The sequence below is a fragment of the Pseudomonas sp. FW305-3-2-15-E-TSA4 genome (genome assembly GCF_058787295.1).
The window spans coordinates 131,252-188,922 of the sequence record NZ_JBYSZP010000008.1 but is presented as its reverse complement, the minus strand read 5'-3'; the positions used below and the strand labels follow the sequence as shown (position 1 = coordinate 188,922).

Here is a 57,671-nt window from a genome sequence, read left to right as displayed (position 1 = left end):
TGCAGTTTGCCTGCTGCGTTGAGGCTGATCCATTCGCTGGCACTGCGGCCATCGTTGCTGACGTACCAGCGTGTGTCGCTGCTCAACCCGCCGGCGGCATAGACCTCCAGCAACGGCCAGGTCGGCAATACCACATCCGGGGTGTCGATAATGCTGCGTCGGCTACGGTTGGGCGTTGAAGGATGGTGGCGTTTGAGGCGAATCGTCGTGTGATCGTACAGCTCGTTGGCCAGCGCCTTGTCCAGTTGCTGTTTTGCCAGGGCGAGTCGCCGTGGCGGCTCGATGTCCAGTTGCAGGATCGCTGCGTTCATTTGCTTCTTGTGGTCTTCCAGCGCTTGCAGGGCAGTGTCATCGCCGAATGTCTCGTTCGCAGCGACCTGGGCTCCGGTGGCCAGTGTCCAGGTCTGTGCGGCAGCCACTCGGGTCATGGCGATCAGGGTTTGCAGGTCGGTGCTGGCGTTTTCGCTTTTGTGCAGCGGCAGATCGACCAGTTGCTGAAAGCTCAGATATTCCAGCAACTGTGGATCGAGGGCATGGGCGAGGTGCACGCCATGCACGAAATTGACCCAGACCACCGAGCTGGCGTACGGCAGGTCGTCAGGAATGTCGCGCACTTGAAATTCCGGCCCGAACTGCGTCAGGCATATCCATCCCAGCACATGTTTTTCGGTCGGGGACGAGGTTCGGTGAGAATCCTCCAGGTGCTGTAAAAAATCCCGGCGAATGCTGGCGTAGCTGGCGCCGTAGTGAGCGCGTTGTTCCAGCGCAAAACCGGCCACTTCGGTCGAGCTGCCTTCGCCGGGCAGTTCGTACCACAGGCACAACGCCTCGAGCAGTAAACGCAGGCCGATATCGGGCACGGTCAGTTCATCGGGCCGCGCGCCATACCATTGCAGTTTCTGCAGCAGGCGCTGGCCCAGGTCACGCGCCTTGGGGGTGTCGAGCAGGCGTTCCAGGCAGGCGGCAGGCTGCTGTTCCAGTTGCTGGCGGGTGAATGGGGGCGTTACTTCGCTGGCCAGGCTGTCGATGGCCGACAGGGTTTTGCCGGTAAGCCAGTCGCCAATCAGGTCGTGAATCGCGGCTTTGTCATCGTCGCTCATCAGTCCCGTCAGCGCCGGGTGATGCCGCAGATTCAGTCGATGGCTGGCGCGTTGTTCTTCGACCTTGCCGATCAGCCGGGCCAGTGCCGTGGCGTCCTGTACGTCGGCAAATGTGAACCCGGACTCACGCAGCAGTTGTGACAACGGCAGCAGCCTGTCGGAACGCAGGTGTGCGCCTATACTCAGCAACGCTCGCTGAAATTCTTGAATTGTGCTGGAGGCCCGGGTGACATCCTCGATGGTGAAGCGGGCGCAGCTGCCATCGGGACGATTGAAGGAAAAGCTGCAGTGACCGGCTGCGGCGTCGACTTGCAGCAATGATCCTCTGGACGTTTGCAGGTAGGCCGCCAATTGTGGTTCGGCGCTGTCATCGAACAGTGCTTGCAGAAGGTTTTGCGCCTGGTCGTGTGCAGTACCCAGGCGTGAATGTGTCTGGGGCGTGAGGTAGTAGATCTCCACTGACGCTGAAGCGTCGAGGACGGCGCGCAGGGCGGTGATCATTGCCCTGTATTCGCTCTGTTGGGCAGTATGGCGTTGCAGCGTGGCGGAAGGTGACTGCATGGAAAACGGCTCTGGAATGATTGAAAGCCGTCAGTGTCGAAGCATGGCGAACAGCGGGTGCGGTACATACGTATCGCCGGTTGAAAATGTCCTGGTTTGCTGGAAGGGGTCGCTCCCTTGTCTGGCTCTGGCGATCTCCCCTTGAAGATGACAGTGCGTGCGCAAAGGACCTCATGAAGCAAAAAAGGACTCTCGGAACGCCACGGTTGTTGGGCATCGTCTGGCCATTTATTGCCGTCGTGTTATTTCAGGCTTTACTGGGGGGCGTGAGTCTTTACGTCCTGTCGGCCGTTCGCGGCTATGTCGCCGGCGAGAGTCTCTGGTCCAAGGGCCAGAAAGACGCCATCTATTACCTGAACCTGTATGCCGACAGCCGCGACGAGGCGATCTTCCTCAAATACAAGGAAGCGATTGCCGTGCCTCAGGGCGGTCACCAGTTGCGTCTGGCGCTGGATCGTCAGCCGCCGGATCTGCAGGCGGCACGGGAGGGGATCCTCAAGGGCGGCAACCATCCCGATGATGTGTCGAGCCTGATCTGGCTGTACCTCAATTTCCGTCATTTCAGCTATCTGGAAACCGCGATCGACCGCTGGACCATCGGCGACGCCTATCTGGTGCAACTGGACAATGTCGCGCGCGAGATGCATCAGGGCATCAGCGAAAACATCGCGACGCCAGCTGATATACAGCACTGGAAAGCGCAGATTTTTGCCATCAACGACGGTGTGACGCCGGCGGCCAAGGCGTTCAGCGATGCCTTGGGCGAAGGCTCGCGGATGATCCTGCGCCTGCTGCTGTTCACCAACCTGGCCACGGCGCTGGGGTTGATCGTGCTGGCCCTGTTGCGCACCCACAAACTGCTCAAGCAGCGGCATGCCTTTGCCCAGGCGCTGCAGCTGGAGAAGGATCGGGCACACATCACCCTGCAATCGATTGGCGACGGGGTGATCACCACCGACGTCAACGGCGCGATCGATTACATGAACCCGGCGGCGGAGGCGATGACGCACTGGAAGTCCGAGCACGCGGCGGGGTTGCCATTGGCAGCGCTGTTCAATCTGCTCGATGACAATGCGCAGACCGAAGGGCTGACGCTGATCGAGCACATTCTCAGCGGGCAACTGATCGGTGGCAGCGAGCACTCCAAACTGATTCAGCGCCTGGATGGCAGTACGGTCTCGGTGACGCTGGTGGGCGCGCCGATCCGCAACGCCGAGAAGGTTATCGGTACGGTGCTGGTGCTGCATGACATGACTCAGGAACGGCAATACATCGCCAACCTGTCGTGGCAGGCGACCCACGATGCCCTGACCGGTCTGGCCAACCGCCGCGAGTTCGAATATCGCCTGGAGCAGGCCCTGCACAATCTGACGCGCCAGCCCGGTCGGCATGCGCTGATGTTCCTCGATCTGGACCAGTTCAAACTGGTCAACGACACCTGCGGTCACGCCGCCGGCGATGAGTTGCTGCGGCACATTTGCACGCTGTTGCAATCGGGCTTGCGCGAGAGCGACACCCTCGCGCGGCTGGGCGGCGACGAGTTCGGCATTCTGCTGGAGAACTGCGCCCCGGATGCCGCCGAGAAAATCGCCGAGAGCCTGCGCCAGACCGTGCAGAACCTGCATTTCGTGTGGAAGGGGCGGCCGTTTTTGACCACTGTGAGCATTGGCCTGGTGCACATCGCCCAGACCCCGACCACCCTCGAAGCGTCATTGCGCGCCGCCGACATGGCTTGCTACATGGCCAAGGAAAAGGGCCGCAACCGGGTGCAGGTCTATCATGCCGACGACTCCGAGCTGTCGCTGCGCTTCGGCGAAATGGCCTGGGTGCAGCGCCTGCACATGGCGCTGGAGGAAAACCGCTTCTGCCTTTATGCCCAGGAAATTGCTCCGCTGGGCGCTACAGCCCATGGCGGGGGGCACATCGAAATACTCTTGCGTCTGCATGACGAAGCCGGACGGATGATCCTGCCGGACAGTTTCATTCCGGCGGCCGAACGTTATGGTCTGATGAGTCAACTGGATCGTTGGGTCGTCGAGAATGTTTTTAAAGTGATTGCCCAATGTATTACCGAACAACATGAAGGTCCGTTGGCAATGTGTGCGATTAATCTTTCAGGCATTACTATCGGAGATGACGCGTTCTTGCACTTTCTGCGTGAACAGTTTGTTAATTACGCTATACCCCCTGAAATGATTTGTTTTGAAATTACTGAAACCAGCGCCATTGCCAATCTCGGCAGCGCAATTAGATTTATTAATGAACTCAAAGGCTTAGGTTGTTACTTCTCACTTGATGACTTTTGTGCCGGAATGTCTTCATTCGCTTATCTGAAACATTTGCCTGTAGACTTCCTGAAGATCGACGGGAGTTTCGTAAAGGATATGCTGGACGACCCGATTAACCGTGCAATGGTCGAGGTGATCAATCACATCGGGCATGTCATGGGTAAGCAGACAATTGCCGAGTTTGTTGAAACAACCCAGATCGAGCAGGCATTGCTTGAAATCGGGGTGGATTACGCTCAGGGTTATGTCATCGAACGCCCGCAGTTGTTTACCTGCGACAGTTTGCAAAGTCGGCCCGCCAGACCGCAGCCGCTGTTGTTCAAGGCGCCTGGCACGTTCCGTTGAAATCTCTTGCCGATCCTTACAATCACAAATCAAAAGGAGCCGAACAGTGATCGACACATTCAACCGAACCGGACCACTCATGGAAGCTGCAAGTTATCCTGCCTGGGCACAACAGCTCATTGCAGATTGCAGCGAGAGCAAGCGCCGGGTTGTCGAACATGAACTGTACCTGCGCATGCGCGATAACAAGCTCAGCGCCAAAACCATGCGCCAGTACTTGATCGGGGGCTGGCCAGTAGTTGAACAGTTTGCGTTGTATATGGCGCAGAACCTGACCAAAACCAAGTTTGCCCGCCATCCTGGGGAGGACATGGCGCGCCGCTGGCTGATGCGCAACATCCGCGTCGAACTCAATCATGCCGACTACTGGCTGAACTGGAGTCGCGCGCATGGCGTCAGCCTGGAGGATCTGCAGGCCCAGCAAGTACCGCCGGAACTGCATGCATTGAGTCACTGGTGCTGGCATACGAGTTCGGCGGATTCGCTGATCGTCGCCATCGCTGCGACCAACTACGCCATCGAGGGCGCGACCGGGGAGTGGTCAGCGCTGGTTTGTTCCACTGGCGTGTACGCGGCGGCGTTCCCGGAAGAAGAGCGCAAGCGCGCGATGAAGTGGCTGAAGATGCACGCCCAATATGACGACGCGCACCCGTGGGAGGCGCTGGAAATCATCTGCACGCTGGCGGGCATGAACCCGAGCCAGGCGCTGCAGACCGAGTTGCGCCAAGCGGTGTGCAAGAGCTACGACTATATGTACCTGTTTCTGGAGCGTTGCATGCAACTGGAAACCGCCGAGCGGGCGTTGCACGGGCGTGAACGCCGGGCACTTGTAGAGAGCTGATTCTCGGCAAAACGCCAAAGCAAATGTGGGAGCGGGCTTGCTCGCGAAAGCGGTGTGTCAGTCAGCAATTGTTTGACTGGCACACCGCTTTCGCGAGCAAGCCCGCTCCCACAGTGGTTTTTGGGTGTCTGGAAGGACTCAGCCCGCCATTGCCAATCGATTACGCCCTTCGCGCTTGGCCACATACAGCGCACTGTCGGCCCGGCGCAGCAGGCTGTCGGCCGATTCCCCCGGCAACAGCGTCGAACAGCCAAGGCTGACAGTCAGGTCGATCAGTTTGCCGTCCGCGAAATACTCTGCAGTCTGCGCGGCATGGCGCAGACGCTCGCCGACCATCGCTGCCGCTTCCCGGCCGGTGTTGCACAGCAAGATCAGAAATTCTTCCCCGCCATAGCGAAACACCATGTCGACGTTACGCAGTTGGCCCTTGATCGACGCTGCCACCGCTTTGAGCACGTCATCCCCGGCACTGTGGCCATGGCTGTCGTTGACCCGTTTGAAGTGGTCGATGTCGAGCATCAGCACCGACAACGGTTGCAGGTGCCGGCGTGACATGTCGATCTCGCGTTGCAGGGTCTGCTCCATGGCGATCCGGTTGCCGGTTCCGGTCAACGGGTCGCGCAGCGCACTTTGCGTTGCGGCGCGGTAGAGCAGGGCGTTGCGCATCGGAAACAGCAGCGACGACAGCAGCGATTCGAGGTTGCCCTGATCCTGCTCGCTGAAGCGCTGGTTGCGGCGGAAGACCAGTTCACCCAGGTGCTCGCCTTCGTGGCTGAGGCTGTAGCTGACCGAATGGTGACCGCGGGCACCGAACTCCAGGCGCAAGTCGCTGCCCGAATGCACGTAGCTCAAGGCATCCAGCGGCACAAGACGCTGAACTTCGCGGAAAAACAGACCGAGGATTCGTTGCGGCTCAAGACTGGTTTGCAGTTGCAGGCTTATTTGCTGGCGCAATTGCGCCAGGCTGGCCGAGCGTTCCAGAAGCGGAGGCAGCTGACCAAAGCCCAGGCGTTGCAATTTGGCACTGTCAAAGTCAATTGCATTGGTCTGGGAAGGTGATTTCATATGGCGTGAGCCCCTAAGCAGTAAGTCTGTCTTACAGGCTGGGTGAGAGCGGCTATGGGCTGCGCGTCATACTGATCCATCAGTCCCGTAGGACATTTGGCGTAAGTTTAGTCTGCCTGATGACGATTAGTCAGCTATCGAAATCGGCCTTGCCCCAGTGCCTTCACACGGCATGCTTTGAGGAGAATTAGAGCGAAAGTCGTGCCATTCGGTTCAGGTTTATTAAAACCTTTATGAATCAACAGGATGGCTTTTTGCTTTGAGGGCGGGTGGCGGATATTTGACTGAGGTGTGACGGTGGGAAGCGGCAATTGTGTGCCGCGACGGTAATCCGCCACGGCAACAAAAGCGACGTATGGCAGTTATTGCGCGTTGAATGCCTGGCCATTGATGCCCGTGCTGTCCGGGCCCATCAGGTACAGGTACACCGGCATGATCTCTTCCGGGGTCGGATTGTTCAGCGGGTTTTCTCCCGGATAGGCCTGTGCACGCATGCTGGTACGCGTGCCGCCCGGGTTGATGCTGTTGGAGCGCACGGGTGCCACGCCATCGACTTCATCGGCCAGGGTTTGCATCAAGCCTTCGGTGGCGAACTTCGATACTCCGTAAGCGCCCCAGTAGGCCCGGCCCTTGCGCCCGACGCTGCTGGAGGTGAACACCACCGAGGCATCCTGCGACAGCTTGAGCAGCGGCAGCAGGGTGCTGGTCAGCATGAACATGGCATTGACGTTGACTTGCATGACACGCATGAAGTTTTCGCCCGACAGCTGCTCGATCGGCGTGCGCGGCCCGATGATCGAGGCGTTGTGCAGCAAGCCGTCGAGGTGGCCGAACTCGCTCTCGATCATCGCCGCCAGCTCATCGTATTGATGGGGCAGGGCGGTCTCGAGGTTGAACGGGATCACTGCCGGTTGTGGATGCCCCGCGGCTTCGATCTCGTCGTAGACCTGAGTCAGATTGGCTTCGGTCTTGCCCAGCAGTAGCACGGTGGCGCCGTGGGCGGCGTAGGTTTTCGCGGCAGCCGCACCGATGCCACGACCGGCACCGGTGACCAGAATGACCCGATCCTTGAGCAATTCGGGGCGGGCGGTGTAATCAAACATAAAAACCTCACAATCCATTCATGAAGACCTGCTTCCTTGTGGTGAGGGGATTTATCCCCGACCGGCTGCGAAGCAGTCGTAAACCTGCATGGCGAATCGACCTGAATGCGGGGGCTGCTTCGCAACCCATCGGGGATAAATCCCCTCGCCACAAAGGCCGTTTTCAGCAGCTGCACAGCGCGCTGTCGAGCACCTTGCGCAACTCCAGCGGATGATCCACCACCACATCCGCGCCCCAGTGCCGCGGGTTATCGTCCGGGTGGATATAGCCATAGGTCACGGCACAGGTTTTGGTGCCGGCATCGCGGCCCGACTCGATATCGCGCAGATCATCGCCCACAAACAAAACCGTCGACGGATCCAGATCAAGCATTTTGAACGCGAGGATCAGCGGCTCCGGGTCCGGTTTGCTGTTTTTCACGTGATCCGGGCAGATCAGCAGCGCCGAGCGCTCGGCCAACCCCAGTTGCTGCATGATCGGCTCGGCAAAGCGTACCGGTTTGTTGGTGACCACGCCCCAGATCAGGTTGGCCCGCTCGATGTCGGCCAACAGCTCGCCCATGCCATCGAACAGCTTGCTGTGTACCGCGCAACCGGCCAGATAACGCTCGAGGAATTCCTGACGCAGCTCCTCGAAGCCCGGCGATTCCGGGTCCATCGAGAACGTCACCGCGACCATCGCTTTGGCACCGCCGGAGATTTCGTCGCGGATGTGCTTGTCGTTCATCGGCGGCAAGCCGCGATCCGCGCGCATCGCCTGACAGATGGCGATGAAGTCCGGCGCGGTGTCGAGCAGGGTGCCGTCCATGTCGAAAAGGACTGCTCTGATGGCCATCGGCTTACTCCTCGCGCAGGGTCTGGATCATGTAGTTGACGTCAACGTCGCTGGCCAGCTTGTAGTGCTTGGTCAGCGGGTTGTAGGTCAGGCCGATGATGTCCTTGACGGTCAGGCCGGCGATGCGGCTCCAGGCGCCCAACTCGGACGGGCGGATGAATTTCTTGAAGTCGTGGGTGCCGCGCGGCAGCAGCTTCATGATGTATTCGGCGCCGATGATGGCGAACAGGTACGCCTTCGGGTTGCGGTTGATGGTCGAAAAGAACACCTGGCCGCCGGGCTTGACCATGCGGTAGCAGGCGCGGATCACCGACGACGGGTCCGGTACGTGCTCCAGCATTTCCAGGCAGGTTACGACGTCAAACTGCTCGGGCATTTCTTCAGCCAGGGCTTCGGCGGTGATCTGCCGGTATTCGACGCTGACCCCGGACTCCAGCTGATGCAGTTGCGCGACCGCCAGTGGCGCTTCGCCCATGTCGATGCCCATGACAGTGGCGCCGCGCTGGGCCATGGCTTCGCTGAGGATGCCGCCGCCGCAACCGACGTCGAGAACTTTCTTGCCGGCCAGATTGACTCGCTCGTCAATCCAGTTGACGCGCAGCGGGTTGATGTCGTGCAGCGGTTTGAACTCGCTTTCACGGTCCCACCAGCGATGGGCCAGGGCTTCGAATTTGGCGATTTCGGCGTGGTCGACGTTGCTCATGATCTATTCCTCGAAAAACTTGAAAAGGGCTGTAGCCGCGGAGTCTGCTCCGCGGTGTTTACGATTCGGTGTGGCCGCTGATGCGCTGGCCCCAGGCCCGGGCGGTAACGCCCAGCTGTTGTTCATCCAGACGGGTCAGGCGCCGGTCGTCGAGTAACTGTTTACCGGCGACCCACAGGTGTTTCACGCAGTCGCGGCCGGTGGCATAAATAAGCTGCGACACCGGGTCATAGACCGGTTGCTGAGCCAGGCCGGACAGGTCGAAAGCGACAATGTCCGCAGCCTTGCCGATCTCCAGCGAACCGACCTGCGCCTCGATGCCCAAGGCCCGTGCGCCGTTGAGCGTGGCCATGCGCAGCGCACGATGGGCGTCCAGCGCGGTGGCCGAGCCGGCGACGGCTTTGGCCAGCAGCGCGGCAGTGCGGGTTTCGCCGAGCAGGTCAAGGTCGTTGTTGCTCGCCGCGCCATCGGTGCCGACGGCGACGTTCACGCCAGCCTGCCACAGGCGCTCCACCGGGCAGAACCCGCTGGCCAGCTTCAGGTTCGATTCCGGGCAGTGGATCACGCTGGTGTTGCTTTCTACCAGCAATGCCAGATCGTCATCGCTGATCTGGGTCATGTGCACCGCCTGGAAGCGCGGGCCGAGCAGGCCGAGACGACCGAGGCGGGCCAGTGGCCGCTCGCCGCGATGCTCCAGCGATTGCTGGACTTCGAAGGCGGTCTCGTGGACGTGCATGTGGATCGACGCGTCCAGCTCTTCGGCGATCACGCGGATTTTTTCCAGGTTCTCGTCGCCCACGGTGTAGGGTGCATGGGGGCCGAAGGTGATTTTGATCCGTTCGTGATGCTTCAGATCGCCGAACAGCTCGACGCCCTGACGAATCGCCTCATCGGCGCTGCTGGCGCCGGGGATCGGGAAATCGAGGATCGGAATCGCGATCTGCGCGCGAATGCCGCTATTGTGCACGCGCTCACTGGCGACTTTCGGGAAGAAGTACATGTCCGAGAAACAGCTGATGCCGCCCTTGATCTGCTCGGCAATCGCCAAGTCAGTGCCATCACGGACGAACTCTTCATCGACCCATTTGGCTTCGGCCGGCCAGATGTGGTTTTCCAGCCAGGTCATCAGCGGCAGATCGTCGGCCAGGCCACGGAACAGGGTCATCGCCGCATGCCCGTGAGCGTTGATCAGGCCGGGGCTGAGCAGCACGTCCGGCAATTCGCGGACTTCAGTGGCGTTACACTTCAATGCTTCGGCGCGCGGGCCGATAAACACGATGCGACCGTCGCGAATGCCCAGGCCATGCTCCTTGAGCACAACGCCTGCAGGTTCGACGGGTACCAGCCAGGTCGGCAGCAATAATAAGTCGAGCGCAATGGCAGGTTTCGGCATCGAGGGTCGGTTCCAGTGCTTTTGTAAAGGATGGCGAAGTATACCCGAGCGTCTTCGCGGGGGGATCGCTATAATCGGCGGCTTTTGTTCATGAGTGCGGGGTGAGGGATGCGCGATCGACTGTTGGCTGCGGAGAAAGTAAAGGCCATCGATTGGCGAGATGGCGCGCTCCACCTGCTGGATCAGCGTATTTTGCCGTTCGAGGAAACGTGGATTGCCTACACCAGCGCTGCCGGTGTGGCTGAGGCGATTCGTTCGATGGTGGTGCGTGGCGCACCGGCCATCGGCATCAGCGCGGCCTATGGCATTGTGCTGGCGGCCCGCGCCCGCGTGGCTGAAGGCGGCGACTGGTACGCGGCGCTGGAAGAGGATTTCGCCCTGCTGGCGGATTCCCGCCCGACGGCGGTCAACCTGTTCTGGGCGTTGAATCGCATGCACGATCGGCTCGATCGTCTGAAGGACAATGCCGATCCGCTGGTGGCGCTGGAAGCCGAAGCCATTGCCATTCATGAAAGCGACCGCGAAGCCAACCTGACCATGGCCCAGCTCGGCGTCGATCTGATCCGCAAACATCAGGGCAATGCCCAGGCGATCCTGACCCACTGCAACACTGGTGCTCTGGCCACCGGTGGTTTCGGTACCGCGCTGGGGGTGATTCGTGCGGCGTACCTGGAAGGCATGGTCGAGCGGGTTTATGCCGATGAAACCCGACCATGGCTGCAGGGTTCACGCCTGACGGCCTGGGAGCTGGCGAACGAAGGCATCCCGGTGACGCTGAATGCCGACTCGGCGGCTGCGCACATCATGAAGACCAAAGGCGTGACCTGGGTGATCGTCGGCGCTGACCGCATCACTGCCAATGGCGACGTGGCGAACAAGATCGGCACCTATCAACTGGCGGTCAACGCCATGCACCACGGCGTGCGTTTCATGGTGGTGGCGCCGAGTTCGACCATCGACATGCATCTGGCCAGTGGCGACGACATTCCGATCGAGGAGCGTGACGGCGCCGAGTTGCTGGAGGTGGGTGGCAAGCGCGTGGGGGCCGATGTCGAGGCGTTCAACCCGGTGTTCGACGTGACGCCGGCGGATCTGATCGATGCGATCGTCACTGAAAAAGGCATCGTCGAGCGGCCGGATACAGCGAAAATGGCTCAGTTGATGTGCCGCAAGCGCCTGCATTGATTGGCTTTGGCGTCTGCAAGGACGCCTTCGCTGGCAAGCCAGCTCCCACAGGTTCTGTGCTCGCCGCTGACCCTGTGGGAGCTGGCTTACCAGCGATGGGGCCCTAAAAGTCAATAAACATCGCAAAACCTGACCTCAAAACTGTATTCAAAGAGGCTCTGAGCCTCTCTCGTCCCCTTTACGCCTGTCATCGGTCAACTAACTATGCTCCATGCGCATCTGGGGGATAGGTGCGTGGCGGCTCTTGTGATAACATCCGGCGTTTTCCGAGGCAGCTTCACGGAGCTGTCTTTACTGCGCAAATCCACGGTTCGATTTGTTGATTTGTCGTAAGTCGGCGCATGGCACTCAGCCTGCCCCGACGAGCTTCGTACATCCCATATGGATATGACGAAGTTTCACCAGAAAAAGGAATCAGGCTTCTCATGGGCGAACTGGCCAAAGAAATCCTCCCGGTCAATATCGAAGACGAGCTGAAACAGTCCTACCTCGACTACGCGATGAGCGTAATCGTCGGCCGTGCACTGCCGGATGCGCGCGATGGCCTCAAGCCCGTGCACCGTCGCGTACTGTTCGCGATGAGCGAGCTGGGCAACGACTTCAACAAGCCGTACAAGAAATCTGCCCGTGTTGTCGGTGACGTGATCGGTAAGTATCACCCGCACGGTGATACCGCGGTGTACGACACCATCGTCCGCATGGCTCAGCCTTTCTCCCTGCGCTACCTGCTGGTTGACGGTCAGGGCAACTTCGGTTCGGTGGACGGCGACAACGCCGCGGCCATGCGATACACCGAAGTGCGCATGACCAAGCTGGCGCACGAGCTGCTGGCTGACCTGCATAAAGAAACCGTGGACTGGGTGCCGAACTACGACGGCACCGAAATGATCCCGGCGGTGATGCCGACGCGCATCCCCAACCTGCTGGTCAACGGTTCCAGCGGTATCGCCGTGGGCATGGCAACCAACATTCCGCCGCACAACCTCGGTGAAGTCATCGACGGTTGCCTGGCCCTCATCGACAATCCCGAGCTGACCGTCGATGAGCTGATGCAATACATCCCTGGTCCGGACTTCCCGACGGCCGCGATCATCAACGGTCGTGCCGGCATCATCGAAGCCTACCGCACCGGTCGCGGCCGCATTTACATGCGTGCCCGTTCGATCATCGAAGACATCGACAAGGTCGGTGGCCGTCAGCAGATCGTCATTACCGAACTCCCGTATCAGCTGAACAAGGCGCGTCTGATCGAGAAGATCGCCGAGCTGGTCAAAGAGAAGAAGCTTGAAGGCATCACCGAGCTGCGCGACGAGTCCGACAAGGACGGTATGCGCGTCGTGATCGAACTGCGTCGCGGCGAAGTGCCTGAGGTGATCCTCAACAACCTCTACGCCCAGACCCAGCTGCAATCGGTATTCGGCATCAACATCGTCGCGCTGATCGACGGCCGTCCGCGCATCCTGAACCTCAAGGATCTGCTGGAAGCCTTCGTCCGTCACCGTCGCGAAGTGGTCACCCGTCGTACCGTATTCGAACTGCGCAAGGCCCGCGAGCGTGGTCATATCCTCGAAGGTCAGGCCGTTGCCCTGTCGAACATCGACCCGGTGATCGCCCTGATCAAGGCGTCGCCGACCCCGTCGGAAGCCAAGGAAGCGCTGGTCAGCACCCCTTGGGAATCCAGCGCCGTAGTCGCGATGGTTGAACGTGCCGGCGCCGATTCGTGCCGTCCGGAGAACCTCGATCCGCAGTACGGTCTGCGTGAAGGCAAGTACTTCCTGTCGCCAGAGCAGGCGCAAGCCATTCTGGAACTGCGTCTGCACCGTCTGACCGGTCTGGAGCACGAGAAGCTGCTGGCCGAGTATCAAGAGATCCTCAACCAGATCGGCGAGCTGATCCGCATCCTCAACAGCGCCGTGCGCCTGATGGAAGTGATCCGCGAAGAGCTGGAAGTGATCCGCGCCGAATACGGCGACGTGCGTCGCACCGAGATTCTCGATGCGCGTCTCGACCTGACCCTGGGCGACATGATCCCGGAAGAAGAGCGCGTCGTGACCATCTCCCACGGTGGCTACGCCAAGACTCAGCCGCTGGCTGCGTACCAGGCTCAGCGCCGTGGCGGCAAAGGCAAATCGGCGACCGGCGTCAAGGATGAGGACTACATCGCTCACCTGCTGGTAGCCAACAGTCACACCACGCTGCTGCTGTTCTCCAGCAAAGGCAAGGTGTACTGGCTGAAGACTTACGAAATTCCGGAAGCGTCCCGTGCCGCCCGTGGTCGCCCGCTGGTCAACCTGCTGCCGCTGGATGATGGTGAATACATCACCACCATGCTGCCGGTCGAGGAATACACCGAAGGTCACTACATCTTCATGGCGACCGCCAACGGCACCGTGAAGAAGACCCCGCTGGAATCCTTCAGCCGTCAGCGCAGCGTCGGTCTGATCGCGCTGGAGCTGGACGAAGGCGATGTGCTGATCTCTGCGGCCATCACCGATGGCGAGCGCGAAGTGATGCTGTTCTCCGACGGCGGCAAAGTCACGCGCTTCAAAGAGTCTGACGTGCGTGCCATGGGCCGTACCGCACGTGGTGTGCGCGGCATGCGTCTGCCGGAAGGGCAGAAGCTGATTTCGATGCTGATCCCGGAAGAAGGCAGCCAGATCCTCACCGCTTCCGAGCGTGGTTATGGCAAGCGCACCGCGATCACCGAGTTCCCTGAGTACAAGCGTGGCGGCCAGGGCGTGATCGCCATGGTCAGCAACGAGCGTAACGGCCGACTGGTCGGTGCGGTTCAGGTGCTCGACGGCGAAGAAATCATGCTGATCTCCGATCAGGGCACTCTGGTGCGCACCCGTGTCGACGAAGTGTCGAGCCTGGGCCGTAACACCCAGGGCGTGACCCTGATCAAACTGGCCAAGGATGAAACCCTGGTCGGTCTGGAGCGGGTTCAGGAGCCGTCGGAAGTCGAAGGCGATGAGCTTGAAGGTGAAGAGGGTGCCGGGTTCGAGGGGGATGTCGTGATCGACGACGTTGCCGAGGACCAGCAACTCGACGCCGCAGCTGACGAAGAGTCGCAGGAATAAGCGGACAAGCGAGGGGGCGGATGAAAATTCGCCCCCTTGTTATTTGTCCGGTATGAAATTTCGACATCATGGAGATCCCCTGTGGGAGCGAGCCTGCTCGCGAATGCAGGCGCTGCGGTACCTCTGACCCACCGCGGTGATGCATTCGCGAGCAGGCTCGCTCCCACAGGGCTGTGTTGATCGGTAGTGTGATTTATTGCGTGATACCACCAAATCAGAGCGAGATTGGATGTGAGCAAGCGAGCCTATAACTTCTGTGCCGGTCCTGCGGCGCTTCCTGAAGCTGTCCTGCAACGTGCCCAGGGTGAACTCCTTGATTGGCATGGCAAGGGTCTGTCGGTCATGGAAATGAGCCATCGCAGCGATGAGTTCGTGTCCATTGCCACCCAGGCCGAGCAGGACCTGCGTGACCTGCTGAATATCCCGTCGAACTATAAAGTGCTGTTCCTGCAGGGTGGCGCCAGCCAGCAGTTTGCGCAGATTCCGCTGAACCTGTTGCCTGAAGGCGGCAGTGCCGACTATATCGACACCGGTATCTGGTCGCAGAAAGCCATCGAAGAAGCCTCGCGCTACGGCCACGTCAACGTTGCCGCCACCGCCAAGCCTTACGACTATTTCGCCATTCCGGGCCAGAACGAGTGGAATCTGTCGAAAGACGCCGCTTACGTTCACTACGCGCCGAACGAAACCATCGGCGGTCTGGAATTCCAGTGGATCCCGGAAACCGGTGATGTGCCGCTGGTCGCCGATATGTCCTCGGACATCCTCTCGCGTCCGGTCGACATCTCGCGTTTCGGCATGATCTACGCCGGCGCACAGAAGAACATCGGCCCGAGCGGTATTGTCGTCAACATCATCCGCGAAGACCTGCTGGGCAAGGCGCGTTCGCTGTGCCCGACCATGCTCAACTACAAGGTCGCGGCCGATAACGGCTCGATGTACAACACCCCGCCGACCCTGGCCTGGTACCTGTCCGGCCTGGTGTTCCAGTGGCTGAAAGAGCAGGGCGGCGTCGAAGCGATCGCCAAGCTCAATGACGTCAAGCAGCGCACGCTGTACGACTTCATCGACGCCAGCGGCCTCTATAGCAACCCGATCAACAAGTCGGACCGCTCGTGGATGAACGTGCCATTCCGTCTGGCTGACGATCGCCTGGACAAGCCGTTCCTCGCCGGTGCCGACGAGCGCGGCCTGCTCAACCTCAAGGGCCACCGCTCCGTGGGCGGCATGCGCGCCTCCATCTACAACGCCGTCGACATCAACGCCGTCAACGCGCTGGTGGCGTACATGGCTGAATTCGAGAAGGAACACGGCTGATGTCCGAGCAAGAACTCAAGGCACTGCGCGTTCGCATTGACGCTCTGGACAGCAAGGTCCTCGAGCTGATCAGCGAACGCGCCCGCTGCGCCCAGGAAGTTGCGCGAGTAAAGATGGCCTCGCTGGCCGAAGGCGAAGTGCCGGTGTTCTATCGTCCCGAGCGTGAGGCTCAGGTGCTCAAGCGGGTGATGGAGCGCAATCAGGGGCCGTTGGGTAACGAAGAGATGGCGCGGTTGTTCCGCGAAATCATGTCTTCGTGCCTGGCGCTCGAGCAGCCGCTAAAAGTGGCTTACCTCGGCCCTGAGGGCACCTTCACCCAGGCGGCGGCCATGAAGCACTTCGGTCACGCGGTGATCAGCAAGCCGATGGCGGCAATCGACGAAGTGTTCCGTGAAGTGGCGGCGGGTGCGGTGAACTTTGGCGTGGTGCCGGTGGAAAACTCCACCGAAGGCGCGGTCAATCACACCCTCGACAGCTTCCTCGAGCACGACATGGTGATCTGTGGCGAAGTCGAGCTGCGCATTCACCATCACCTGTTGGTTGGTGAAAACACCAAGACCGACAGCATCAGCCGCATCTACTCCCACGCGCAGTCGCTGGCCCAGTGCCGCAAGTGGCTGGACGCGCATTACCCGAATGTCGAGCGTGTGGCGGTGTCGAGCAACGCTGAAGCGGCGAAGCGGGTCAAGGGTGAGTGGAATTCGGCGGCGATTGCCGGTGACATGGCCGCAGGCTTGTACGGCCTGACACGTCTGGCCGAGAAGATCGAAGACCGTCCGGACAACTCGACGCGCTTCCTGATGATCGGTAACCAGGAAGTGCCGCCGACCGGCGACGACAAGACTTCGATCATCGTCTCGATGAGCAACAAGCCTGGCGCGCTTCACGAGCTGCTGGTGCCGTTCCATGACAACGGGATCGACCTGACCCGGATCGAAACCCGTCCGTCGCGCAGCGGCAAATGGACCTACGTGTTCTTCATCGACTTCGTCGGCCATCACCGTGATCCGCTGATCAAAGGTGTGCTGGAAAAGATCAGTCAGGAAGCAGTAGCACTCAAAGTGCTGGGTTCCTACCCGAAAGCAGTTCTCTAAGGGGCGGTAGCAAATGAGTGGCAACTTCCTCGCTCTGGCACAGCCGGGCGTGCAACAACTTTCGCCGTACGTTCCGGGCAAGCCTGTGGACGAACTGGCGCGCGAGCTGGATCTGGATCCGGCGAAAATCGTCAAACTGGCAAGCAACGAAAATCCGCTGGGCGCCAGTCCGAAAGCCTTGGCGGCGATCCGCGAAGAACTGGCCGAGCTGACCCGCTATCCGGACGGCAACGGCTTCGCGCTGAAATCGCTGTTGGCCGAGCGGTGCCGCGTCGAGCTGAACCAGGTGACCCTGGGCAACGGCTCCAACGATATTCTTGAGCTGGTGGCGCGCGCCTATCTGGCGCCGGGCCTGAACGCCGTGTTCAGCGAGCATGCGTTCGCCGTCTACCCGATCGCCACCCAGGCTGTCGGTGCGCAGGCCAAAGTGGTTCCGGCCAAAGACTGGGGGCATGACCTGTCTGCGATGCTTGCGGCCATCGACGCCAACACCCGCGTGGTATTCATCGCCAATCCGAACAACCCGACCGGTACCTGGTTCGGCGCCGAAGCGCTGGACGAGTTCCTGCAGGACGTGCCGGAGCACGTCCTGGTGGTGCTGGACGAGGCGTACATCGAATACGCCGAAGGCAGTGATCTGCCGGACGGTCTGGACTTCCTCGCGGCGTACCCGAATCTGCTGGTATCGCGCACGTTCTCCAAGGCCTACGGTCTGGCGGCGCTGCGCGTCGGTTATGGCCTGTCCACTGCGGTAGTAGCGGACGTGCTGAACCGCGTGCGCCAGCCGTTCAACGTCAACAGCCTGGCCCTGGCCGCGGCCTGTGCGGCGCTGAAAGACGAAGAGTATCTGGCGCAAAGCCGTCAGCTCAACGAATCCGGCATGCAGCAGTTGCAGGCGGGGTTCCGTGAGTTGGGTCTGAGCTGGATCGAGTCCAAAGGCAACTTCATCTGCGTCGATCTCGGTCAGGTAGCCGCGCCGATTTTCCAGGGGCTGCTGCGTGAAGGCGTGATTGTGCGTCCGGTGGCCAATTACGGGATGCCGAACCACCTGCGGGTGACCATCGGTCTGCCGGCGGAAAACAGCCGCTTCCTCGAAGCGCTGCGTAAGGTTCTGGCTCGTGGGTGATGTCACTGCTCTGCAATCTGCTGCACCTATGATCGGTCGCCTTGTAGTGGTCGGTCTGGGCTTGATCGGTGGTTCGTTTGCCAAAGGCTTGCGTGAAAGCGGTCTCTGCCGCGAGGTGGTCGGGGTCGATCTCGACCCGCAATCGCGCAAGCTGGCGGTCGAGTTGGGTGTGGTGGACCGTTGCGAAGAAGACCTGATCGCTGCGTGTCAGGGTGCCGACGTGATTCAACTGGCAGTGCCGATTCTGGCTATGGAGAAGGTGCTCGCGCGTCTGGCGAGTGTTGATCTGGGCCAGGCGATTCTGACCGATGTCGGCAGCGCCAAGGGCAATGTGGTGCGCGCGGCGACCGAGGCGTTCGGTGGTATGCCGGCGCGCTTCGTGCCGGGCCATCCAATTGCCGGCTCCGAGCAGAGCGGGGTGGAAGCTTCCAACTCTGAGCTGTTCCGTCGGCACAAGGTGATTTTGACGCCGCTCGAGCAGACCGACCCGGCCGCACTGGCGGTGGTTGATCGCTTGTGGCGCGAACTGGGTGCCGACGTCGAGCACATGCAGGTCGAGCGCCACGATGAAGTGTTGGCCGCGACCAGTCATCTGCCGCACCTGCTGGCCTTCGGTCTGGTCGACTCGTTGGCCAAACGCAATGAAAACCTTGAGATCTTCCGTTACGCTGCGGGCGGTTTCCGCGATTTCACAAGAATCGCCGGAAGCGACCCGGTGATGTGGCACGACATCTTCCTCGCCAACCGCGAGGCTGTCCTGCGCACACTCGATACATTTCGCAGCGACCTCGACGCCTTGCGCGACGCGGTCGATGCAGGGGATGGGCACCAATTGTTGGGCGTCTTCACGCGCGCCCGGGTTGCCCGCGAGCATTTCAGTAAAATCCTGGCCCGCAGGGCCTATGTGGACGCTATGAATTCCAACGATCTGATTTTCCTGGCTCAACCTGGTGGCCGCCTGTCCGGTCGGATTCGCGTACCAGGTGACAAATCGATTTCCCACCGCTCGATCATGCTCGGCTCGCTGGCCGAAGGCGTGACCGAGGTTGAAGGTTTCCTCGAGGGCGAAGATGCCCTGGCGACCTTGCAGGCATTTCGCGACATGGGCGTGGTCATCGAAGGCCCGCACCACGGTCGTGTGACCATTCACGGCGTCGGCCTGCACGGTCTGAAGCCTGCGCCGGGTCCGATCTATCTGGGCAACTCCGGCACCTCGATGCGCCTGTTGTCCGGCCTGCTGGCGGCGCAGAACTTCGACAGCACACTGACCGGCGATGCGTCGCTGTCCAAGCGTCCGATGAATCGTGTGGCCAATCCGCTGCGTGAAATGGGCGCCGTGATCGAAACCGCTGCCGAAGGTCGTCCGCCGATGACCATTCGTGGCGGGCACAAGCTCAAAGGTCTGACCTACACCATGCCGATGGCCAGTGCTCAGGTGAAGTCCTGCCTGCTGCTGGCGGGTCTGTACGCGGAAGGCAAGACCACCGTGACCGAGCCGGCGCCGACTCGTGACCATACCGAACGCATGCTGCGTGGTTTCGGCTACCCGGTGAGCGTCGATGGCGCCACCGCGTCGGTCGAGTCTGGCGGCAAGCTGACGGCGACCCATATTGAAGTGCCGGGCGACATCTCGTCGTCGGCGTTCTTCCTGGTGGCGGCGTCAATCGCCGAAGGTTCCGAGCTGGTGCTGGAGCACGTTGGCATCAACCCGACCCGTACCGGCGTCATCGACATTCTGCGTCTGATGGGCGCGGACATCACTCTGGAAAACCAGCGTGAAGTTGGCGGCGAGCCAGTGGCTGACCTGCGCGTGCGCGCTGCTAAACTCAAGGGTATCGAGATTCCGGAAGCGTTGGTGCCACTGGCCATCGACGAATTCCCGGTGCTGTTCGTGGCGGCGGCGTGTGCCGAAGGTCGTACCGTGCTGACCGGTGCCGAAGAGCTGCGGGTCAAGGAATCGGATCGCATTCAAGTCATGGCGGACGGCTTGCTGGCGCTGGGCGTCAAGTGCCAGCCGACTCCGGACGGCATCATCATTGATGGCGGCCAGATCGGTGGCGGGGAAGTGCATGGTCACGGTGATCACCGTATCGCCATGGCTTTCAGCGTCGCTTCGCTGCGCGCCACTGCACCGATCCGCATCCATGATTGCGCCAACGTCGCGACGTCATTCCCGAACTTCCTCGCGCTGTGCGCGCAGGTCGGCATTCGCGTGGCTCAAGAGGCTCAGTCGTGAAAAACATTGCACCGGTCATCACCATCGATGGGCCAAGCGGTTCGGGCAAGGGCACGGTCGCCGGGATCCTGGCCAAGCGTCTGGGCTGGAATCTGCTGGATTCCGGTGCGCTGTATCGCCTGCTGGCGTTCGCTGCGCACAACCATGGTGTCGACCTGACCAATGAAGAGCTGCTGAAGAAACTGGCCGCTCATCTGGATGTGCAGTTCATCGCGGCGACCGACGGTCAACTGCAGCGCATCATTCTGGAAGGCGATGAAGTCAGCGACGTCATCCGTACTGAAAGCGTCGGCTCCGGCGCTTCTCAGGTGGCCGCATTGCCGGCGGTACGCGAGGCGCTGCTGCAGCGCCAGCGTGCTTTCCAGGAAGCGCCGGGCCTGGTGGCCGACGGTCGCGACATGGGCACAGTGGTTTTTCCGGATGCGCCGCTGAAGATTTTCCTCACTGCCAGTGCCGAGGAACGGGCGCGCCGCCGATATTTGCAGTTGAAGGGCAAAGTCGAGGGTGTTAGTCTGTCGAGTCTGCTAGATGAGATCCGTGCACGCGACGAGCGTGATACCCAGCGCGCAGTAGCCCCGCTCAAGCCGGCGGCTGATGCGATACAGCTGGATTCCACGGAGTTGTCCATCGATCAGGTGCTTGAACGCATCATGAGCGAGATCGCCATTCGCGATATCGCCGGGTGACCAAGAAGGCCGCAGGGGACCAGTCATAGTCCTGCAGCGCTTCTTTTAAATGAAACTAACCCACACCGTCTGGGGTGTGGAGATGGGCGTATTCTTCGCCCTCATCTACAGGAATTAAAATGAGCGAAAGCTTTGCGGAACTCTTTGAAGAAAGCCTAAAGACCCTGAACCTTCAGGCAGGCTCCATCATCACCGGTGTTATCGTTGATATCGATTACCAGGCTCGCTGGGTAACCGTTCACGCTGGCCTGAAGTCTGAAGCACTCATCCCGCTGGAACAGTTCTACAACGACGCTGGCGACCTGACTATCAATGTCGGTGACGAAGTTCACGTTGCTCTGGACTCGGTTGAAGACGGTTTCGGTGAAACCAAGCTGTCCCGTGAAAAAGCCAAGCGCGCTGAATGCTGGATCGTTCTGGAAGCAGCCTTCGCAGCTGAGGAAGTGGTCAAGGGCGTTATCAACGGTAAGGTTAAAGGCGGCTTCACTGTCGACGTTAACGGCATCCGTGCGTTCCTGCCAGGTTCCCTGGTTGACGTCCGTCCAGTGCGCGACACCACGCACCTGGAAGGCAAAGAGCTGGAATTCAAGGTCATCAAGCTGGACCAGAAGCGCAACAACGTTGTCGTTTCCCGTCGCAGCGTCCTGGAAGCCGAGAACTCCGCCGAGCGTGAAGCTCTGCTGGAATCCCTGCAGGAAGGCCAGCAAGTCAAAGGTATCGTCAAAAACCTCACCGATTACGGCGCATTCGTCGATCTGGGTGGCGTGGACGGCCTGCTGCACATCACCGACATGGCGTGGAAGCGTATCAAGCATCCTTCCGAAATCGTCAACGTTGGTGACGAAATCGACGTCAAGGTTCTGAAATACGATCGCGAACGCAACCGTGTTTCCCTGGGCCTGAAGCAACTGGGCGAAGATCCATGGGTTGCTATCAAAGCCCGTTACCCAGAAGGCACTCGCGTTACCGCTCGTGTAACCAACCTGACCGACTACGGCTGCTTCGCTGAGTTGGAAGAAGGCGTTGAAGGTCTGGTACACGTTTCGGAAATGGACTGGACCAACAAGAACATCCACCCTTCGAAAGTCGTACAAGTCGGCGACGAAGTGGAAGTCATGGTTCTGGACATCGACGAAGAGCGTCGTCGTATCTCCCTGGGCATCAAGCAGTGCAAGTCGAACCCGTGGGAAGACTTCTCTGGCCAGTTCAACAAGGGCGACAAGATCTCCGGCACCATCAAGTCGATCACCGATTTCGGTATCTTCATTGGTCTGGACGGCGGCATCGACGGTCTGGTTCACCTGTCCGACATCTCCTGGAACGAAGTGGGCGAAGAAGCCGTACGTCGTTTCAAGAAGGGCGACGAGCTGGACACCGTCATCCTGTCGGTTGACCCAGAGCGCGAGCGCATCTCTCTGGGCATCAAGCAACTGGAAAGCGATCCGTTCTCCGAGTACGTCTCGGTTAACGACAAGGGCGCTATCGTGACCGGTACCGTGAAAGAAGTTGACGCCAAAGGCGCCATCATCGTTCTGGCCGACGACATCGAAGCAACCCTGAAAGCCTCTGAAATCAGCCGTGACCGCGTTGAAGACGCGCGCAACGTTCTGAAAGAAGGCCAGGAAGTTGAAGCCAAGATCATCAGCGTTGACCGCAAGAGCCGCGTAATCCAGCTCTCGATCAAGTCGAAAGACGATGCTGAAGAGAAAGAAGCCATCCAGAGCCTGAAAGCAGCTCCGGAAGGTGAAGCAGCTGACACCACTATGGCGGCACTGCTGCGTCAAGCAATGGCCAAACAGAACTAAGTTCTGCTTGATCATGAAAAAGGGCGACTTCGGTCGCCCTTTTTTGTGCCTGCGATTTGGTGGCGGTGCGCGCCGCGGTTTGCGTGTATCGAGGCTACGGTGAAACCAATCACTTCAGCGGGTTGTCTGTTTCTTTAATCGGATCAATCGCCTATTCGCGACTAAGCTGGGTATTAGTCGTGCAGTAGTCGGGCGTTGCCTGGCATAAGGAAGTGGATGAACAGATTTATTGTCTTGATTGCGGTGTTGGTACTGGCTGGCTGCACCACAAGTGCCAAAACGCATGCTGTGCGTGGCGTCAGCGGTATCGAGATCGACTGCTCTGGTCTGGGTTCGGGGTGGGAGAAATGCCAAAAGCGCGCAGCGAAGGAGTGCAAGGGCGCGGGTTACAGGGTAATCACCCGATCTGATCAGGCCAAGGATGAAGATGAATATCCGTTTGGCTTCAATCCCGCAGGCTACGTCACTCGAACCATGCTGGTCATGTGCCGTTGAGTGTGTGCTGCTTCGGCTTGTGCTTTTGTGCACTGAAAACAGGCGTTTCGGCGCCAAGGAAGATATGTCAATCCCTGGGCTGTTCAAAATCTTCCGGGCGTGCTAAAACCTTTCAAGCGCTGATCTAGCTGCTTGAAAAAGAAGGGAAAAATATGACGAAGTCGGAGTTGATCGAACGAATTGTCACCCATCAAGGGCTACTCTCATCCAAGGATGTGGAGCTGGCCATCAAGACCATGCTTGAACAAATGTCCCAATGTCTGGCCACTGGTGATCGCATCGAGATCCGTGGGTTTGGCAGCTTCTCCCTGCACTATCGTGCGCCGCGCGTCGGGCGCAATCCAAAGACTGGTCAGTCGGTTAGTCTCGACGGCAAATTCGTTCCGCATTTCAAGCCGGGCAAGGAGCTGCGTGACCGGGTGAATGAGGAAGAGGAGGAAGGCGTTTGATCCGCGCTACTAATTATCAAGGGGGCGTAGGTGCGTAATCTCAAACGTATATTTTTTGGTGTTTTCGTTCTTTTGTTGGTGCTGGTGATCCTGGCTTTCGTGCTGGAAAATCAGCAGTCAGTGTCGTTGTTGTTTCTCGGATGGTCTGTGCCTCAGCTGCCCATCTCCCTCGTTGTGATCGCGGCATTGCTGATTGGAATGCTTGTGGGGCCGATGCTCGCCTGGTTTCTGGGGCGTTTTGCTAAGCGTGCGCGCAAGCGTTTTGTTTAAGTTGTGACAATGCACCTAGGGCTGGCTAGGCTTAAGGTGTGAATGGTTGCTTAACGGTTGAAGCGCTCCTCCGGGTTGATTTTTAGTGGTCATGATCTCCCGCTGCGATGACTCCGTTTTCGATCAGCTGCAAGTCAGCGTTTTACGTTCTTCTATGCTAGCGGTATTGAAGCTCGCTGGTGTGTATACGCTATGCGCATTTAAATCTTCGGAAAGTTTCAGTGCGGGCTTGTTGTCTGAGGTTTTCAGTTTTCAAGTTTAACGTTACAAGTGGGATGGCATGTCAGGGAAAATACCAAAAGTTGCGGTCTTGTTGGCCGCTTACAATGGCATGCAGTGGATTGAAGAGCAAATTGCTTCGATTTTTGCTCAGTCCGGGGTGGATGTTAGCGTATATATTAGTATCGATCCTTCCACTGATGGCACGGAAGCTTGGTGTGCGGCGCTGGCAACGAGAGTGTCGAATGTCATTGTACTGCCCGATGCCGGAAAGTTTGGTGGTGCGTCGCGCAACTTTTTTCGACTGATTCGTGATGTTGAATTCGACGGGTTTGATTTTGTTGCTTTTGCTGATCAGGATGATATCTGGTGCGTTGATAAGTTGCAGCGCGCTGTGGTCGGCCTCGGGCGGCAGGAGGTTGATGCATATTCCAGTAATGTCACTGCTTTCTGGTTAGATGGTAAGACGCGTTTGTTGGATAAAGCTCAGTCTCAAGTTAAATGGGATTATCTGTTTGAGGCGGCTGGTCCGGGCTGTACTTATGTCTTTAGCAGCAGGTTGTCGCAGTCCATTAAATCTTCGGTGCTTGCGAATTGGGAAGCTTTACAGGGCGTGAGTCTGCATGATTGGTTTTTCTACGCATACGCACGGAGTCATGGATATCGTTGGTATATCGATCCAGTGCCTTCTATGCTGTATCGGCAGCACGATCGTAATCAAGTAGGTGCCAATACGGGGCTTCGGTCTTTAATTTCTCGATACAAAACTATTCATGATGGTTGGTGGTTCAGTCAGGTGCAACTCATTGCTCGACTAACGGGGCAGGAGTTTGATCCTTTTGTAGCGAGTTGGCTCCCATTGCATGGTTTGCAAATGCTCAGGCTATCGTTCAGTGCGTGGAGTTGCCGGCGTCGGATGCGCGATAAAGTATTATTCTTTTTTGTTTGCTGGCTAAAAATGCTGGTAAAAAATAAAGGCTGAAAGTCTAAAAAATAATTATGAGTTCAGTGATCGCCTCCCGGGTGATCCGTGGTGGTTTCATCATGCGGTGTACAAGGCGCAGATGATGCATACCTCCGCATCCTTGCGGCCTGTCCATTTCGCCATCCCTTAAAGCTGTCAGATTCTCAGGTCGGGAGGCAGGATTTTTTTTGTCAGCATGGCGTGCGGGGTGGGGCGATACGGCTCGTTTCGGTCAGACTGCATTCGTTTTCGCAAGCACTGCAGAGTGAGGGCGAGGCAAGCGCTGATGGTGGTGGCTGTCGTCGCTTTTTTAAGTGTGCGTTGCATCAATTGATGTAGAATGTAGCATTGCTTGCTAAGAACAAAAGCAAATACTGATTGGCTTTTTTATAAGTGATGGCGCTCTTTGCGGGGCGACGGTTCGTGCAAAGAGGGATTTTGTGACGGTTTCCAGCCAGAGTTTTGGTACAGATAATGCCGCCCAGGTAGCTGGCGAGCGTCTTGCGGACGTCGCAATTCTTATGTGTACATACAACGGCGCATCATTTCTCGCTGAGCAACTCGACTCGCTCGAGCGTCAGACGTATCGCAATTGGAAACTATATGTTTCCGACGATGGTTCTCAGGACGCGACACTGGCAATCCTGAAAGCATTTCAAGTCAAGGTGGGCGCAGAGCGCGTCCACATTGCGACAGGCCCCAAAAGAGGGTTTGTAGCCAATTTCCTGTCTCTCGCCTGCCGAGCGGATATCGATGCGGACTTCTTTGCCTGGTCTGATCAAGACGACATCTGGAAGGATTTCAAACTCCAGAAGGCACTTGATTGGCTGCAGGGTATCCCCGGTGATGTCCCTGCGTTGTACTGTGGTCGCACAGAGCTGATCGGTGAAACAGGTGATTCGTTTGGGTATTCGCCCCGGTTTAGCCTTCCACCACGTTTCTCGAACGCTCTCGTTCAAAGCATTGGTGGCGGTAACACCATGGTATTCAATAGGGCGGCCCAAAAGCTTTTGCTTGAGGCAGGCTATGACGTGGATATTCCATGTCACGATTGGTGGGCTTATTTGCTTGTTTCCGGGGCGGGGGGCGAGGTTCATTACGATCCTGAACCGGCGTTGTTGTATCGCCAGCACGACGAAAACCTGATTGGTGGAAACTCCGGTTGGTCTGCGCGTCTCAAGCGCATACCGCTGATTTACCAGGGCCGGTTCAGCAAGTGGAATGATCAGATCATCAAAGCGCTCGAAGCAATGCATCATCGTCTGAGCCCTGAGCACCAGGTGACGTTGGATCGCTTCAAAAAAGCACGCAAGCAGAAACTCTTCTCAAGAATCCTGGGATTCCAGCGGGCTGGTATCTACCGGCAGACACTGCTTGGAAACCTGGGGCTTATTCTCGTAGTTCTACTGAAAAAGATCTAAATTTATGACCATCTTAGTCACCGGCGGGGCCGGTTTTATCGGGGCGAACTTTGTACTGGACTGGCTGGCGCAGTCGGATGAACAGGTGATCAACCTGGACAAGCTGACTTATGCGGGCAACCTGGAAAGCCTGGCCAGTCTGGACAAAGATGTGCGCCACGTATTTGTGCAGGGCGATATCGGTGATGGTGAGCTGATAGCTCGCCTGTTGAACGAGCATAAGCCACGTGCGATCTTGAATTTCGCTGCTGAATCGCACGTCGACCGCTCTATTCATGGTCCGGAAGATTTCATCGAAACAAACATCGTCGGCACCTTCCGCCTTCTGGAAGCAGTGCGCGCCTATTGGGGCGGGCTCGAGTCAGGCGCCAAAGAAGCGTTCCGCTTCTTGCACGTTTCCACTGATGAGGTCTATGGCTCGCTGGCTAAAGATGATCCGGCGTTCACCGAAACTCATCAGTACGAGCCGAATAGTCCCTACTCTGCAAGTAAGGCTGCCAGTGACCACTTGGTACGCGCCTACCATCACACCTATGGTTTGCCCGTACTGACCACCAACTGCTCGAATAACTACGGGCCTTATCATTTCCCGGAAAAACTCATCCCGTTGATGATCGTCAACGCGCTTGCCGGTAAATCATTGCCTGTTTATGGCGACGGTCAACAAATTCGTGATTGGCTCTATGTCAAAGACCATTGCAGCGCTATTCGTCGTGTATTGGAAGCTGGGGTGGTTGGCGAAACCTACAACGTTGGCGGATGGAACGAGAAGCCAAACCTCGAGATCGTACACACTGTTTGCAGTTTGCTGGACGAGTTGCGCCCACGTGCCGATGGCCAGCCATATAACCAGCAGATCGCGTATGTGACAGACCGTCCAGGCCACGATCGCCGCTACGCAATTGACGCTCGGAAGCTTGAGCGTGAATTGGGCTGGAAGCCGGCGGAGACTTTCGAAACGGGTATTCGAAAGACTGTCGAATGGTACCTCGACAACCAGGTGTGGGTAGGTAACGTCACGAGCGGTGCTTATCGAGAGTGGGTAAGCAGGCAGTACGTATGAGAAAAATTGTGCTGCTTGGAAGTAACGGACAGGTTGGGTGGGAGCTACAGCGCTCCCTACCTTTGCTTGGAACCTTGGTCGCTTGTGATCGCAGTAAAGTCGACCTCTCTGATTTGGAAGCTGTGTCTGTTTATCTGGAGCAGGAACGCCCAGATGTTATCGTCAATGCGGCTGCCTATAATGCTGTGGACTTAGCAGAGTCCTGCGAGCAAGAAGCGCAGAAAATCAATTATCATCTCGTGAAAGTGCTCGCTGATTACGCAGCGGCGAACGGCGTTTGGCTCGTGCACTATTCGACAGACTATGTTTTTGATGGAGAGTCTGCATCCCCTTACATCGAAGCAGATCTTCCTAATCCATTAAGCGCGTATGGAAGATCAAAAGCTTTAGGTGAGAAGGCGGTAATCGCTAGCGGGTGCAATTATCTTCTATTTAGAACGAGTTGGGTTTACTCTGCTAGGGGTGGAAATTTCGCCAAAACTATTCTCCGTCTGGCAGCGAGTAAAAGCTCATTCTCGGTAGTGGATGATCAAGCCGGTGCTCCAACTTGTGCATCTCTGGTCGCTGATACGACTGTGTTGTGTCTTTATCGAATTCTAAGCGGTGATAGCTCCGAGAGATTGAGTGGTACCTATCACTTGGTTGCATCTGGATACGCAAGCTGGTACGAGTACGCTCGTTATTTAATATCCGAGGCGCTTAAATTGGGTGTGCAGTTAAAGTGCACTGAAGAAGATATTCGCCCTGTCGGCAGCTCCGAGTACCCTACTAAAGCTATTCGGCCAAAAAATTCTAGGCTTGACAATTCGAAAATTAAAACCGCGTTCAATATAAATATTCCTGATTGGAAGATTCATATTAAGCGAACGCTTTCTGATATAGCTAGGCAGGGATGATTATGTATCGTAAAGGTATAATTCTTGCGGGTGGTTCGGGTACACGCTTACACCCAGCAACACTTGCAATTTCAAAGCAGCTATTGCCGGTTTTTGATAAGCCGATGATTTATTATCCGCTAAGCACACTTATGCTGGCGGGGATCCGAGATATCTTGATCATTTCTACACCCCAAGATACACCTCGCTTCGAGCAGCTTTTAGGCAGTGGTGAAAAGTGGGGAATCAATCTTAGTTATGCAATTCAGGCGAGTCCGGATGGTTTAGCTCAAGCATTTATTATCGGTGAAGAATTTCTTGACGGTAGTGCATGTGCTTTGGTGTTGGGTGATAATATTTTCCATGGGCATGATTTCCAGGAGCTCTTAGCAAATGCTACGCAGCGTGAAAGCGGAGCAAGTGTCTTTGCATATCATGTAAATGACCCAGAACGATATGGCGTGGTCGAGTTCAGTAAGTCGGGCAAGGCTATCAGCTTGGAAGAGAAGCCTGTGGTGCCGAAATCCAGCTACGCCGTGACAGGCCTATATTTTTATGATGCAGATGTTGTAGAAATCGCCAAGAGCATCAAGCCATCTGAGCGTGGTGAGTTGGAAATTACAGATGTTAATCGTGTCTATCTAGAGCGTAATAGCCTATCGGTGGAAATTATGGGAAGGGGGTATGCCTGGCTTGACACGGGCACTCATGAGTCCCTTCTTGAGGCGAGCCATTTCATCGCAACCTTGGAGAACCGGCAAGGTCTTAAGGTAGCATGCCCGGAAGAGTTGGCATGGCGCAAGGGATGGATATCGGACGATCAATTGCTAGCGTTAGCTGCACCATTAATCAAGAACGGGTACGGCAAGTATCTGAAGCGTCTCTTGGAGCACGAGAGTCATTGATTTGCAGATAGCAGAATAGCCTCTTTTTCGAGGCTTTCTGCGAAAGATATACCTAGATTAAAAATTAAAACCGCACAGCACTTGTAATTCGAGGCTAAATACATGTCAATTCAACTGTTTGTACCTAACTTTCGTGTCGACGAATGCCTTGAAGGTATTCGTGAATGTCTTGAGAAAGGCTGGACTGGATTAGGTTTTAAAACTGTTGAGATGGAAGAAGCATGGAAGTCCTACACCGGACTGCCGCACGCACATTTTCTTTCGTCGAATACCGTCGGTCTTGAGTTGGCTTTTAGACTGTTCAAGACAAAGAACGGCTGGGACGATGATGCAGAGGTCATTACTACTCCTCTTACTTTCGTATCCACTAACCACGCGATTCTCTGTGCAGGTCTGAAGCCTGTATTTGCGGATGTTGATGACTCGCTGTGTCTGGATCCTGCAAGCGTCGAGCAGCGCATTACTGACAAGACCAAAGCACTGATCTTTGTAGGTATTGGCGGCAATGTCGGTCAGTACCAGAAAATTGTTGAAATTTGCAAGGCGCGCAACATCGCGTTGATTCTCGATGCTGCCCACATGTCTGGTACCCGTATTAACGGACGTCACGTATGTCCGGAAGCAGACGTTGTGGTGTTCAGCTTCCAGGCCGTAAAAAATCTGGCAACTGCTGACTCCGGCATGATCTGCTTCAAAAAGGCGGAAGATGACGAGCGTGTTCGCAAGATGAGCTGGCTGGGCATCAACAAGGATACTTATGCACGTACCGCCGCTCAGGGCGCGTATAAGTGGATGTATGATGTTGAAGAGGTGGGCTTTAAGTACCACGGCAACTCGATCATGGCAGTAATGGGTCTAGTTGCATTGAAATACCTGGATCGTGATAACGCCTACCGTCGCCAAATCGCTAACTGGTACCGCGAAAACCTGGCTGGTAACGACAAGGTCCGGTTTATCGACATTAACCCAGAATGTGAATCGTCGACTCACCTGGTGCAAATTCGTGTCAAAAACCGTGAAGAACTGATGCTCGCACTCAATGAGCATCAAGTGTACCCAGGCGTGCATTACCGTGATAACACGGAATACCGCATGTACGCGCATGGTAATGGCTCTTGCCCTAAAGCAGCGCTGGCCTCTCAGGAAATCATTTCGTTGCCGGTCCATATGGGTCTAAGCAAAGCCGATGTTGACACCGTATCTCAACTGGTAGCCAAGTACGCAAAATGAAACCTACCCTCTACTCAACATCTGATGAAGTCGTCGGGATCCGTCTACTAGAAGTAGCTGATTTACCGGCCACTCTGGCCTGGAGAAACAGGGACGAAAACCGCCGATGGTTTATTAACTCGAACATCATTGAATGGGGCAGCCACATCAAATGGTTTGAATCCTATCAAAAAAAGTCTGACGATTTTGTGTTTGTTATCGAGGCAGATGGTGAGTTAGTGGGGCAGTGTGCTGTCTATGGCGTGGATTTGGACAGAAAGCGAGCCGAAGTCGGCCGCTTTCTTGCCGCGCCGGACAAAGCCGGTAAGGGCTATATCAAGCGGGGCTGCCAGCTGTTGATCAATACCTGCTGGCATCAAATAGGGCTTGAAACTTTGTTTTTAGAGGTGCTGGCGGAGAACGTTAGAGCGATCTCGTTATACGTGAAACTGGGTTTTGTTGAAGTTTCCCGTAAAGGCAAATTAATAGTGCTTGAGCTAAATAGGCTTTAGATGATCAGTCAAAATAGTTTTTTACCTAGTGCATTAAAATCGTTCCTTGAGTGGCGTGTATGGCTATATATGGGCCTGCAGGATATCAAGGCGCGCTTTCGCAGATCCGCTATGGGGCCGCTCTGGATACTTATCAATCTTGCAATGATGGTTTTAGGTGCGGGTATGGTATATGGAGTATTACTTAAACAGCCTATGGCGGAATTTCTTCCTTACCTCACGTGTGGTTTGATAGTCTGGGGATTCCTAGTTTCATCTTTTGTTGATGGAGGGTACGCGTTTGTAGGGTCTGAGGGCTATATTAAGCAGTTTTCCTTTCCGAAGCAGATTTATCTATTTCGCGTGCTGGTAACATTGACTGTAGTAATGCTAGTTGGCGTTATCGCGTTGGCAGGTACATTACTTTTTTTTGATCGATTTAAACCAATGGGTTGGCTTTATGCACTGCCAGGTCTTGGCATTCTCTTGGTCGCGGGCTTGGGACACATCACTTTGAGCGCGTATCTTTCCGCACGTTTTAGAGATCTTCCGCATGCCATGAGCGGAATTTTCCAAGTGTTGTTTTTTGTTACACCAATCATGTTTCCCGTTGCCATGCTTAAAGATCGTGGGTTGGATTTTATATATAAGTATAATCCACTTTATTATTTGGTGGATGTTATACGTTTTCCAATTCTAGAAGGAACATTTGCGGTTAAGCAGGATTATATGTTTTGCGCGGCTTACTTAACGCTTCTATGGTTAGTCTGCATAGTGCTTGGGTCTAAAATGGATAAGAAAGTGGTTTATATGTTATGAGCGATATTTCTATAGCCCTGAAAGATGCAAGTGTTGTTTTTACCGGGCAGACTGATTTTGTAGGCCGGATTAAAAATACGATACTTCGTAGACCTGCGACGTCTAATACTAAAGAGTATACGATTAATGCCCTTTCTAACATCAATCTGTCTATCGCACGAGGCGAACGCGTCGGTCTAATCGGATTGAATGGCGCTGGAAAAAGCACACTGCTAAAAGTTATGGCCCGTATATATCCAACTACTTCTGGGTCAGCCCAAACGCGAGGGCATGTTTGTCCTATGTTTGAGTTTGCGACTGGTTTCGAGATGAATCAGTCAGGTTGGGATAATATCCGAATTCGTGCACTCTTGTTGGGTTTAAAACCAAGGGAAATTAAAGCCAAGATGGACGAAATTGCCGAGTTTTCAGAGCTGGGCGATTTTTTGAATTATCCGGTACGTACTTATTCCGCCGGGATGTTTATACGCCTTGCATTTTCTGTGTCTACTGCAATTAATCCGGAAGTTTTGCTGCTCGATGAGGTTATGGGCGCAGGGGATATAAATTTTGCCCATAAAGCTCAAGAGCGTATGAAAAAGTTCATGACCCAAGGAAAAATACTCGTTTTTTCAAGCCACTCTCCGGATTTGGTAAGTGATTTTTGTGAACGTACGATTTGGCTTGAAAAAGGAAAAATCCGCATGGATGGCAAAACTGACCAAGTGCTAAAGACTTACTCAGATAACTATTCGACAACTGTTTAAGGTTTTTAAACATGAAAGTCAAAGATCTCATCCGCGAAACTCAATGGATCCCTGGTAGCTCTTACGTTGATGGCTCTCGCCCGATCGTTTCTGTACTTCTGCCAACGTTCAGGCGCGCCAAAAGTGGCAAATTTCGTAAGGCAATCGAGTCCGTTTTGAACCAAACTTTAAATGAGCTCGAACTGATCATCGTAGATGATGCTAGTACCGATGGAAGTGCTGAAATTATAGCAGAGTTCATGGAGAAAGATGGGCGGGTGAGTTGCCTTCGCCATATTGAGAATATTGGTCTCCCAGCAATTTCCGAATATGAAGCATACGCCAAATCTCGTGGTGACTTCATCGCGTTCGCTTTTGATGACGATGTATTTTTCCCCGAAGCTCTGGATGAGCTTCTTTCTCACGCACAGATGACGCCTGATCAGGTTGTGTATGGGACAGTGGGTATGAGAATCAAAGAACTTGGTACGAATAAAGAACAGGTCGTATCGCTTGGCGCTAGTTTAGCCTCTCATAATATAAACAGTTGGAATTGTATTTCGAATAATGCTGTTCTGGTGCCTCGCTGCATACTTGATGATATAGGTCTTTACGATCCACACATTCTGATGACTCGTTTGTGTGATTGGGATCTATGGAGAAGAATTTCCAGAAAATATACTTTACGTTTCGTAGATGTATGCGTTGGGGAAATTAGTGGGCCGGCTACTAATGATAGTCTTGGCAATACTTATGCTCTAGATACTTGGGCGTCTGAAGAAAAGATGCGGCAAGAGCGTGATAACAGTCTTCGACCTTCAAAGTTTGAAGAGTACGACATTTTTACTCTGCCGAACTCCGCGTCGCATTGTACCGCGGTCGCAGTAAGAGAAATGGCATTTGCACACGCGCGAACTAGAAATAATTTTAATATCTCTAGTTCTTCAAATGACTCAGATGACAATAGAAAAGTTCTGGTTATCACTGGTAATCATGATGCTTGCACAAGTATCTATTTCGATTATTTGCCTAAGGAATGGAAGAGTCGTGTTCGCGTTATACGATATCCTGGAGGTTGGCCGATCTCGGAAATTGCTCACGCCAGTTGTATTGTATTTGTTCGACAGCTAGATCCTTTTTTTGAATGGATAGCTGCCGCACAAAAAATGCAGGTACCTTGCTACTATTTTACTGATGATAATCTTACCCTACTCCAAGAAAGCAAAGAAATGAGCTTTTTCGAGGATTTCAGTAAAAAAGCACTGCGCGGTAAGCTCAAAGATTTTTCTGGAGTTCTTACAAGTACTCTTTGCTTGAAAGAATATTTTGAAGAAAATCTCATTCATTCGGATATTAAGTTTTTTCCTCCGTCTTTTCAGGATCTGAAAATAGCCACGGAGGCAAAAAAAGACATGCGCGACCAGTTGGTAATAGCATTCGCTGGGGGGAGCCATCGATTATCCGCCCTTCAGGATGTGATGTTGCCTGCATTTCTTAAGTATGCTGAATCAGGTAAATGCATTAAGCTCATTGTTGGAGGGGCCGGTACTGCATTCTCCGAAGAATTTAAGAAACATGAAAAGCTGGAATTGGTTGCTATACCTTTCGAATTAAATTGGGAATCTGCACTATTGCAAATTTCCAAGTATAATCCGGATGTTCTTATTCACGCTCCTAGTGATACAGTAAATAATAAGTATAAGACAATGAATGTGGCTATGTCTGCGAACGTTTTGGACGCACTGCTCGTTGTTCCTGATTATATGCCATATTCAGATCTCAAAGAGATGAATGTAGGTTGTGTGGTTTCGTCGCCTTTTATTGCTCGTTCATGGCTAGAAATTTTGGAGAGTTTTGAATCCTTGGATTTCCAACAGCTCAAGGATAATAATAGAAAATATTGTGAAGAAAATTTCTCTGGGCTAATTAGCTGCAGTGTTCTTGAGTCTATTACGGAGTCGGCCAAGTTCAATGGTTTTTCTACAGTTGAAAGTCGCCTCAAATTGATTGCGAGTGAGCATGGCGGGAATATTGCTGTTCCGGCAAATGATGTAATAAAAAGTCCGAAAAAACTTATTGAAAGTCTTGAAGAGTTGGCCAAGCTAAGAGAGGCGAAATCAACTTCGAAGCGACTGGGGTTCATGACGCGCAAGCATGATTTGTGGGAAAGCTTGATGCCTCAATTCGGCCAAATGAAAGAATTTTCGTTGGCTGCTAAGAGTGGTGATGGCGATATTGTTTTGGAGTTGTCTAAGTCGTTACATGATGTTCCTTACGTAGAGTACGCGATTGCATTACCAGCGACCATTAAATCTATTATGGTTGCTTTTACGACGGATGGCCTTCAAGACGGATTGGTTGGTGTTGAGCTTGTTGGTGGGAGCGGTTCTGTAATTTTCAACAGGGTCGTATCGCTAAGCGGGGTAGACCTATCGTTGCCTGTTGAATTCATGGTAGACCATGTAACAGCTTCATCATCTTCTGATTATAGACTCCGAGTGTTTGCCCGGGCGTCTCATCCTGTTTACATGTTTGAATTGGTTAAGTATCGCTACGCGGGTTTGAAGCGACTCCCTGTGTATCCATTTGTGGAAATATCGACTGTATAGGTATTGCGGATGAAGTTAGATGTAGGTTGTGGGCCAAAATGCCTTCCGGAATTCGTCGGTGTTGATAGATTTTCGTTGCCTGGTGTTAAAGTGGTAGCGGATCTTGATAAGCCATTGCCGTTCGAAGACAATTCTATTGAGTTGATACATGCCGCTCATAGTTTGGAGCATGTTTCAGATTTAATGTTTACGATGAGAGAGCTTTATCGTATATCAAAACATAAGGCACAGATATGTATCGTTGCTCCATATTTCGAGCAGAAATTGAATCTTGCTAACCCCTATCATCTTCAGGTTTTTAATGAGCACACACCTAGGTTCTGGACGAATTTTGCTTGGGCACCCTTAGATCAAAATGAATATTACCACCCTCATGCTGCACCATGGGGGCTATCGGAATCTGATCACTCTAATCCAGGCTTAGATATTCGATTGCTGAGGATGGAGTTTTTTTACTTTCCTCGATTTAATCGATTGGATCCATCTCTGCAGCGAGAAATGCGTCAAAATTTAACAGATGTTTGTCATCAGGTTGCTTATCATCTCGTAGTCTGGAAGGATGAATGTGACGAAGAATACATTGAGATGACAAAACATCTGGATAAGTATCAGTTTTTAGATACACCTGCGTTACAGAAGGCAAGATCCGACGCTTTTAGTTACCCGCTAGAGGATAGTGTCATTCTGGAGCATGCCAAAAATAGTTTAACTAATGAGCTTGAATCGCGACTCAAAAATCAAATCGATGCTCAGCACGACTATATTGTAGAGTGTGAGAAACAGTTGCAGAGGAATGACAGGCTTATTAAGTTCCTTTCAGGGATTCCTGACTTGTCTCCGATCTTTCTTGGGCAGTTTAGTAAGTACCTTGAAAAAAATTACACGTCCTGTAGCGTAAATAGTTTTAAACTTGGTAGGCAACTGCCGAGTGATGGGTATATTGAGTACGGTATAAAGTCTCGGGGAGCTTATACGTCCTTTTCTGTATGTGTATATTTGGAGTCTGACACAAAAGAGGCAAAATTAGGTATCGAAGTTATAGATAAGAATAATTCCATTTTATGGAGCTCTCTAGAACCCTTATCTTCCGTCAATACGATCGGTGTAGTAAACTTCTTTCCTGGCAAAGTGCTTCAGCAAGATGATGTGGCCTTTGTAAGATTTTTTGGCCAAAATTTGAATGAGGGAGTTAACGTTTTAGAGTGTTCTGTTTTACCGCGTTTGCCTTTTCGCTCCAGTCGTCTAATTCCATATGCATGTTTTACAAATGATGAGTGAAGTGCAGCCTAATATTAATATTCTTCTTGTCGTCGAAGCAGATATTGCCACGACTCAATTGACAGAACAGTTGCTTGCAGAGTGTAAAGTATTTGGCGTAAATTATAGTAAGGTATATGTCTCTGAACTTGATGAAGAAGTTTTCTCCAAGCCAGCGCTCCCGCTCTTTGTCAGGACAGTGGATCCCGTTGCTGTTTTTTGGATGGAGGCTTTAAAACGTAGCAAGCTTCCATATTTTTATTACATTGATGATAACTTTTGGCTGATAAGTGGTGAGACGCCTCTGGCGAAGTATTATAAGCACCCTATTATTCGTCGGTCACTAAAATTTGCTGTTGAGAACGCTAGTACGGTAATTACAAATTCACAGGCGCTGAGAGAGTTCATACTTCCAAAAAATATTAATACCGTAGTTTTACCTGCCTTTTTTGATTTCTCGTTGCTTCCCGTTTGTCATCAAAAAACGGATCTGGAGTATCGAATTGGCTTTGCTGGTAGTTCTTCGCGTTCGGCTGACTTAGATGTTCTAAAAGATGTAATTCCTCATATTCTTGAGCAGAATGGTGATGTAGTATTTGAGTTTATCGGCTGTTTGCCAGTATGGTTGAAGTGTGGGGAGCGGGTTAGATATTTTGAACACATGAATAGTTATGCGGATTATATAGCTTTTCAATCGCAACGTGAGTGGAGGGTCGGTCTGGCTCCATTGGATAATAAAACTTCGAATAAATACAAAACAAATAATAAATATCGTGAATATGCAGCATTTCGGTGTGCAGGTATTTATTCAGCCTCCGAAAGTTATGTCGGTTCCGTAGTTGATGGAAGAACTGGGCTGATTGTTGAGGAAAATACTGCGGAATTTTGGATTGCCGCGATTGAGCGATATTTAGGTGACGAGTCAGGTAGAATTGCTATAGTTGATCAGGCATTTAACGATGTGAAGGGAAGGTTTGAAATATCGACTGTAGCTGCTCAATGGGCGACGCTCTTTCAGCAGGGTCGACGTATGTTGGATAATCGTAAAATATTACCTGTTCGCGCTTCATTTTTTAATAAGGTTGTTCGAAGGTTTCTCCACTACTGGTTGATGTTAGAGATTTCAATGTACGAAGGTGGTTTCAAACTCACATTTTTCCGGGTGCTAAGAAGAATATTTCGCTTATTTATTAAATGAAATTTAGAGTAGTGCTGCATTTTAATGTTTTGTCTGTGTTTTTTTGTGATGTGTCTAGTTGCTTTTATATGTTGGTATCTTAGCTTTGAGCTGAAACTTTTAATTATTGGCTCGTGACCGAAGGTCGGGTTTAATAAAAAACTTTTTTATTCTTTCTGGGCTTTATTTTAGAAAAGTTTAAACCGGTGTATATTTATATTTTTGGTGGTTAATTGTTTTAACCGGTTTTAGGGCGCTCCACGCTGTAACATTATTCTGGTCAGAAAATATAGGAAATTTCCTGCACCTCTTCCGTGATAAGTTGTATGACTTTTTCCTCTCTCCTTAGCCTAGATCGGCCTAACATGCCTAAAAAAATACTTGTTACCGGTGCATCGGGGTTTCTTGGGAAGTCCTTAGTTCAGCATTTCTGTGATCTTCCAAACGTATCAGTTATCGCACCACTACGTAATTTTGGTGGTCGCTTGTCCGAAAAAATAGAGGTTTCTCGTATTTTTGATATTGGCGGGGATACCGATTGGGCGGAATCCTTGGTCGGGGTTGATACGGTCGTACACGCAGCAGCGCGAGTGCATGTCATGCAAGAGGAATCGGCGCAAGCCATTGCGAAGTTTCGGGCTGTAAATGTAAGAGGAACGCTTTGCCTTGCACACCAGGCCGTTCAGGCCGGGGTTAAAAGATTTATCTATATTAGTTCCATCAAGGTTAATGGTGAAAGCACTCCGGTAGGTCACCCGTTCACCGCAAGCGATACGCCGCACCCTTCGGACGCTTATGGGATCTCCAAGTACGAAGCAGAGCAACAACTCATGCAGCTTGCCCAGACAGGCGCGATAGAGGTTGTCATTATTCGACCTGTACTTATTTATGGTCCTGGGGTTCGAGCGAATTTCCAGCAAATGATGCACTGGCTGGTGAAAGGGATTCCCCTGCCATTCGGGGCAATTAGTAATTCAAGAAGCCTTGTTTACGTAGACAATGTCGTCAATCTGGTTACGACTTGTATCGATCATCCTGGTGCCGCGAACCAGGTGTTTTTGGTCAGTGATGGCGAAGACGTTTCCACGACGCAGTTAATGAGCCGTCTCCTGATTTCGCTCGGCGTGAAGACATGGCTCATCCCTATTCCTGTCGCAGTGCTGAAGCTCCTTGCCATCTCCGTCGGACGAGGTGCTGTCGCACAGCGTCTTTTCGGATCGTTGCAAGTCGATATCAAGAAAAATCGTGAGTTGCTTGGCTGGCGGCCACCGTTCAGTCTTAACGATGGTTTGAAAGCAACAGCGGAGCATTTTTTGGAGTCTCGAAAAAGATGAGTTACGCGTGGGTCATACCTGTGGTTTTCGGTATTTCTTTTGTCATGACTGCAGTATTGCGTCGTTACGCAATATCCCGAAGTCTGATGGATGTTCCAAATGCGCGCAGTTCACATGTCGTTGCGACGCCTCGTGGCGGCGGCGTTGCAATTGTCCTGGCTTTTTTCGTATCCCTGGGTTTACTGCTTTTTACAGGCTTGATTTCTGTCGAGCTGTTTTTCGCTCTCGCAGGTGGTGGCGGCGCGGTTGCCCTGATCGGGTTCATGGACGACCACGGACATATCGCTGCACGCTGGCGGTTATTGGGTCATTTCGGTTCAGCTTTCTGGGTGCTGGGATGGATCGGGAGCTTGCCGCCAATCGCGGTGTTCGGTGTTTCCATCGATTTAGGCTGGGCAGGTTATTTAATGGCAGCTTTCTACCTGGTTTGGCTGCTCAACCTCTACAATTTCATGGACGGCATTGATGGTATCGCCAGTGTAGAAGCGATTTGTGCTTGTCTGGGGGCCAGTCTGCTTTACTGGTTATCGGGTATGGAGAGCCTGATTTGGGCACCGTTGTTGCTGGCTGCTTGCGTTGCCGGGTTTTTCTACTGGAATTTTCCTCCAGCGAGGATATTCATGGGCGATGCTGGCAGCGGATTTCTCGGTATGGTTTTGGGAGCCTTGTCTCTACAGGCTGCATGGATAAGTGCACCAATGCTCTGGGCTTGGTTGATTCTGCTTGGAGTCTTCATTGTCGACGCGACCTTTACGTTGTTGCGCCGCATGTTTCGAGGGGAAAAGGTCTACGAGGCTCACCGAAGCCATGCTTACCAGTTTGCGTCGCGTCGATTTGGCAGGCACTTGCCGGTAACAGCGGCGGTCGGTTTGATCAATCTGTTCTGGCTGTTGCCCATAGCGTTGTGCGTCACATGCCTGGATCTGGACGGTGCCTGGGGAGTAGTTCTGGCTTACACACCGCTGATCGTATTGGCGATAAAGTTTCGTGCTGGAGATCTGGAGACTCCGGCAGTCAAGAACTAAGCAGCAATCATTGGGTCATTTAGGTTTAGAGTGATCACCGAGCGCGCCGCAAGCTGCCACCATGGTGCGTGCCGCTGAGCAGAGTGATCAAGGTAATTGAAGGGTTTATGGATAAAATCAGAGAGTACCTGGTAAGCCTGCCTCGGCGCCGTAAGAGGTTGATTCAGGTCACCACAGACATGGTGCTTGTCTGGGCCGCCCTGTGGCTGGCCTTTATCGTCCGCCTCGGCCTGGACGATATGTATAACCCCTTCAAGGTGCATTTCTGGCTTTTCGTGTGCGCACCTATCATCGCAATTCCCTTGTTTATTCGTTTTGGCATGTATCGTGCGGTCATGCGCTATTTCGGCAACGATGCGCTCATTGCGATTATAAAAGCGGTCAGCCTGTCTGCGCTGATTTTGGCGCTTGTGGTTTATTGGTACAGCAATCACGAGGCTGTCGTTCCACGCTCGATTGTCTTCAACTATTGGTGGCTGAGTCTCGTCATTCTTGGCGGATTACGGCTTTGTATGCGGCAGTATTTCATGGGCGACTGGTTCGCCGGCGCTCAACACGTGCCTTTTACAAACCGCGATGACGGCCTGGTCAAAGTTGCGATCTACGGTGCCGGTGTTGCTGGCAATCAGCTGGTGGCGGCCCTGCGCATGGGGCGAGCCATGCGCCCAGTGGCATTTATCGATGACGATCCAAGTATCTCGGATCGGGTGATAGCAGGCCTGCAGGTTTACAAACCAAAACACATTCAACAAATGATCGATGAAACCGGGGCTCAGGAAATTCTTCTGGCTCTGCCGTCATCAACCCGTGCACGCCGCCGGGAAATTCTCACACTTCTGGAGAGCTTTCCTCTCCACATCAGGAGCGTGCCCAACTTCACTGATCTGGCCAGCGGCCGTGTGAAAGTTGAAGATATTCAAGAGGTAGACATCGCTGATCTGCTTGGGCGCGATTCCGTACCTGCGCAAGCGGATTTGCTTGAACGTTGTATCAAAGGCAAAACGGTCTTGGTCACTGGCGCGGGTGGCTCGATTGGGGCGGAACTGTGCAGGCAGATTTTCGCACTCGGTCCGACCACTCTACTGTTGTTTGATCACAGTGAATTCAATCTCTATAGCATTCTTTCGGAGCTGGAGCAGAGAAGGTGTCGAGAGTCGGTAGCGGTCAGATTGTTGCCAATTCTCGGCTCCATTCGTCATCCACATAAGTTGTTGGATGTCATGAAAACCTGGAACGTTGAAACGGTCTACCATGCCGCTGCTTACAAGCATGTGCCCATGGTCGAGCACAATATTGCCGAAGGGGTGTTGAATAACGTCATTGGTACTCTCAATACTGCTCAGGCTGCGCTGCAGTCGGGTGTGGCAAACTTTGTGTTGATCTCAACTGACAAGGCGGTTCGCCCCACTAATGTGATGGGCAGTACCAAACGCCTTGCAGAGCTTACGCTGCAAGCTTTGAGTCGGGAAATTGCGCCGGTGCTATTCGGCGACAAGTCCAATGTCTCCCGAGTCAACAAGACTCGCTTTACAATGGTGCGTTTCGGTAATGTCCTGGGTTCTTCCGGTTCAGTGATTCCCCTGTTTCACAGCCAGATCAAATCCGGCGGGCCGTTAACCGTTACTCATCCCAAAATCACCCGTTATTTCATGACCATTCCTGAAGCTGCACAGCTGGTGATTCAGGCTGGCTCCATGGGGCAGGGCGGCGATGTATTTGTGCTCGACATGGGAGAACCGGTAAAGATTGTCGAATTGGCCGAGAAGATGATTCATCTGTCCGGCTTGAGCGTACGCTCGGAAAAGAACCTGCAGGGCGATATATCCATCGAATTCACCGGATTGCGTCCCGGTGAAAAGCTTTATGAAGAGCTGCTGATTGGCGATAACGTATCGGCGACTGAGCACCCGATGATTATGAGCGCAAAGGAAGATCATCTCTCTTGGGAGTCACTCAAGCTGCGTCTGACGGAATTGATGACTGCCGTTGAGCAGGACGACTATTCCCGCGTCCGCCAACTCCTGCGCGAAACCGTCAGTGGCTACTCTCCCGACGGCGAAATCGTCGACTGGATCTACCAGCAGCGCCGCTTGGAACCCTGATTGTTTCACATCCTGTAATAGACGCATTTTTGACAACCGCCAACCATCGCCTAAGTTTGGAGAGCAGCTTCGGAAAAGCTGCTTTCTAAAACGATGATGGAGCGTCATTTATGCGTAACGGTTTTTTCTACTCTCTGGTTTTTGCTTTGCTCACCAGTGCTTCAATCGCTGTAGTGGCGGCACCTGCCGTTGTCCAGAACGCGGATAAGGCTACGATGGTGAGCGATACCGTTGCGACGTCTACCAGTGAAAAGGTCGATCTCAACGGTGCGGATGCGATAACGCTGCAAAAACAGTTGTCCGGAGTCGGCGAGGCGAAAGCCAAAGCGATTGTTGCGTATCGTGATGCTAATGGGCCATTCGCCTCGGTGGATGAACTACTTGAAGTGAAGGGCATCGGCAAGGCGATCCTGGATCGCAACCGCGACAAGCTGGAAGTGAACTAAGCTGAATATTCAACGCCAAGGGGCCGGTCATTGACCGGCCTTTCTGCTTTCTGGTGGCAGCGATGCGACAGTGGGAGCGGCGTAGCGTTTGTCGGTGAGCTGAAAATTATGGGTATCATATTGTCTTTGGATTATGCCTATAATAATTTCCGTCACCTCCAGGCCAGTGAGCGTTGGAGGCCTATCGCCCAATATGTTTCAGGAGCGCTCTCATGAGTTCAGTCCAGTCTCAAGGTATCGCTGTCGTCACTGGCGCATCGTCCGGTATCGGTGCCATCTACGCGCAGCGTCTGGCCGCGCGTGGTTTTGATTTACTGTTGGTGGCACGTGATCAGCAGCGTCTGGAAAGCGCAGCGAACCAGTTGCGCGAAGCGTACGGTGTAAAGGTCGAAGTGCTCAAAGCCGACCTGACGCAAAAGAACGATGTCCTCAAACTCCAGCAACGCCTGCGCAGTGATTCAAGCATCAGCCTGTTGGTGAATAACGCAGGGGTCGCAGCCGATGGTTTGCTGGCCAATTCCGACGTCGAGCAACTGGAGCGTCTGATCCAATTGAACGTCACCGCCGTGACGTTGCTGGCCTCGGCAGCCGCCGCCAGTTTCGCCAAGGCTGGACGCGGCACGATCATCAACATCGCCTCGGTGGTGGCGCTGTTTCCTGAACGCTTCAACGCGACCTACAGCGCTAGCAAAGCCTACGTGTTGAGCCTGACTCAATCGCTCAACGCCGAGCTCGAAGGCACTGGCGTGAAGGTGCAAGCGGTGTTGCCTGGCGTTACCCGCACTGAAATCTGGGAGCGTTCCGGCATCGATGCCAGCGGCATTCCGGCGGAGATGGTGATGGAGGCCGGCGAGATGGTCGATGCGGCGCTCGCCGGTCTGGATCAGGGCGAGTTGATTACCATCCCTTCGTTGCCGGATGAGGGGGAGTGGCAGGCATTTGTCCGTGCGCGGCATGTCATGGCACCGAATCTGTCGCGCAGCTCCGCGGCCCAACGCTACAAAAATTGATCAGAGGTAACTGCGGTATGAGTCAGCGTCGAATTGTTGTCACCGGTATGGGCCTGGTTTCGCCTTTGGGGAGTGATCTCGAGATTGTCTGGCAGCGTTTGCTCGCCGGGCGCTCGGGCTTGCGCAATTTGCCGGAGGCGGTGAGCGCAGATCTGCCGACCCGGGTCGCCGGGATGGTGCCAACGGCGGCGGAGGACATCGAGGCCGGTTTCGATCCGGACCTTGCCACGCCGCCCAAAGAGCAGAAGAAGATGGATCGCTTCATCCTGTTCGCCATGGAAGCGGCGCGCCAAGCGTTGGCGCAAGCCGGATGGCAGCCGTCCGAGGCCAAGGATCAGGAGCGCACCGCGACCATCATCGGCTCCGGTGTTGGTGGGTTCGGCGCAATAGCCGACGCCGTACGCACCACGGACAGTCGTGGCCCGCGTCGGCTGTCGCCGTTCACCATTCCATCGTTTCTGGTCAATCTGGCGGCCGGTCATGTGTCGATCCAGCACGCTTTGAAAGGCCCGCTCGGCGCACCGGTGACTGCTTGTGCTGCCGGGGTCCAGGCAATCGGCGATGCTGCGCGGATGATTCGTGCCGGTGAAGCGGATATCGCGGTTTGCGGCGGCGCGGAAGCCTGCATTGATCGGGTCAGCCTGGCCGGTTTTGCCGCGGCGCGAGCGCTATCCAGCGGTTACAACGACACCCCCGAACGTGCCTCACGACCCTTTGATAGTGGTCGCGATGGTTTCGTGATGGGCGAGGGCGCCGGTCTGCTGGTGATCGAATCGCTGGAGCACGCGCTGGCACGTGGCGCGCAGCCTTTGGCTGAGCTGGTCGGTTACGGCACCACTGCCGACGCCTATCACCTCACCGCCGGGCCGGAGGACGGCAGCGGTGCACGACGGGCGATGCAGTTGGCGCTGGCTCAGGCGGGTGTCGCGCCAGAGCAGGTGCAGCATCTCAATGCGCATGCGACCTCGACGCCGGTGGGCGATCTTGGTGAGTTGGCAGCGATCAAGGCGCTGTTCGGTACGGAGAATAAAATCGCCGTGACGTCGACCAAATCCGCCACCGGGCATTTGCTCGGCGCTGCCGGCGGGTTGGAAGCGATCTTCACCTTGTTGGCCATCCGCGATCAGGTAGTCCCGCCGACGCTCAACTTCGACAATCCGGATCCTGCGAGTGTGGGTGTAGATATCGTTCACGGTCAGGCGCGGTCGATGCCAATCGAGTATGCCCTGTCCAACGGTTTCGGTTTTGGCGGAGTGAATGCCAGTGTGCTGTTCAAGCGCTGGCAGGCTTAGTCCTGCGATTGCTTGAGGTGATCGCGCGTGACGTCGAGGATGCGTTGGGCAAGCTCGACGTCAGCGACACTGCGTGACAGCAAGAGCGCGCCGACCAGCGTCGACATGATGACAATGGCCCGATCGGCGTTGTTGTCGCCCTCGAGGGTGCCTTCGATTTGACTCAGTCGGGCATTGAGTACCGCATCACTGGTCGGGCTCGGCTGGCCGCGCAGACCCAGCTCTGAGGAAATGGTCAGCAGCGGACAGCCTTCGTGCGGGGAGGTCTGATGCCATTCGGACAGGTAGGTGTCGATAAACGCCTGCAGCGGCTGTTCCTGGGCAAAGATCTCGGCGCACAGGCCATCGACTTGATTGCTTGCCTCCTGCAAGGCTTTCTCGACCAGTTCGTCCTTGGATTTGAAGTGCGAGTAAAAGCCGCCGTGGGTCAGCCCTAGCGCTTTCATCAGCGGTTGCAGACCGGTAGCACCAATGCCGTCTCTGCGAAATCGCGCCGAGGCTTCCTTGATGATCCGCTGATGGGTTTGAGCTTTATGATCTTGCGAGTAACGCATGTGGAACTCTCCGCAACAAGACCACCATCTTAACCAAGGTAAATGACATGGTGACTGTACTTCTACTTCTTAAAAGCGCGCCGCTGAGTCCAATACGATCCTTGGAGTTAATACTCCGCACAAAAAACAAACCCCGCCGATTCAGGCGGGGTTCTTCGTTCAGCGATCCTGCGCGTCTTTGATGTCCGCTTCGGCGTTGCGCTGCGCAACGCGTTTGCGTTCTTCATCGGTCAGTTCAACCTTGTTGGCGGTGTCGCGCAGCATCATCAATCCGCCAACGATCGAGCCGATTGCAACGACCAGAATCAACCAGGCATACCAGGGCATAACGGCTCTCCTTAATGGCAGCTCGGCGGGCGAGGGTTTCGCCAGCGACGCTGCATACCACTTTGAGCGAAGTGAGTTCGCAGTGGTTCCATTCTAGGCCGGTTAAGCCCGGTGTACCCGAAATCCCTCAGCGGCCGGTCAGCATCGCATCGGCCGGAGCGTCAGCGCGCAGTTGCCCGGTGAGCAGAAAGTAGCCGAAGCCGACCGCCATGAAGCCAAGGAAAATCAGCCCGATCAGTGCATTGAACCAGGCCATGGCGATCAGACACACCACCGCCAGTACCAGTGCGATCAGCGGAATCAGCGGATAGCACGGGGCACGGAAAGTCCGCTCGAGATTGGGTTCGGATTTACGCAATTTGAACAGGCTGAGCATGCTCATGATGTACATCACGATCGCGCCGAACACGGCCATGGTGATCATCGCCGCAGTGAGGGTCATGCCGCCGAGGTTGATCAAACCATCGCTGTAGATCGCGGCGATGCCGATGATGCCGCCGGCAATGATCGCCCGGTGCGGGGTCTGGAAGCGCGAGAGTTTCGCCAGCGACGCCGGCAGGTAACCGGCGCGGGCGAGGGCGAAGAACTGCCGCGAGTAGCCGAGGATGATCCCGTGGAAGCTCGCCACCAGACCGAACAGACCGATCCACACCAGCATGTGCAGCCAGCCGGAATTGTCGCCGACCACGGTCTTCATCGCCTGCGGCAACGGATCGTTGATGTTCGCCAGGGTGCGCCAGTCACCGACGCCTCCGGCAAAGAACATCACGCCCATCGCCAGCAGCACCAGGGTCAGGATCCCGCTGATGTAGGCCTTGGGGATCGTGCGCTTCGGATCCTTGGCTTCTTCGGCAGCCATCGCCGCGCCTTCGATGGCGAGGAAAAACCAGATCGCAAATGGAATCGCGGCGAACATCCCGGCAATCGCTGGCGGCCCGAACACATCGGAGCCGGCCCAGCCGTTCAACGCAAAACTGCTGAAGCTGAACGCTGGCGCGACCACGCCCATGAACACCAGCAATTCGATCACCGCCAGCACGCAGACGATCAGTTCGAACGTCGCGGCCAGTTTCACCCCGAGGATGTTCAAAGTCATGAACACGATATAGGCGCCGACTGCCGCGTGTTTCGGGTCGAGCGCTGGAAATTGCACATTCAGGTAGGCACCGATCGCCAGCGCAATCGCCGGAGGTGCGAAAACGAATTCGATCAGCGTGGCCAGCCCGGCGATCAGCCCGCCTTTCTCACCGAACGCACGACGGCTGTAAGCGAACGGCCCGCCGGCATGCGGAATCGCCGTGGTCAGTTCAGTGAAGCTGAAGATGAAACAGGTGTACATCGTGGCGACCATGAACGAGGTCACCAGAAAACCCAGCGTGCCAGCCACGCCCCAGCCGTAACTCCAGCCGAAATACTCGCCGGAAATCACCAGCCCGACGGCGATGCCCCACAGGTGCAAGGTGCCCAGCGTGGGTTTGAGTTGTGTGTTCATGCGCTTGCTCCCGGAACGGTTTGGAAAGCTCGGGGGAGGGCGTGTGCAGTGGGCGTGCCATTGCTGTGGGGCAGGTCGTAATGTGAAGAAAGCTGTCGTATCGGGGATGTTCGCGGCTGGATGAGTGTTTTTTGTGCGCCAGTTGGGTGCGATGTTGTCGGTTATGCCGTCTTCGCGAGCAGGCTCGCTCCCACAGGGGAATGCATTTCAAAATGTGGGAGCGAGCCTGCTCGCGAAGAGGCCAGCCCATACGGCGCAAAACCCCGCTGTAACGCCAGCATAAACCCACTCTTTACGCTTTCTTTATGCCTAGCTAACCCCCTCGGTCTCGTTCCTTTACAGCCTACTTTCCGACAATGCCTCCACACGCGGCAATACGCCGTAACACGGAGATCTTCCATGAGCGTTCTGGACGGGGTGTCCCTGCTGTTGGCAGCCGGGCTGTTCATTTATCTGTTGGTTGCGCTGTTGCGCGCGGATCGGAACTAGGAGCGGCTATGCACAGTTATGACTATTGGCTGATCCTCGCGTTTTTTGCGGTGGTCTTGCTGCCGGCGCCGTTCCTCGGGCGCTTTTACTACAAGGTGATGGAAGGTCAGCGCACCTGGCTGACGCCGATTCTCGGCCCGGTCGAGCGCGGTTGCTATCGGATTGCCGGGGTTGATCCGCAGGCTGAGCAGAGCTGGCAGAAGTACACGCTGGCCTTGCTCGCGTTTAACCTCGCCGGTTTCCTGCTGCTGTTCGCGATCCTGTTGTTTCAGGATCACCTGCCGCTGAACCCGCAAAACCTGCCGGGCCAGGAATGGACCCAGGCGTTCAACACCGCGGTCAGTTTTATGACCAACACCAACTGGCAGTCCTACAGCGGTGAAGCGACCCTCAGCTACTTGAGCCAGATGGTCGGTCTCACCGTGCAGAACTTCGTCAGTGCCGCCACCGGTCTCGCCGTGCTGGTTGCGTTGTGCCGTGGCATCGGGCGCAAGTCGACCAAGACTCTGGGCAACTTCTGGGTCGACATGACCCGCGCCACCCTCTACGGCCTACTGCCGCTGTGTCTGCTGCTGGCGCTGTACCTCGTCTGGCAGGGCGTGCCGCAGACCTTCGCGCAATACGTCAATGCCGTCACCATGCAGGGCGTCGATCAAGTGATCCCGCTCGGCCCGGCCGCCAGCCAGATTGCGATCAAGCAACTGGGCACCAACGGCGGTGGCTTCTTCGGTGTGAACTCGGCGCATCCGTTCGAGAACCCGACCGCGTGGAGCAACCTGTTCGAACTCGCGTCGATCATTCTGATTCCGGTAGCGCTGGTGTTCACCTTCGGTCATTACGTGAAAGACCAGCGGCAGAGCCGCGCGATCATCGCCTGCATGCTCGCACTGTTCCTGATCGGCGGCGCGACTTCGCTGTGGGCCGAATATCAGCCTAACCCGGCGCTGAACAATGTCGCGGTCGAACAGACCGCGCCGCTGGAAGGCAAGGAAGCACGCTTCGGTACAACTGCCACCGTGTTGTGGTCAGTGACCACGACTGCGGCGTCTAACGGCTCGGTCAACGGCATGCACGACAGCCTCAACCCGCTCAGCGGCATGGTGGCGCTGGTCAACATGATGGTCGGCGAAGTGATCTTCGGCGGCGTCGGCGCCGGGCTCTACGGCATGTTGCTCAACGTGCTGATCGCGGTGTTCCTCGCCGGCCTGATGATTGGCCGCACGCCGGAATATCTCGGCAAGAAACTGCAGGCGCGGGAAGTGCAATTGCTGGTGGTGACCTTGCTGGTGATGCCGGTGGGCGTGCTGGTACTCGGCGCGATTGCCGCTGCTCTGCCTGGCCCGGCGGCGACCATCAGCAACCCCGGCCCGCACGGTTTCAGCCAGTTGCTCTATGCCTACACCTCGGCCAGCGCGAACAACGGTTCGGCGTTCGGTGGCCTGAGTGCCAACACCCCGTTCCACAACCTGATGCTCGGTCTGGGCATGTTGATCGGTCGCTTCGGTTACATCCTGCCGGTACTGGCCCTGGCCGGCAGCCTGGCGATGAAGAAAACCGCACCGATCGGCCAGAACAGCTTCCCGACCCACGGCCCGCTGTTCGTGACCCTGTTGACCGTGACCATTTTGCTGGTGGGCGGCCTGACCTTCCTGCCGACTCTGGCGCTCGGTCCGATTGCTGAACACTTGAGCATGGGCTTCTAAGGAATCGATCATGAATATGCATGTTCCTGCAAAACCTGCGGTGCCGACCCAGTCGGCAGAAGCACCGAAAACCGCGATCTCGGCCCTGTGGCGTCCGGCGCTGGTGCAAGCTTTCGTCAAGCTCGACCCGCGCCAGCTGGTGCGTTCGCCGGTGATGCTGGTGGTCGAACTGACGGCGATTTTCACCACCGTGCTGTGCTTCATCCCGGACAACGTCGTGCCGACTTTCGTCGCCGCGCAGATTGCCCTGTGGCTGTGGTTCACCGTGCTGTTCGCCAACTTCGCCGAAGCGCTGGCCGAAGGTCGCGGCAAGGCTCGCGCCGACAGTCTCAAGGCCGGCAGCGAAGGCCTCAGCGCGCGGCGCAAACTGGCCAATGGCAGCTTCCAGGTGGTGCCCGCCGCCAGCCTGCGCAAGGGTGATGTGGTGCGCGTCGAGGCGGGGGAGATGATCCCCGGTGACGGCGAAGTCATCGAAGGCATTGCGGCGGTCAACGAAGCGGCGATCACCGGTGAATCGGCGCCAGTGATTCGCGAGTCCGGCGGCGATCGCTCGGCGGTCACCGGCAACACGCGCCTGGTGTCCGACTGGTTGTTGGTGAAGATCACCGCCAACCCGGGTGAGTCGACCCTCGATCGCATGATCGCCCTGGTCGAAGGCGCCAAGCGCCAGAAGACCCCGAACGAAGTCGCGCTGGATATCCTGCTGATCGGCCTGACCCTGATCTTCCTGCTGGTGGTGGTGACCCTGCAGCCGTTCGCCCACTTCGCCAACGGCAGCCTGCCGCTGGTGTTCCTGGTGGCGCTGCTGGTCACGCTGATTCCGACCACCATCGGTGGCCTGTTGTCCGCCATCGGTATTGCCGGGATGGATCGACTGGTACGCCTGAACGTGATCGCCAAGTCCGGTCGCGCCGTGGAAGCGGCCGGTGACGTGCACGTGCTGCTGCTGGACAAGACCGGCACCATCACTTTCGGTAACCGCCGTTGCAGCGCGGTGTATGCGGCGCCGGGTGTGAATGGTCGCGAACTGGCAGAAGGCGCGTTGTTTGCCTCGCTGGCGGACGAAACCGCCGAAGGCAAATCCATCGTTGAATACCTGCGCGGTCTGCACCCACAAACCGAGCCGACGCTGGATACTTTGACTGCCGTGCCGTTCAGTGCGGAAACCCGCTTGTCCGGTGTCGACTATCAGGGCCGCGTGTATCGCAAGGGCGCCGTGGATTCGCTGCTGTCGTTCCTCGGCCAACAACGCTCCGATCTGGCCCCGGCGCTGTCGCGGGAAATCGACAAGATCGCGCAGAGCGGCGGCACGCCGTTGCTGGTCTGCGCCGACGGCAAACTGCTCGGTGCGATTCACCTCAAGGACGTGGTCAAGCCAGGCATTCGCGAGCGTTTCGCCGAGCTGCGCAAACTGGGGATTCGCACAGTCATGGTCACCGGCGACAACCCGTTGACCGCTGCGGCCATCGCGGCTGAAGCGGGCGTCGATGACGTGCTTGCCGAAGCCACCCCGGAGAAGAAACTGGCGCGTATCCGCCTTGAGCAGAACGACGGTCGTCTGGTCGCCATGTGCGGCGACGGCGCCAACGACGCCCCGGCGCTGGCCCAGGCTGACGTCGGCATGGCGATGAACGACGGCACGCAAGCCGCACGCGAAGCCGCCAACATGGTCGACCTCGACAGCGACCCGACCAAGCTGCTGGACGTGGTGCAGATCGGCAAGGAATTGCTGGTGACCCGTGGTGCGCTGACAACCTTTTCCATCGCCAACGACGTCGCCAAATACTTCGCGATTCTGCCGGCGCTGTTCGCCGCGATCTATCCGCAACTGGGCGTGCTGAACATCATGCACCTGACCAGTCCGCAGAGCGCGATCCTCTCGGCGATCGTCTTCAACGCCTTGATCATCGTGGTGCTGATTCCACTGGCACTGCGTGGCGTGCGCGTGCAGGCAGCGAGTGCCGCGGCACTGCTGCGGCGCAATCTGCTGATCTACGGACTGGGCGGGATTCTGGTGCCGTTCGTGGGGATCAAGGCGATCGACATGCTGCTCACGGCTTTGCATTTGGTGTGATCCATTCGCGAGCAGGCTCGCTCCCACATTTGCAATGCGGCCTCCTGTGGGAGCCAGCCTGCTGGCGATGAAGTCGACTCGGTCCACCTGAATTAACGCGGTATCCGCTTTCTGAATTCGAGGATTTTGCAATGTCCACAATGATACGTCCGGCCCTGAGCCTGCTGGTGCTGATGACCCTGATCACCGGCGTGGCCTATCCACTGGTGGTGACCGGCGTTGCGCAGGTCGCTTTTCCTGAACAGGCCAACGGCAGCCTGGTGCACGACGCCGATGGCAAGGTGCGCGGCTCGTCGTTGATCGCCCAGGATTTCGTCGGTGATGCGTGGTTTCATCCGCGTCCTTCGGCGGGCGCCTTCGCGACCGTTTCCAGCAGCGCCAGTAACCTGGCGCCGAGCAATCCGGCGCTGGCCACCCGGGTGATCGACGACGCCAACAAGTTGCAGGTGCCCGGCCAGGGGCCGGTGCCCTTGGCGTTGCTGACCACCTCCGGCAGCGGCCTCGATCCGCACTTGCCACCGGCGGCAATTGCCTATCAACTGGCGCGTGTCGCGCAAGCGCGCAACTTGCCGGTGGCGACCTTGCAGCAACTGCTCGATGCGCACATCGAACAGCTGCTGGTGGGGCCGCCGGTGGTGAATGTGCTGGAGCTGAACATGGCGCTGGAAAAACTCTGAACCGGCGGCGCGGCCATTCGCGAGCAGGCTCGCTCCCACAGGAATACGTGTTCCAAATGTGGGAGCGAGCCTGCTCGCGAAGAGGACCGAAAGAACACCGCATAACTATCTGGAAGAGAGAACATCAAGCATGAGCGACTCCGGCCGCGCCGACGCGCTGTTAGCAGACCTGCCCCGCGACGGCCGTGGCCGGCTGAAGATTTTCCTCGGCGCCGCCCCCGGGGTCGGCAAGACCTACGCCATGCTCCAGGCCGCGCACACGCAATTGCGCCAGGGCATGAAAATCATTGCCGGTGTCGTCGAAACCCATGGCCGTGCAGAAACCGAAGCGCTGCTCGGCGGTTTGCCGCAGCAGCCGCTGGTGCGCTCGGAATACCGTGGCGTGATGCTCGAAGAAATGGACCTCGACGGCCTGCTCGCAGCCCAACCCAAGCTGGTGCTGGTTGATGAGCTGGCGCACACCAACGCCCCCGGCAGTCGCCACGCCAAGCGCTGGCAGGACATTCAGGAACTGCTCGCCGCGGGCATCGACGTCTACACCACGGTCAACGTCCAGCACCTGGAAAGCCTCAACGATCAGGTGCGCGGCATCACCGGCGTGCAGGTGCGCGAAACCCTGCCGGACTGGGTGCTGCAGGAAGCCTACGAACTGCTGCTGATCGACCTGCCGCCGCGTGAATTGCTGGAGCGTCTGCGCGAAGGCAAGGTCTACGTGCCGGAGCAGGCGCGGGCGGCGATCGATGCGTTTTTCACCCAGACCAACCTCACCGCGTTGCGCGAGCTGGCGATGCAAACGGCGGCCGCGCAGGTTGATAACGATCTCGCGCAAGGCTATCGCCAACTTGGTCAGGCAGCTCCGGCGGTGCGCGGGCGTTTGCTGGTCGGCGTCGATGGCGATGCGCATGCCGAACGCCTGGTGCGTCACGCCAGCCGCGTGGCCCAGCGCCGTCATTTGCCGTGGAGTCTGGTGCATGTCGACAACGGCACGGTGCGCGACGAGCAATCGCGCCTGCGCCTGCAAAATGCCCAGCAACTGGCCGAACGCCTCGGCGGCGAAGTGGTATTGCTGCGCGCCGGCGAAGTGGCGAAAACCCTGATTCAGCATGCTGCCGAACGCCGGGCGAGTCTGCTGTTGGTCGGCCAGTCGCGGCCGAGTCTGCGCCGTCGCCTGTTCGGTGGCGGGCTCGCAGCGCGTTTGCTTCGTCAGGCCCACGGCCTGGAAATCAACGTCCTCGACAACGACCATGAACACCCGCAACCGCGTCTGCGGGCGACGCCGACGCTGGTCTGGTTCGACTATCTGTTGGCGCTGGTTGCCACGCTGTTGGCCAGTGCGCTGGCGTGGGCGGTATCGAGTATTTTGCCGCTGCCGAACATCTCGTTGGTGTTCCTCGCGGCGGTGTTGCTGGTGGCGGTGCGCAGCAGCCTGGGCCCGGCGCTGGCCTGCGCGGCGTTGTCGTTTCTGACTTACGACTTCCTGTTCATCCCGCCGAATTTTTCCTTCGCCATCCAGCGCGAAGAAGACGTTCTGACCTTGCTGTTCTTCCTGCTGATGGCGGCGCTCACTGGTAACCTCGCGGCGCGTCAGCGGCGGCAGTTGCAGGCGTTGCGCGATACGCAGGAAGAGACCACAGAGCTGCTCGATCTGTCGCGCAAACTGACTGCGGCGACGGATCGTCAGGCGGTGGTCAGCGCCGCCGCGCAGCACCTCAACGGCTGGAGCGATCTGCAATTGTGCCTGCTCAACCGCGACGGCCAGGGCGGCTGGAAAGTCGAGACCGGCGGGCCTCTGGAATTCAGCGAATCGGAACGCGCCGCCGCCGACTGGGCCTGGCAACACGATCAACCGGCCGGCATGGGCACCGGCACGCTGCCGTTCGGTCGCTGGTGGTGGTGGCCGTTGTCGGTGGAAGACGGGCCGCTGGCGCTGCTCGGGGTCTGCGCCAAAGAAGGCCAGATTTTGAGCGGCCAGCGTCGACGCCTGCTCACCGCGTTGAGTCAGCCGCTGGCGCAGGCACTGGCGCGGGCGCAACTGGCGGACGATCTGGAAGCCGCGCGCTTGCACGGTGAAACCGAGCAATTGCGCAGTGCGCTGCTGGCCTCGGTATCGCATGATTTGCGCACACCGCTGACCGCCATGCGCGGCAGCATCGACAGTCTGCTGGCCCTCGGCGAAGCGATTCCGCTGGAGGATCGCCGCGAGTTGCTCGAAGGCACCCGCGACGAAGCCGAACGCCTCGATCGCTACATTCAGAACCTGCTGGACATGACCCGCCTCGGCCACGGTGCATTGAAGCTCGCGCGCGACTGGGTAGCGCCGGCGGACATCGTCGGCAGTTCGCTCAATCGCCTGCGTGCGGTGCTCGCGCCGTTGCAGGTCAGCACCGATGTGCCGTCCGAGTTGCCGCTGCTGTTCGTGCATGCGGCGCTGATCGAGCAGGCGCTGGTCAATGTGCTGGAAAACGCCGCACGCTTCTCGCCGGTTCACGGTCGTTTGCAATTGAGTGCTGGTGCCAATAACGAAGAGATCTTCTTCACAGTCAGCGATGAGGGGCCGGGGATTCCCGAGGACGAGCGAGCGAAAATTTTCGACATGTTCTATACCGCCGCGCGTGGCGATCGCGGCGGGCAGGGCACCGGTCTGGGCCTGGCGATCTGTCAGGGCATGGTGGGTGCGCATGGCGGGCGCATCAGCGTCGCCGACGGCATCGACGGGCGCGGCACCAGCATCACCCTGCACCTGCCGTTGCAGACGCAACCGGGGATGGACAATGAAGCCTGATCGCGACTGCGCTACTCTCTTGCCAATCTTTTGTGTCGATGTGAATTCATGAGCCAGACCGCGACCATTTTGGTCATCGATGACGAACCGCAAATCCGCAAATTCCTGCGCATCAGCCTCGCCTCACAAGGCTACAAAGTGCTGGAGGCCGGCACCGGCGCCGAGGGACTGGCCCAGGCCGCGCTGAACAAGCCCGACCTGCTGGTGCTCGACCTCGGCCTGCCGGACATGGACGGCCAGCAGGTGCTGCGCGAGTTTCGCGAGTGGGCCACCGCGCCGGTGCTGGTGCTTTCGGTGCGGGCCAGCGAAGGGCAGAAAGTCCAGGCGCTGGATGGCGGCGCCAATGATTACGTGACCAAGCCGTTCGGCATTCAGGAGTTTCTCGCCCGGGTTCGCGCGTTGTTGCGTCAGGCACCGGCCGGCGAGGCCCAGCAAGCGGCGCTGACGTTCGGCCCGTTGACCGTGGACCTGGCCTATCGACGAGTGCTGCTCGACGGTGCCGAAGTGGCGCTGACCCGCAAGGAATATGCGGTGCTGGCGCAACTGGCGCGGCACCCGGGGCGGGTGATCACCCAGCAGCAATTGCTCAAGGATATCTGGGGGCCGACGCATACCGAGGACAGTCACTACTTGCGGATTGTGGTCGGGCATTTGCGCCAGAAGCTGGCGGATGATCCGACGCGGCCGCGGTTTATCGTGACTGAGGCGGGGGTTGGGTATCGGTTGTTGAGTGAGAACAGCCTGTAGGTTTTGGGTTGGTTGAGCTGACGCCTTCGCGAGCAAGCCCGCTCCCACAGGGTTCTCCGGTGTGATTGAAATTTGTGTTTCTCACCGGCCACTGTGGGAGCGGGCTTGCTCGCGAAGAGGCCCTGACAGCCAGCCGTGATTTCAGCCCTGCTCACTCTCATACCGATCCAGCGTATCCCGCGCAATCTCCCGCCCCAGCGCGATCAGTTCCGGCGCCTTGTAGAACTCGAAAAACCGGCACACGCGCTTCGGCACGTTGATCAGAATGTCCGGCGGATAGCCGGCGATCTTGTATTGCGCCAACGAGGTCTGCATCACCTCGAAACTCTGGTTGATCAGGTCCAGCAGTGACGCCGGCCCGACGTTGTCGATGATGAAAGAACCGGTGGCGGACTTCGGCGCGCCTTCGCGCTCGGGTGCCGCTGCCGGTTGCTGACTTTCCGGTTCGCTGCCTTCCAGCCATGGGTTGATGTCCGCCGCCTCTGCGCGCAGGGCTTCCTGTTCCAGCAACAGCAATTGCTCGGCCTGTTTGCGGCGGAACGGCATCTTCGAACCCAGCGAACTGAGCAAACTGTCAAAGCGCGAACGAAACGCGGGTGGGCGCTGAATCACCGGCAATTTGTAGTGGCGCTGGTTGGTCGCGTTGAGGTTGACCGCGATGATCAGGTCGCAGTGGCTGGAGACCACCGGCACGATCGGCAACGGGTTGAGAATGCCGCCGTCCACCAGCATCCGGTTGCCCTGCATCACCGGGGTGAACAGGCTGGGAATCGCCGCCGAGGCGCGCATTGCCTGATGCAGACAGCCTTCCTGAAACCAGATTTCCTGCTGGTTGGTCAGGTCGGCGGCGACCGCAGTGTAGGGGATGCGCAGGTCTTCGATGTTGATCTCGCCGACGATCTTGCGGATCTGTCCGAAGACTTTTTCGCCGCGAATTGCACCGAGGCGAAAACTCACGTCTACCAGCCGCAGCACATCCAGATAGTCGAGGGTTTCGATCCAGGTGCGGTACTCGTCAAGTTTGCCCGCCGCATAGATCCCGCCGACCACCGCGCCCATCGAACAACCGGCAATGCAGGCAATGTCGTAACCGCGTCTTTCGATCTCCTCAATGACCCCGATATGGGCATAGCCCCGGGCGCCACCGGAGCCCAGCACCAGTGCGACACGCTTTTTCATCAAACTTCCTCCCGACAAGGCTCCACAATGCACCCATCCGGGGGCGGGCGACAATCGGCAGGGTCGCTGGAGACGGCAGGAGCGTCGTTTTTTCGATACTCCGTGACCGCTCGGCGCTATGCTTTGGTCGCCGCAGATTCATGGGGCGCCAAGGCACTTTTCCCGCGCCGCAACGTCTTACCTGCACGACTGTTGACCTATTTTGAGGTGTTAGTGATGAAAGCCTGGATCTGTGTGCCGTTGATCGCGCTGGCATTGGCCGGTTGCGCTGGCAAGACTGCTTATCGGGACAGCTGTGGCAGTCAGCTGGATGCGGCGTGGCATGAACTGGACTTGGCCAAGGCCGAAGGTTTCGCCGGCACGGTCAGCTACTCAAAGGCGCTGTCGTTGCTGACCGCGGCCAAGACTCAACAGCAATTCGAAGGCTTTGAAGGCTGCAGCAACAAGGCCGAGAAAGCCCGTTTCTATATTCGCGAATCCCGCGCCGGCCGCTAAGCTGCTGACTTGACGCAAGGATGCGCCTGCCTTCTCACGGCAGACTCATCCTTCAAGCCATGTGAATCAGGAGCAAGCGATGTCTGCGTTGGTGGATCGGTTGGTGGCTCATGTCCTGAGCCTGGAAGTGCGTTTGCTGGCCTGTCAGGCGCGCCTGACTGCGCGTACCGACCCTGAGGCGCTGCACGACTTGCGCACCACGGTGCGGCGCTTGCGCAGCCTGTTGCGACCC

General features: G+C 56.3%; 49 protein-coding genes (2 of these 49 running past the window's edge). 39 read left to right on the top strand and 10 right to left on the bottom strand.

Translation table 11 applies throughout. The annotated features are described in order from the left end of the window. A protein-coding gene (locus AC3WMV_RS13450) for a deaminase domain-containing protein (protein ID WP_103368364.1) crosses the window boundary here: on the bottom strand, nt 1–1,661 show its 5' end (the start). It extends 2,956 nt beyond the left edge of the window; 1,661 of the gene's 4,617 nt are visible here — the first part of the coding sequence; its start codon is at nt 1,659–1,661; the stop codon falls past the left edge of the window. 173 nt (nt 1,662–1,834) lie between these two features. On the opposite strand from AC3WMV_RS13450, the gene AC3WMV_RS13445 reads away from it, so the two are divergent. Together AC3WMV_RS13445 and AC3WMV_RS13440 are read left to right on the top strand one after the other, a co-directional pair. After that, a complete protein-coding gene (locus AC3WMV_RS13445; RefSeq protein ID WP_103368363.1) occupies nt 1,835–4,294 on the top strand; it encodes an EAL domain-containing protein in 2,460 nt (819 codons plus the stop codon). 79 nt (nt 4,295–4,373) lie between these two features. Next, nucleotides 4,374–5,135: an iron-containing redox enzyme family protein gene (locus tag AC3WMV_RS13440; protein WP_219738016.1), complete on the top strand. Its 762-nt coding sequence runs from the start codon at nt 4,374–4,376 to the stop codon at nt 5,133–5,135. A gap of 138 nt (nt 5,136–5,273) precedes the next feature. Here AC3WMV_RS13440 and AC3WMV_RS13435 read toward each other — a convergent pair whose 3' ends face one another. The 5 genes from AC3WMV_RS13435 to AC3WMV_RS13415 form a co-directional block, all read right to left on the bottom strand. Next, complete coding sequence (locus AC3WMV_RS13435; protein ID WP_103368362.1) at nt 5,274–6,200, bottom strand: GGDEF domain-containing protein; 927 nt, start codon at nt 6,198–6,200, stop codon at nt 5,274–5,276. Between the two features lie 362 nt (nt 6,201–6,562). Next, nucleotides 6,563–7,303, bottom strand: a complete 741-nt coding sequence (locus AC3WMV_RS13430; RefSeq protein ID WP_103368361.1) for a YciK family oxidoreductase — start codon at nt 7,301–7,303, stop codon at nt 6,563–6,565. A 163-nt stretch (nt 7,304–7,466) separates the two neighbouring features. Beyond that, nucleotides 7,467–8,138: an N-acetylmuramic acid 6-phosphate phosphatase MupP gene (mupP, locus tag AC3WMV_RS13425; protein WP_103368360.1), complete on the bottom strand. Its 672-nt coding sequence runs from the start codon at nt 8,136–8,138 to the stop codon at nt 7,467–7,469. Between the two features lie 4 nt (nt 8,139–8,142). Continuing rightward, on the bottom strand, nt 8,143–8,841 hold the full coding sequence (ubiG, locus tag AC3WMV_RS13420) for a bifunctional 2-polyprenyl-6-hydroxyphenol methylase/3-demethylubiquinol 3-O-methyltransferase UbiG (RefSeq protein WP_096794918.1): 699 nt from the start codon (nt 8,839–8,841) through the stop codon (nt 8,143–8,145). Between the two features lie 58 nt (nt 8,842–8,899). Further along, complete coding sequence (locus tag AC3WMV_RS13415; RefSeq protein ID WP_103368359.1) at nt 8,900–10,234, bottom strand: TRZ/ATZ family hydrolase; 1,335 nt, start codon at nt 10,232–10,234, stop codon at nt 8,900–8,902. A 108-nt stretch (nt 10,235–10,342) separates the two neighbouring features. Between AC3WMV_RS13415 and mtnA the strand changes: the two genes are divergently transcribed. The 29 genes from mtnA (at nt 10,343) to fabF (ending at nt 44,920) form a co-directional block, all read left to right on the top strand. Then, nucleotides 10,343–11,419 carry an S-methyl-5-thioribose-1-phosphate isomerase gene (mtnA, locus tag AC3WMV_RS13410; RefSeq protein WP_096794920.1) on the top strand — a complete coding sequence of 359 codons (1,077 nt, stop codon included), beginning with the start codon at nt 10,343–10,345 and terminating at the stop codon, nt 11,417–11,419. A 425-nt stretch (nt 11,420–11,844) separates the two neighbouring features. Beyond that, a complete protein-coding gene (gene gyrA, locus AC3WMV_RS13405; protein ID WP_103368358.1) occupies nt 11,845–14,499 on the top strand; it encodes a DNA gyrase subunit A in 2,655 nt (884 codons plus the stop codon). 231 nt (nt 14,500–14,730) lie between these two features. Beyond that, complete coding sequence (gene serC / locus AC3WMV_RS13400; RefSeq protein ID WP_027612419.1) at nt 14,731–15,816, top strand: 3-phosphoserine/phosphohydroxythreonine transaminase; 1,086 nt, start codon at nt 14,731–14,733, stop codon at nt 15,814–15,816. Next, the gene (gene pheA, locus AC3WMV_RS13395; RefSeq protein ID WP_003226907.1) at nt 15,816–16,910 is read left to right on the top strand and encodes a prephenate dehydratase; all 1,095 of its coding nucleotides are present in this window, start codon (nt 15,816–15,818) and stop codon (nt 16,908–16,910) included. The genes serC and pheA overlap by 1 nt, the downstream gene beginning before the upstream one ends. 13 nt (nt 16,911–16,923) lie before the next feature. Then, nucleotides 16,924–18,036 carry a histidinol-phosphate transaminase gene (gene hisC, locus AC3WMV_RS13390; protein ID WP_103368357.1) on the top strand — a complete coding sequence of 371 codons (1,113 nt, stop codon included), beginning with the start codon at nt 16,924–16,926 and terminating at the stop codon, nt 18,034–18,036. 28 nt (nt 18,037–18,064) lie between these two features. After that, entirely contained in the window at nt 18,065–20,272 is a 2,208-nt protein-coding gene (locus tag AC3WMV_RS13385) for a bifunctional prephenate dehydrogenase/3-phosphoshikimate 1-carboxyvinyltransferase (protein ID WP_256584933.1), read from the top strand. Further along, a complete protein-coding gene (gene cmk, locus AC3WMV_RS13380) occupies nt 20,269–20,958 on the top strand; it encodes a (d)CMP kinase (RefSeq protein ID WP_015093983.1) in 690 nt (229 codons plus the stop codon). Before AC3WMV_RS13385 ends, cmk begins: the two co-directional genes overlap by 4 nt. 119 nt (nt 20,959–21,077) lie before the next feature. Beyond that, nucleotides 21,078–22,763: a 30S ribosomal protein S1 gene (gene rpsA / locus AC3WMV_RS13375; RefSeq protein WP_027612422.1), complete on the top strand. Its 1,686-nt coding sequence runs from the start codon at nt 21,078–21,080 to the stop codon at nt 22,761–22,763. A gap of 216 nt (nt 22,764–22,979) precedes the next feature. Continuing rightward, the gene (locus tag AC3WMV_RS13370; RefSeq protein WP_027612423.1) at nt 22,980–23,258 is read left to right on the top strand and encodes a hypothetical protein; all 279 of its coding nucleotides are present in this window, start codon (nt 22,980–22,982) and stop codon (nt 23,256–23,258) included. Between the two features lie 152 nt (nt 23,259–23,410). Continuing rightward, complete coding sequence (ihfB, locus tag AC3WMV_RS13365) at nt 23,411–23,707, top strand: integration host factor subunit beta (RefSeq protein ID WP_003189779.1); 297 nt, start codon at nt 23,411–23,413, stop codon at nt 23,705–23,707. 30 nt (nt 23,708–23,737) lie between these two features. After that, complete coding sequence (locus tag AC3WMV_RS13360) at nt 23,738–23,977, top strand: LapA family protein (RefSeq protein WP_103368355.1); 240 nt, start codon at nt 23,738–23,740, stop codon at nt 23,975–23,977. A gap of 280 nt (nt 23,978–24,257) precedes the next feature. Beyond that, nucleotides 24,258–25,178 carry a glycosyltransferase gene (locus tag AC3WMV_RS13355; protein ID WP_103368354.1) on the top strand — a complete coding sequence of 307 codons (921 nt, stop codon included), beginning with the start codon at nt 24,258–24,260 and terminating at the stop codon, nt 25,176–25,178. Nucleotides 25,179–25,600: 422 nt separating this feature from the next. Next, complete coding sequence (locus AC3WMV_RS13350; RefSeq protein ID WP_256584932.1) at nt 25,601–26,581, top strand: glycosyltransferase family 2 protein; 981 nt, start codon at nt 25,601–25,603, stop codon at nt 26,579–26,581. Between the two features lie 4 nt (nt 26,582–26,585). After that, the gene (gene rfbB, locus AC3WMV_RS13345; protein ID WP_103368353.1) at nt 26,586–27,644 is read left to right on the top strand and encodes a dTDP-glucose 4,6-dehydratase; all 1,059 of its coding nucleotides are present in this window, start codon (nt 26,586–26,588) and stop codon (nt 27,642–27,644) included. Further along, nucleotides 27,641–28,540: a dTDP-4-dehydrorhamnose reductase gene (gene rfbD, locus AC3WMV_RS13340; RefSeq protein WP_103368352.1), complete on the top strand. Its 900-nt coding sequence runs from the start codon at nt 27,641–27,643 to the stop codon at nt 28,538–28,540. The genes rfbB and rfbD overlap by 4 nt, the downstream gene beginning before the upstream one ends. Before the next feature lie 2 nt (nt 28,541–28,542). Continuing rightward, a complete protein-coding gene (gene rfbA / locus AC3WMV_RS13335; protein WP_103368351.1) occupies nt 28,543–29,424 on the top strand; it encodes a glucose-1-phosphate thymidylyltransferase RfbA in 882 nt (293 codons plus the stop codon). Nucleotides 29,425–29,526: 102 nt separating this feature from the next. Then, nucleotides 29,527–30,654: a DegT/DnrJ/EryC1/StrS family aminotransferase gene (locus tag AC3WMV_RS13330; RefSeq protein WP_103368350.1), complete on the top strand. Its 1,128-nt coding sequence runs from the start codon at nt 29,527–29,529 to the stop codon at nt 30,652–30,654. Beyond that, nucleotides 30,651–31,145 carry a GNAT family N-acetyltransferase gene (locus AC3WMV_RS13325; RefSeq protein ID WP_103368349.1) on the top strand — a complete coding sequence of 165 codons (495 nt, stop codon included), beginning with the start codon at nt 30,651–30,653 and terminating at the stop codon, nt 31,143–31,145. The genes AC3WMV_RS13330 and AC3WMV_RS13325 overlap by 4 nt, the downstream gene beginning before the upstream one ends. Beyond that, a complete protein-coding gene (locus AC3WMV_RS13320; RefSeq protein ID WP_103368348.1) occupies nt 31,146–31,943 on the top strand; it encodes an ABC transporter permease in 798 nt (265 codons plus the stop codon). Next, on the top strand, nt 31,940–32,689 hold the full coding sequence (locus AC3WMV_RS13315) for an ABC transporter ATP-binding protein (protein ID WP_178085248.1): 750 nt from the start codon (nt 31,940–31,942) through the stop codon (nt 32,687–32,689). The genes AC3WMV_RS13320 and AC3WMV_RS13315 overlap by 4 nt, the downstream gene beginning before the upstream one ends. An 11-nt stretch (nt 32,690–32,700) precedes the next feature. Continuing rightward, nucleotides 32,701–35,277 (top strand): glycosyltransferase family 2 protein, encoded by a 2,577-nt coding sequence (locus tag AC3WMV_RS13310; RefSeq protein WP_103368347.1) that lies wholly within the window; start codon nt 32,701–32,703, stop codon nt 35,275–35,277. A gap of 9 nt (nt 35,278–35,286) precedes the next feature. Beyond that, nucleotides 35,287–36,555 carry a class I SAM-dependent methyltransferase gene (locus tag AC3WMV_RS13305; RefSeq protein WP_103368346.1) on the top strand — a complete coding sequence of 423 codons (1,269 nt, stop codon included), beginning with the start codon at nt 35,287–35,289 and terminating at the stop codon, nt 36,553–36,555. Next, nucleotides 36,548–37,732, top strand: coding sequence for a glycosyltransferase family protein (locus AC3WMV_RS13300; RefSeq protein WP_158248891.1), 1,185 nt, complete (start codon nt 36,548–36,550; stop codon nt 37,730–37,732). The genes AC3WMV_RS13305 and AC3WMV_RS13300 overlap by 8 nt, the downstream gene beginning before the upstream one ends. A gap of 344 nt (nt 37,733–38,076) precedes the next feature. Next, nucleotides 38,077–39,045, top strand: coding sequence for a UDP-glucose 4-epimerase family protein (locus AC3WMV_RS13295; RefSeq protein WP_103368344.1), 969 nt, complete (start codon nt 38,077–38,079; stop codon nt 39,043–39,045). Then, nucleotides 39,042–40,070: an MraY family glycosyltransferase gene (locus AC3WMV_RS13290; RefSeq protein WP_103368343.1), complete on the top strand. Its 1,029-nt coding sequence runs from the start codon at nt 39,042–39,044 to the stop codon at nt 40,068–40,070. The genes AC3WMV_RS13295 and AC3WMV_RS13290 overlap by 4 nt, the downstream gene beginning before the upstream one ends. A gap of 107 nt (nt 40,071–40,177) precedes the next feature. Continuing rightward, nucleotides 40,178–42,172 (top strand): polysaccharide biosynthesis protein, encoded by a 1,995-nt coding sequence (locus tag AC3WMV_RS13285; RefSeq protein ID WP_103368342.1) that lies wholly within the window; start codon nt 40,178–40,180, stop codon nt 42,170–42,172. Nucleotides 42,173–42,282: 110 nt separating this feature from the next. After that, entirely contained in the window at nt 42,283–42,618 is a 336-nt protein-coding gene (locus AC3WMV_RS13280) for a ComEA family DNA-binding protein (RefSeq protein ID WP_103368341.1), read from the top strand. Nucleotides 42,619–42,830: 212 nt separating this feature from the next. Further along, nucleotides 42,831–43,628, top strand: coding sequence for an SDR family NAD(P)-dependent oxidoreductase (locus AC3WMV_RS13275; RefSeq protein WP_103368340.1), 798 nt, complete (start codon nt 42,831–42,833; stop codon nt 43,626–43,628). A 17-nt stretch (nt 43,629–43,645) separates the two neighbouring features. Further along, nucleotides 43,646–44,920, top strand: coding sequence for a beta-ketoacyl-ACP synthase II (fabF, locus tag AC3WMV_RS13270; protein WP_103368339.1), 1,275 nt, complete (start codon nt 43,646–43,648; stop codon nt 44,918–44,920). On the opposite strand, the gene AC3WMV_RS13265 is transcribed toward fabF, so the two are convergent. From AC3WMV_RS13265 to eat, 3 genes are all read right to left on the bottom strand, one after another. After that, entirely contained in the window at nt 44,917–45,474 is a 558-nt protein-coding gene (locus AC3WMV_RS13265) for a TetR/AcrR family transcriptional regulator (protein ID WP_096794942.1), read from the bottom strand. The two genes, fabF and AC3WMV_RS13265, sit on opposite strands and share 4 nt — an antisense overlap. Nucleotides 45,475–45,633: 159 nt before the next feature. Beyond that, nucleotides 45,634–45,801 carry a DUF2897 family protein gene (locus AC3WMV_RS13260; protein ID WP_003226857.1) on the bottom strand — a complete coding sequence of 56 codons (168 nt, stop codon included), beginning with the start codon at nt 45,799–45,801 and terminating at the stop codon, nt 45,634–45,636. 127 nt (nt 45,802–45,928) lie between these two features. Next, nucleotides 45,929–47,293: an ethanolamine permease gene (eat, locus tag AC3WMV_RS13255; RefSeq protein WP_007963671.1), complete on the bottom strand. Its 1,365-nt coding sequence runs from the start codon at nt 47,291–47,293 to the stop codon at nt 45,929–45,931. 399 nt (nt 47,294–47,692) lie between these two features. Between eat and kdpF the strand changes: the two genes are divergently transcribed. From kdpF to AC3WMV_RS13225, 6 genes are all read left to right on the top strand, one after another. After that, nucleotides 47,693–47,782 (top strand): K(+)-transporting ATPase subunit F, encoded by a 90-nt coding sequence (gene kdpF, locus AC3WMV_RS13250; RefSeq protein WP_007963673.1) that lies wholly within the window; start codon nt 47,693–47,695, stop codon nt 47,780–47,782. An 8-nt stretch (nt 47,783–47,790) separates the two neighbouring features. Beyond that, nucleotides 47,791–49,485, top strand: coding sequence for a potassium-transporting ATPase subunit KdpA (kdpA, locus tag AC3WMV_RS13245; protein ID WP_027612451.1), 1,695 nt, complete (start codon nt 47,791–47,793; stop codon nt 49,483–49,485). A 10-nt stretch (nt 49,486–49,495) separates the two neighbouring features. After that, complete coding sequence (kdpB, locus tag AC3WMV_RS13240; protein WP_103368338.1) at nt 49,496–51,559, top strand: potassium-transporting ATPase subunit KdpB; 2,064 nt, start codon at nt 49,496–49,498, stop codon at nt 51,557–51,559. A gap of 131 nt (nt 51,560–51,690) precedes the next feature. Beyond that, nucleotides 51,691–52,236: a potassium-transporting ATPase subunit KdpC gene (gene kdpC / locus AC3WMV_RS13235; RefSeq protein WP_103368337.1), complete on the top strand. Its 546-nt coding sequence runs from the start codon at nt 51,691–51,693 to the stop codon at nt 52,234–52,236. A gap of 130 nt (nt 52,237–52,366) precedes the next feature. Next, the gene (locus AC3WMV_RS13230; protein WP_103368336.1) at nt 52,367–55,018 is read left to right on the top strand and encodes a DUF4118 domain-containing protein; all 2,652 of its coding nucleotides are present in this window, start codon (nt 52,367–52,369) and stop codon (nt 55,016–55,018) included. A gap of 48 nt (nt 55,019–55,066) precedes the next feature. Further along, complete coding sequence (locus tag AC3WMV_RS13225; protein ID WP_007963684.1) at nt 55,067–55,765, top strand: response regulator; 699 nt, start codon at nt 55,067–55,069, stop codon at nt 55,763–55,765. Between the two features lie 141 nt (nt 55,766–55,906). Here the strand turns inward: AC3WMV_RS13225 and AC3WMV_RS13220 are convergent, their stop codons facing one another. Next, nucleotides 55,907–56,944, bottom strand: a complete 1,038-nt coding sequence (locus tag AC3WMV_RS13220; RefSeq protein ID WP_047598663.1) for a patatin-like phospholipase family protein — start codon at nt 56,942–56,944, stop codon at nt 55,907–55,909. A gap of 216 nt (nt 56,945–57,160) precedes the next feature. On the opposite strand from AC3WMV_RS13220, the gene AC3WMV_RS13215 reads away from it, so the two are divergent. Both AC3WMV_RS13215 and AC3WMV_RS13210 read left to right on the top strand, forming a co-directional pair. Beyond that, the gene (locus AC3WMV_RS13215) at nt 57,161–57,439 is read left to right on the top strand and encodes a hypothetical protein (RefSeq protein WP_007963692.1); all 279 of its coding nucleotides are present in this window, start codon (nt 57,161–57,163) and stop codon (nt 57,437–57,439) included. A gap of 79 nt (nt 57,440–57,518) precedes the next feature. Continuing rightward, on the top strand, nt 57,519–57,671 hold the start of the coding sequence (locus AC3WMV_RS13210; RefSeq protein WP_103368335.1) for a CHAD domain-containing protein. Its footprint extends 615 nt past the window's final position; the window shows 153 of its 768 coding nt (coding positions 1–153); its start codon is at nt 57,519–57,521; its stop codon lies beyond the right edge, outside the window.

Bases quoted from the DNA above. Each gene is read 5' to 3' on its own strand.
- rfbA (WP_103368351.1), top strand. From the start codon at position 28,543: ATGTATCGTAAAGGTATAATTCTTGCGGGTGGTTCGGGTACACGCTTA.
- kdpC (WP_103368337.1), top strand. From the start codon at position 51,691: ATGTCCACAATGATACGTCCGGCCCTGAGCCTGCTGGTGCTGATGACC.
- AC3WMV_RS13225 (WP_007963684.1), top strand. From the start codon at position 55,067: ATGAGCCAGACCGCGACCATTTTGGTCATCGATGACGAACCGCAAATC.
- mtnA (WP_096794920.1), top strand. From the start codon at position 10,343: ATGCGCGATCGACTGTTGGCTGCGGAGAAAGTAAAGGCCATCGATTGG.
- AC3WMV_RS13275 (WP_103368340.1), top strand. From the start codon at position 42,831: ATGAGTTCAGTCCAGTCTCAAGGTATCGCTGTCGTCACTGGCGCATCG.
- rfbB (WP_103368353.1), top strand. From the start codon at position 26,586: ATGACCATCTTAGTCACCGGCGGGGCCGGTTTTATCGGGGCGAACTTT.
- mupP (WP_103368360.1), bottom strand. From the start codon at position 8,138: ATGGCCATCAGAGCAGTCCTTTTCGACATGGACGGCACCCTGCTCGAC.
- AC3WMV_RS13290 (WP_103368343.1), top strand. From the start codon at position 39,042: ATGAGTTACGCGTGGGTCATACCTGTGGTTTTCGGTATTTCTTTTGTC.
- kdpA (WP_027612451.1), top strand. From the start codon at position 47,791: ATGCACAGTTATGACTATTGGCTGATCCTCGCGTTTTTTGCGGTGGTC.
- AC3WMV_RS13330 (WP_103368350.1), top strand. From the start codon at position 29,527: ATGTCAATTCAACTGTTTGTACCTAACTTTCGTGTCGACGAATGCCTT.
- AC3WMV_RS13230 (WP_103368336.1), top strand. From the start codon at position 52,367: ATGAGCGACTCCGGCCGCGCCGACGCGCTGTTAGCAGACCTGCCCCGC.
- AC3WMV_RS13325 (WP_103368349.1), top strand. From the start codon at position 30,651: ATGAAACCTACCCTCTACTCAACATCTGATGAAGTCGTCGGGATCCGT.
- AC3WMV_RS13440 (WP_219738016.1), top strand. From the start codon at position 4,374: ATGGAAGCTGCAAGTTATCCTGCCTGGGCACAACAGCTCATTGCAGAT.
- AC3WMV_RS13310 (WP_103368347.1), top strand. From the start codon at position 32,701: ATGAAAGTCAAAGATCTCATCCGCGAAACTCAATGGATCCCTGGTAGC.
- AC3WMV_RS13430 (WP_103368361.1), bottom strand. From the start codon at position 7,303: ATGTTTGATTACACCGCCCGCCCCGAATTGCTCAAGGATCGGGTCATT.
- AC3WMV_RS13370 (WP_027612423.1), top strand. From the start codon at position 22,980: ATGAACAGATTTATTGTCTTGATTGCGGTGTTGGTACTGGCTGGCTGC.
- AC3WMV_RS13315 (WP_178085248.1), top strand. From the start codon at position 31,940: ATGAGCGATATTTCTATAGCCCTGAAAGATGCAAGTGTTGTTTTTACC.
- AC3WMV_RS13320 (WP_103368348.1), top strand. From the start codon at position 31,146: ATGATCAGTCAAAATAGTTTTTTACCTAGTGCATTAAAATCGTTCCTT.
- AC3WMV_RS13280 (WP_103368341.1), top strand. From the start codon at position 42,283: ATGCGTAACGGTTTTTTCTACTCTCTGGTTTTTGCTTTGCTCACCAGT.
- AC3WMV_RS13220 (WP_047598663.1), bottom strand. From the start codon at position 56,944: ATGAAAAAGCGTGTCGCACTGGTGCTGGGCTCCGGTGGCGCCCGGGGC.
- AC3WMV_RS13385 (WP_256584933.1), top strand. From the start codon at position 18,065: ATGATCGGTCGCCTTGTAGTGGTCGGTCTGGGCTTGATCGGTGGTTCG.
- rpsA (WP_027612422.1), top strand. From the start codon at position 21,078: ATGAGCGAAAGCTTTGCGGAACTCTTTGAAGAAAGCCTAAAGACCCTG.
- AC3WMV_RS13435 (WP_103368362.1), bottom strand. From the start codon at position 6,200: ATGAAATCACCTTCCCAGACCAATGCAATTGACTTTGACAGTGCCAAA.
- AC3WMV_RS13305 (WP_103368346.1), top strand. From the start codon at position 35,287: ATGAAGTTAGATGTAGGTTGTGGGCCAAAATGCCTTCCGGAATTCGTC.
- AC3WMV_RS13265 (WP_096794942.1), bottom strand. From the start codon at position 45,474: ATGCGTTACTCGCAAGATCATAAAGCTCAAACCCATCAGCGGATCATC.
- kdpF (WP_007963673.1), top strand. From the start codon at position 47,693: ATGAGCGTTCTGGACGGGGTGTCCCTGCTGTTGGCAGCCGGGCTGTTC.
- hisC (WP_103368357.1), top strand. From the start codon at position 16,924: ATGAGTGGCAACTTCCTCGCTCTGGCACAGCCGGGCGTGCAACAACTT.
- AC3WMV_RS13260 (WP_003226857.1), bottom strand. From the start codon at position 45,801: ATGCCCTGGTATGCCTGGTTGATTCTGGTCGTTGCAATCGGCTCGATC.
- AC3WMV_RS13355 (WP_103368354.1), top strand. From the start codon at position 24,258: ATGTCAGGGAAAATACCAAAAGTTGCGGTCTTGTTGGCCGCTTACAAT.
- rfbD (WP_103368352.1), top strand. From the start codon at position 27,641: ATGAGAAAAATTGTGCTGCTTGGAAGTAACGGACAGGTTGGGTGGGAG.
- AC3WMV_RS13295 (WP_103368344.1), top strand. From the start codon at position 38,077: ATGCCTAAAAAAATACTTGTTACCGGTGCATCGGGGTTTCTTGGGAAG.
- pheA (WP_003226907.1), top strand. From the start codon at position 15,816: ATGTCCGAGCAAGAACTCAAGGCACTGCGCGTTCGCATTGACGCTCTG.
- eat (WP_007963671.1), bottom strand. From the start codon at position 47,293: ATGAACACACAACTCAAACCCACGCTGGGCACCTTGCACCTGTGGGGC.
- ubiG (WP_096794918.1), bottom strand. From the start codon at position 8,841: ATGAGCAACGTCGACCACGCCGAAATCGCCAAATTCGAAGCCCTGGCC.
- AC3WMV_RS13445 (WP_103368363.1), top strand. From the start codon at position 1,835: ATGAAGCAAAAAAGGACTCTCGGAACGCCACGGTTGTTGGGCATCGTC.
- kdpB (WP_103368338.1), top strand. From the start codon at position 49,496: ATGAATATGCATGTTCCTGCAAAACCTGCGGTGCCGACCCAGTCGGCA.
- ihfB (WP_003189779.1), top strand. From the start codon at position 23,411: ATGACGAAGTCGGAGTTGATCGAACGAATTGTCACCCATCAAGGGCTA.
- AC3WMV_RS13300 (WP_158248891.1), top strand. From the start codon at position 36,548: ATGAGTGAAGTGCAGCCTAATATTAATATTCTTCTTGTCGTCGAAGCA.
- fabF (WP_103368339.1), top strand. From the start codon at position 43,646: ATGAGTCAGCGTCGAATTGTTGTCACCGGTATGGGCCTGGTTTCGCCT.
- AC3WMV_RS13285 (WP_103368342.1), top strand. From the start codon at position 40,178: ATGGATAAAATCAGAGAGTACCTGGTAAGCCTGCCTCGGCGCCGTAAG.
- gyrA (WP_103368358.1), top strand. From the start codon at position 11,845: ATGGGCGAACTGGCCAAAGAAATCCTCCCGGTCAATATCGAAGACGAG.
- AC3WMV_RS13415 (WP_103368359.1), bottom strand. From the start codon at position 10,234: ATGCCGAAACCTGCCATTGCGCTCGACTTATTATTGCTGCCGACCTGG.
- AC3WMV_RS13215 (WP_007963692.1), top strand. From the start codon at position 57,161: ATGAAAGCCTGGATCTGTGTGCCGTTGATCGCGCTGGCATTGGCCGGT.